The organism is Phytobacter sp. MRY16-398 (assembly GCF_003925915.1).
GTDB classification, from domain to species: domain Bacteria; phylum Pseudomonadota; class Gammaproteobacteria; order Enterobacterales; family Enterobacteriaceae; genus Phytobacter; species Phytobacter diazotrophicus.
Genome location: NZ_AP018756.1, coordinates 5,161,506 through 5,218,707, shown reverse-complemented (window position 1 = coordinate 5,218,707; position 57,202 = coordinate 5,161,506). Strand labels below are relative to the sequence as shown.

Here is a 57,202-nt window from a genome sequence, read left to right as displayed (position 1 = left end):
AAGAGGAGAGGGGACCGTTCGTGCTCGCATTTTTGTGGGGATTCCTCACCCCCGGGGGAGAGAGAGAAAGCCGGTCGTAGCCCGGGTAAGCGCATGCACACCCGGGAAAACATCCAACTACCCCTCCACCCTTATCAGAGCTACACGAACAGCGCACCCAACGAATCTGACTTTCCACTCTCCCTCCCTGCCTGGCTTCTCCTTACCACATCGCATAACGAAAACATGATGGCGATCTCATTAATACGTATTATAACGTATTAATGTTATTCCGAATTCAATATCCCTGCGTCTAACTTATGTGGAGATTTTCAACGTTATGAATATCAAAGAAATTATTGAAAAACTGGCGGGAAATGTTAAAGACAATGGCGGGATTCGCCAGGTGTTTCTGGTGGCATGCGGCGGTTCGCTGGTGGATATGTATCCGGCAAAATACTTCTTCGACAGCGAAGCCACCACGCTGCATGTGGGCATGTACACCGCGAATGAATTTGTTTATGCCACCCCGAAAACCCTCAGTGAAAACTCACTGGTCATTGTCTGTTCGCACGGCGGCAATACGCCGGAATCGGTCGCGGCGGCAAAACTGGCGCGTGCGCATCAGGCGCAAACCGTGACCCTGACCCACAACGAACAGGCGAAGCTTATTCAGCACGCCAGCCATAACATTCTGTATGCCTGGGGCAACGATACCAATGTCGTTGATAACCCGATGGCGATTATCCTCAGCCTGTGCGTCGAGGTACTCAATCAGGTGGAAGGCTATGCGGCTTATGCGGATTTTCAGCAGGGCATGGAACAAATCAACGGCGTTATTGCAAAAGCGCGTCAACAGGTGGCTGATCGCTGCCAGCGCTTTGCCCGTCGTTATCAGGACGAAAAATTGTTTTATATCCTTTCCAGCGGTGCGTCCTATGGCCATGCTTACGGCTTCGCCATCTGTTCGTTAATGGAGATGCAGTGGCTGCACGCCGCGCCCATTCACTCCGGCGAATATTTCCACGGGCCGTTTGAAGTGACCGATAAAGAGACGCCGTTTATCTTACTGATGAACGAAGGTCGCACCCGCGTGATGGATGAGCGGGCTAACGCTTTCCTTTCCACCTACGCAGAAAAAGTGGAAGTGGTTGATGCAAAAGAGCTGGGTATTGGCGTGCTCCCTCCGCGCGTCGTGGAGTTCTTTAACCCGGTGCTGTTCTACAGCATTATGTGTGAATATCGTTCGGCGCTGGCGGATATTCGTCAACACCCGCTGGAAACACGTCGCTATATGGGACAAGTCGCGTATTAAGGAGAGCATGATGAAAGTCATAGGCGTTGGCGATAATGTCGTCGATCAGTATGCCCATATTCGTACGATGTACCCAGGCGGCAATGCGCTTAATTTTGCAGCTTATGCCTCTATGCTGGGCCATGAAGCGGCGTATCTGGGTATTTTTGGCAATGACAGCGCGGCAAAACATGTTATTTCCGTACTGGACGAACTGGGTGTCAGACATCCGCACTGTTTATATGTCTCCGGGGAGAATGGTTGTGCGCAGCTTAAAATAGAAGATGGCGAGCGAATATTTCTCGGATCAAATGCCGGAGGTATTCGTAAAACAACCTCAATGGATTTTATTTTCCATCATACGGACTATCTGCGGGAATATTCTCTCATTCACAGCGGTTGTTATAGCTATATGGAAGAACAGCTTCCGGCATTACAGCAACTGGGTGTGCCCGTCTCGTATGACTTCTCGGATGATTTTGTACTCGAAGAGGCGTTGCCGCTTTGCCAGTATGTCGATTTTGCCTTTTTCTCCTGCGCTGATTACAGCCTTGAGCAGACGCGAGACATTATTCAGCAGGCGCACGATAGTGGCAGTCGGATTGTCTGTGCCACGCGTGGCAGCGAAGGGGCAATTCTGTTTGATGGCAAACAGTGGTATCAACAGGCCCCGGAATATGTCACCCCTGTGGATACGATGGGGGCAGGCGACGCGTTTATTACCGCCTTCCTGTGCCATTATCTTGCACAGACAAATATCCCGGATGAAGAAGCGATTCCTGCAAGCCTTAAGCAAGCCGCATTATTTTCGGCGAAAATCTGCCTCAAAGAGGGGGCTTTCGGCTACGGTGTTCGCTATTAAATAACGCTATCTAAATAGGTTTTTATTTCGCTCATTTTATGAGGGGAAGGGGCGCGGTTTTGCGCTTTCTCCCCAATAAGGAAAGAGTTATGCCTGAATATCATACTGCTGATCTTATTCTGCGGTCGGATAATATATTTACTGCCGACAGCGATGAATTATTTTCTGGATATATTGTTATAAACCACGGCGTTATTTCAGCGATACTTGCAAACGATGAAGATATTAGCCCGTGGCGCGGCCCCACTACCCATTTTCGCGATCTCGGCGAGCGGCTAATTTGTCCTGGTTTTTGTGATAATCACACCTTTTTCACGGGGTATATGAGCATGCATCGCGGCGTAGATCTTAGCGCCACGAACACTAGCGCGGCGGCACTATTGCTGCTCAAAAAAGCGGAGCAGGATCTGCCTGCCGGAAAAAGCCTGTACGCGTGGGGCTGGTCTGCGGCGCAGTGGGGAGCGTTACCTGCCAGTGCAGAACTTGACGACGCTTTTCCCTGTCGCCCGGTGGTCGCGATTAATAGTGACAAGAGCTATTGCTGGATGAATCAGGCAGCGATCGCTCGCTACGGGTTCACGCCTGACGACTGTAGCGCGGAGTCACGTGTGCACCTGCTTACAGAAATGCTTAACGACGCGGGGCAGGTAAAAGAAGAGTTGCGCGCCTTTATGGCGATGCTGGCGACGCGCGGTATAACGGCAATTAAAGATGTCTGTTTTGATGATGCTCCCGCGCTGCTGGACGCCTGGGCCGGGCTTGAGGCGAATGATGAATTGTCACTGCGCGTCAGCCTGGTCAGTGAGCCAGTGGCCAGCGCCGCTAATTTTACTTTTGCCCGCCAGGCGCGTGACCGTTTTCACTCTGACCGGCTGCGTTTTCATGGCTTTAAATTTATGGTGGATGGCGTGATTGCCGATTACACCGGCGACATGTTGCAGCCTTATACCGACCGGCCGCACACGCATAACGAAAAACCGGTGGATTACGCGCTATTGCGCCAACAGGTGCTGGAGGCCGACCGGCTTGGGTTTAATTGCTGCCTGAACGCCGAAGGGGATGCCGCCATACGTCATTGCATCGATATTTTCGCGGAATGTCACCGCGCCAATCCTCCCCGAGTGCGCCATCACGCCTTAAGCGATCTCGAGTGCCCGCATCCGGACGATATCCCACGTCTTGCCGCACTGGGCCTTTCTGCTGAGGTCTACGCGCAGATACTGCTGCTTAATCAGAGCGCGTCTGACGCCTATATGCGTGAGCGCGGAGGCGAAGCCAGAGAGAGGCAGTTCTTTAACTATGCCGCGCTGTTTAATGCCGGGGTTCTGGTGACCATCGGCACCGATTTGCCGCTGTTTATCCCCAGTATTCCCGATGCGATCTATGCGGCCTGCTGTCGCCATTTTGCCGATGGTTCGCCACCGGAAGGGTGGTATCGCGAACACGGAATGACGCGAACACAGCTTCTGAAAGCCTGGACCATCAACGCCGCCGTTCAGCATGGCATGGGGGCACAGACCGGAAGTCTGGCCGTGGGCAAGTGCGCGGATATTGCCGTGTTCGACCGCAACCTGCTCACCTGTGCCGATGATGAAGTGCGTAACGCGCGCGTGGTGCTGACCCTGATGGATGGCCGTACAACACACGATGTTTTATAGACGCCCGCCTTCACGCGCACAGACGACGTGATGACAGGCGATAAAGCGAATTCTTACCGAGGCAGATTATGCGTATTCCAACAATAAAATGGGCCGTACCCCACTGCTACGCTCTGATCTTTTTTATCATTGTTGTGGTTGCCGTTTTAACGTGGTGCATCCCCAGCGGCAGCTTTGACTATCACGCGGTCACTTTACCGGGTGGCGAGACCAAAAACCTGGTGGTGCCCGGCTCTTATCATGTACTTGAAAAAGTCACCGCTGATGGTGACTTACGACAGGGGCTTTCGGCCATTCTTGCCGCTCCCTTAGAAGGCATCATTAAAGCAGCCGATGTGATCGCCTTTGTGCTGATAGTCGGTGGCGCGTTTGGCATTATTATGCGGACCGGCGCCATTGAGCGCGGCCTGCTTGCGCTGGCGCAGCGGCTGGCAGGCAAAGGGATTCTGGTGATTCCGCTGTCGATGACGCTGTTCAGCCTGGGCGGTGCGACTTTCGGCATGAGCGAAGAGGTCATTCCGCTCTATGCCATCTTCATTTCACTGATGTTCGCACTGGGTTATGACTCCCTCACCGCCATTTTGATCTTATTTCTGGGGACGCAGATTGGCTACGTCGGCGCGATGACCAACCCCTTTTCCGTGCTTATCGCCCAGGGCGTTGCCGGTATTCAGGGCAACCCACAGCTCTGGCTGCGCGCCATTGCCTGGGTGGTTTTTACCGCGATGTCGATTATCTTCACCATGTGGTACGCCCATCGTGTGAAGCGTGACCCGAGCAAATCACCGTCGTATGAAAGCGACTCCCAGAACCGCTCGCTGTTTATGGGAGAGCAGACAGGAACGGTACACTTTTCGCTGAGTGACCGGTTGATCATCATCGCCTTTGTACTCGCGCTGGCGGTCATCTCCTGGGGGCTCATCACCCGTGGCTGGTATATGGTGGAGATTGGTACCGTCTTTTTAGCTCTGGGGCTGTTTGCCGGTATCGTCAGCAGAATGTCTGTGAGCGATGTGGCGGAAAGCTTTGTCGATGGCTGCAAAGAGTTTGTCTATGCTGCGGTCGTTATCGGCCTGGCGCGCGGCATTCTGGTTGTGGCGGATAACGGCAAAATCATCGACACCCTGCTCTATGGCCTGTCGGAAATGCTGGATGGTTTACCGCAGTATGCTTTTACGACGCTAATGCTGGTGAGCCATAACATCATCACCTTCTTCGTGCCGTCCTCTTCGGGGGAAGCGGCGTTAACCATGCCGGTGCTCGCACCGCTGGGCGATCTGGTTAACATCAATAAAGAGGCGATGGTGATGGCCTATCAATTTGGTAACGGGCTGACCAATCTTATTTCGCCCACCGGCGGTGTGCTGCTGGCCGGGTTGTCGATTGCGCGCGTAGGGTTTGGTCAGTGGCTGCGGGTGATTATGCGCCTGTTTCCGCTGCTGTGGATCACCAGCGCCATTTTTGCGGCCATCTCCGCCTGGGTTTAAGCGCGCTATGCGCGCCGGCATAGTTTGCCGTGCGCGCATCGACTATAATCCGGGTTCAAATCATTGGCCCTGTTGGTGAAAACGCGATGTTGAGTAATGGACTGCAACAGCATACCGCTGTCCCGCTATACAGACAGTTGAAGGACAAAATCCTCAGCGATATCTCCTCCGGTAAACTTGCGGAAGGGGCGAAAATACCCACCGAAGTTGAGCTGAGTGAGCTGTATGACATTAGCCGTGTGACGGTGCGTAACGCTATTAAAGAGCTGGTGGACGAAGGCTATCTGGTTAAGAAACAGGGAAAGGGCACCTTTGTTTGTCTGCCGAAGATTGAACGTAAAGTGGTGCATCTGCTGAGCTTTACCGATGCCTGTGACAGCAGCCATCTGACTACCGCCAGCAAGGTGCTGCGTACCGCTATCCTCGACGATTATCACCATGTTCGCGAAGCGCTGCGCTTAGCTGACGACGACTCGTTGCTCTATATTCAACGCCTGCGTCGCGCGGGGGACCAGCCTTTGATGCTGGAGAATAACTACTACTCGCTCAAGCGATTTGGTTTTTTACAGCAGGAAGATCTGAGCGGTTCGTTGTATCAGCTTTTACGCGAAAAGTACGCGATCCGCCCAACCCATGCCGGGGAGACCACCGTGGAGATGGTGCGCGCCCACGGCGAGACGGCAACGCTGCTGGAACAGCCGCTCGGAGAGCCGCTGTTTTTAATGAAGACACTGATTCTGGATGCTGACTACCAGCCTATTCACTATGGCGAGCAGCTTATCGTTGCCGAGCGGTATAAATTCAATTTTTGAGATGCGGGTGATTTTCCCGGTTGCGCTGCGCTCATCCGGGCTACGCCTGAGTGTAGCCACGGTAGGCGTAGCGCGCTGTGGAAATGATTACTGAGCCAGGGTCGCGACCATCACCGCTTTGATGGTGTGCATGCGGTTTTCCGCCTGATCAAACACAATACTGGCCGACGATTCAAACACCTCGTCGGTCACTTCCATTCCGCCGTGCAGACCGAACTCTTCAGCCATCTTCTTGCCAAGCGTCGTCTGGTCGTCGTGGAATGCAGGCAGGCAGTGCAGGAACTTCACATCCGGGTTACCGGTCAGCGTCAGCATCTGGCTATTCACCTGATACGGACGCAGCAGGTTAATGCGCTCGGCCCACTTCTCTTTCGCCTCGCCCATCGATACCCACACGTCGGTGTAGATAAAGTCTGCCCCTTTCACCCCTGCGGCGATATCTTCGGTCAGTGTAATATTGCCACCGTTTTTCTCTGCCAGCGCTTTACACTTCGCTACCAGACTGGCTTCCGGCCAGCAGGCTGTCGGGGCGACGAGGCGTAAATCCAGCCCGGTCATCGCCGCTGCTTCCAGCATGGAGTTGCCCATATTGTTACGCGCGTCGCCTGCATAAACCAGCGTCATTTCATTAAACGCTTTGCCCGGCAGGTGCTCTTGCATGGTCAACAGGTCAGCCAGCAGTTGCGTCGGGTGAAACTCATTGGTCAGGCCGTTCCACACCGGAACACCGGCAAACTGCGCCAGGGTTTCGACGATCTCCTGGCCATAACCGCGATACTGAATACCATCGTACATTCTGCCGAGTACGCGTGCGGTATCCTTAATTGATTCTTTATGCCCAATCTGACTGCCGCTTGGGCCGATCCAGGTGACGCGAGCGCCCTGGTCAAATGCGGCAACTTCGAAAGAGCACCGGGTGCGAGTTGAGTCTTTTTCGAAGATGAGCGCGATGTTTTTTCCGGTAAGCTTTTGTTCTTCTTTGCCGTTTTTCTTATCGGCTTTCAGTTTGGCGGCGAGTTGCAGCAGAGCGTTGATTTCAGCAGGGGTAAAATCGAGCAATTTCAAAAAATGTTTCTGGTAAAACGACGACATGGTTCCCTCACCTGGCTAAAGCCACTTATTGAATTAAAATTCAATTTATATGTATGAATATTCATTTGCAAGCCAAATGAATAAATCTTTTCCGCCAGGAGTGGAGGCATTGCCAACGGTATGTGACAATATCTCTATCTGCCACATTATGAGGAATGAGCCATGGCGAACCCGGAACACCTGGAAGGACAGCGCGAAGAGACGCGTCTGATTATTGAAGAATTGCTGGAAGATGGCAGCGATCCTGATGCGCTCTACACCATTGAGCATCACCTGTCGGCAGATGACTTCGAGACGCTGGAAAAAGTGGCCGTCGAAGCGTTTAAACTGGGTTACGAAGTGACCGAGCCGGAAGAGCTGGAGCTGGAAGAGGGCGAAGTCGTGATTTGCTGCGACATTCTGAGCGAATCCGCCCTGAAAGCCGAGCTGATTGACGCGCAGGTGGAACAACTGATTAACCTGGCCGAGAAATTTGATGTCGAATATGACGGTTGGGGCACCTACTACGAAGACCCGAACGGTGAAGACGAAGACGGCGACGAAGATGAATACGAGGATGAAGACGACGACGGCGTACGTCACTAAGTCTTCCCTGTGCGGCAGCTACGGCTGCCGCAGTGCAAGGAACAGCCATGGATTACCCGCAAATACTCTCCCCGGTTTTACACTTTCTGCATTGCCCAACACCTCAGGCCTGGATAGATAAAGCCCGCGACCCGCAAAACCTTCCGCTGTTGCTCACCGATCATATGGTCTGCGAATTAAAAGCCGCGCAAACCGCCATGCTGCTGGTGCGTAAATATGTGGCGGATAAAAGTGGGGCCGATGCGCTACTTGAATGGCTGAAACCCTATGAAGCTTTTACCTTTCGTGAAGGGCCGGAACCGGACTTTGTAGCGTTGCACAAGCAGATCGCCAAAGGCGCGATGCCGAAAGCGGATGATCCGTGGGGCAGGGCGCTGATCGACAGCATGGTGCTGCTTATCAAAGAAGAGTTGCACCATTTCTGGCAGGTACGCGAAGCTATGCTTGCCCGCAATATTCCTTATGTGAAAATCACTGCCAGCCGCTATGCGAAAGGGATGCTTAAAGGTGTGCGTACCCATGAGCCGCTTACGCTTATCGACAAGCTGATTTGCGGTGCCTATATCGAGGCGCGCTCCTGCGAACGTTTTGCCGCGCTGGCCCCGTATCTGGAAGAGGAATTACAGAAATTCTATCTGTCATTGCTGCGTTCCGAAGCCCGCCACTATCAGGATTATCTTGCGCTGGCACAACAGGTCTCGGAAACGGATATCGCGCCACGGGTTCGCTATTTCGGTGAGATCGAAGCCGAACTGATCACCTCGCCGGATCCCGAGTTTCGTTTTCACAGCGGCGTGCCGGGCTGACCTGCCAGAATCCGTAGTTATTTCGCTCGCCAGGTGACAATCCTCGCCGGGCTGGTACAACAATCAGCAAAATGGTTACAAGGAACCTGAAATGAACTGGACGTCTATTCTACTCTCCGCCTTCGTCGCTGGCCTGGCGACAGCACTGACGCAGTATCTGCGCCGGAAAGGGAAAATCGGCGGCATCACCTCGGCGGTGATTGTTGCGGTTGCTATTGTGGTCTGGAACGTGGGCTATCGGCAGTATATTGCACCCTTACTGCAAAATAGCGGTGAGTCGCAAATGGACGTGGCGTTCCGTGCGATAAGCAGCATGCCGACATACCAGGTGTTGCGTGAACAAGAACCGCAGTTGCTGGAAACTATTCGCAGCACGGCGAAAAAAATGGAAAAAGAGGGGAAAACTCCTCAGCAGATTATTGATTATATTCAACCGCAGATCGTCGGCGTACAGATGGTGCGTTTACAAAACGCCCCGGATGAGAACGTGATTGCTTATATGCAGATCAATATGGAGCAAACCGTGGCCATTCAGAAAGTCAGCGATGATAATTGCTTTCGTTTCCTGTTCCCGGCGGTGAAAGGGGGGATCAATCCCGCGAAAATGTTGTCGAGCGATTTCCTGATGAAACGCATGAATATTGATGCCGCGATGATGCGCGCTGCCTACGGCGTCAACCGACACACGGTGACAGATAAAGAGCGCCAGGACGCTCAGCAGCATCTGCAGCCAATTATTGCGGCTCTGGTCAAGAAATACGGTCAGGATATTGAGATCATGCCGGACCCGCGCAAAGGCGTCGGCAAAGAGAAAGTCGCCTGCGACATTGTGCAGGATTTGTGGCGTAACGTGCTGACGTTGCCCCAGGATCAGGCTGCGGGAATGATTCGTCTGATTATGGCGCCGGAGAATCAGTAAAGAAGAGGTTCCGGTCCTTTCCGGTAGAAAAGGAAAGGGCCGGGAACAATTACAGTGTTTTCAGCATTCGCACTTCGCAATCCACATGCCCGGTACAGCCCAGCGGCCCGCTGATATGGCTAAACCCGAGATGCTCATACAGGCCAATCGCCTCTTTTAAGAACGCGGTAGTTTCCAGATAACAACGGGTGAAGCCCTGCGTACGGGCGTGTTCAATCGCCAGCAGCGCCAGTTTCTTCGCCAGCCCCTGACCGCGTGCGGCAGGCAGGAAATACATTTTTTGCAGTTCGCAAATATCCGGCTCGCTACATTTCAGCGGGGCGACACCGCCGCCGCCCACCACCTGGCCATCCTGTTCCACCACCCAATAGGCGTGCCCCGGCTGGCTGTAGAGTTGGTACAGCTCGTCCAGATTGGGGTCCGCCACGGTATAGCCTTTATCAGCGGTAAGACCGTATTCGGCAGAAACCCGACGAATAACGGAGGCAATCGCGGCATTATCGTCGGCAGTCATCCGGCGTAATGTAACGCTCTGCTTGGCCACAACATTCATACATTCACTCAATAAAATACATTCATTTATACGCGTATTTAATAGCACTCTCTGAAAGTGGCTGCAAGTCGTTTAATTGTGATGTGATTTACGGGGGGATACGTTATCGTAGCGCGCTTCACGGAAGTGATAATCATTATTTATCAAATCAATGTTTATATTTAAGGATGATGTAGTTATGAACGGTGATATCCGTTATACGAATAATTCCCGACAAACATTTATATTTCATGGCAAGGGTCTGGATTATTTTTTAATTTCTCTGGTTAATGTTCTGCTGAGTATCATTACGTTAGGGGGTTATATCCCCTGGGCAGTGGTGCGCTCCCGGCGCTACGTGTACGAAAACATGGAGTTAAACGGTGCACGCTTTGGCTATCATGCAAAGGGTGGCGCACTGTTTATAAGTTTCTGGTTAATGTCAATAATCCTTTTTGTCGTTATCTATACCGCAGAGATGCTTCATTCATTATTAGGTTATATTGCGATATTTCTTCTAATGTTGATCATGCCTTTTTTTATGGTGAAAAGCCTGCAATATAATGCGCTGATGACCACATTAAATAATGTCCGCTTCGCCTTTCATTGTTCAATGAAAAAAGCCTGGTGGGTAATGATGGGCCTGCCGACATTACTGGCTATTTTATTATGCGTGGTTCTCTATGGTATTGGGAGTATGATGTTCAGCGGTTACAATTTTGACAGCTTACTGGCGAAGATTATTACTCTGGCACTGCTCGGAATCGTGGGCATGGGCGTGAGCAATGGCTATGTGTATGCCAAATGGCTATCTCTGATCGGGAAAGGTGGTCAGTTCGGCGTCCATAAATTCGATATTCGTGTCAGCACGAAGTACTGTATTAAAGCCTGCCTGTTCTCATTAGGTATTCTGGTTCCGTTTATGGGGCTAATGTTTTACTTACTTTCGATCTCCAATAGCAGTATGGCGATGCTGCATACGATTAACGGCTCGGAGGATTTCGAGCCCTCAGGGTTTCCAGGGCAAATTCTGCTGTGCTATCTGCTCTATATTGGCGGCATTCTGATCTCATCGGCTTATCTCTGGCAGGCCTTCCGCAACCATTTAATGAATGGTTTGACGCTGGCGGAAGGACGTATTCGTTTTACTTCCACCCTGACGTTCTATGGCGTTGTGATACAACTGGTTTTGCTGGTCTTCGTCTCCGGGATCACGCTCGGCCTTGCCTATCCGTGGATGAAAATACGTTTTATCCGTTACCAGGCCCTTCATACCCATGTTGGAGGAGATTTGGACGACGTAGTGTTGACGGATCATGACGAGCAGGTTGAAAAGGGTTTTATCGCCCTGCTTTCCCGCGGCGTGATGCCGATAGCTCCTTTCATATAAAACCAAAAGGCCGGACTCTGCTTCGGCCTTTATTTGCTTTTATCGTCGTTTTCCTGCCATACCATCACTTTTCTGTGCTGACAAGACCAGTAATATTGGGCGCTACATTTTTAGTACAAAGTTTACTAAACTTAATAACGGAAATAAAAATACCGCAATATTTCTATGGCTTAATTAGCGTTGTTTCTGATTTACGATAAGGATTGTTATGACTTTTGAAAATGGTGGTGCTGCGGCGACGCCTTCCCGGAATTTTGTGTTCCAGGGCAGTGGCGCGGGATATTTCTGGATCTGGCTGGTAAACGTTTTACTCACCATCGTTACCCTCGGGTTGTTTCTGCCCTGGGCGCTGGTGCGTGCCCGCCGTTATTTTTATGAGAATACCGATCTGGAAGGGGCGCGTTTTTCTTACCACGCCACCGGACGTTCAGTATTTGTAGGCTGGCTGTGCCTCATGGCGCTGTATATCATATTTCTGATTAACATGGCGCATAATAACGTGGTGTTATCCCTATGTATGATAGGGTTGTTTTTACTTTTCTTCCCATGGCTGGTGACGCAGGGCCTGCGTTATCAATTCCTGATGACGGAAATTAATAATGTGCGCTTTAGCTTTTACGCCAGCCCGCTGCGCGCCTGGTGGGTTATGCTGGGCTGCCCGTTGTTAATTATGACGGTCTCTGTGGTGGTGTTTTCGCTGTTTATGTCGAGCACTCTCAGCATGGGTTCCTATACCGCGATTATTGTGGGTATTGGCGTTGGTACGCTGGCGTTGCTGCTGGGTTCCGCCATTATGCAGGGGGTTTATACCGCCCAGTGGTATGGCATGCTGGTGAATAATCTGCAGTACGGTACGCAGAAATTTGCCGCAACCTACTCCATCAAGAAGTGCATCTGGATAGCGCTGTTCTCCATGCTGCTGCTCTTCCCGTTCCTGGCACTGGCGTTGTTTATCATCGTGCCGGCCTTCTTTACGCTGATGCAATATTCCCAGGCGGTGGGCGATAGCCCGGAACAATTGGCGATGTTAGCCGGGCCATTCTACGGCAAAATCGCGCTGGCCTATCTGGTTTACCTGTTCGGTATTATTGTCTGCTTTATCTATGCCTTCGTGAAAATGCGTAATTATATTTACGGGCAGGTCACGCTGGCCGGGCATATTCGCTTCTCATCAACCGTGACTATTGGGCGCGTGCTGTGGTTGTCTATCAGCAATACGCTGGTGTGCATGATTACGCTTTTCCTGGCATATCCATGGGCGAAAGTCCGCTTTACCCGCTATGTGCTGGAAAATACGCATGTTCACGGTGAGTTGCAGAATCTGACGCTGGAAAACCACGGTCAGCAACCGGCAAAAGATCCGGCGAACCTGCTGGCGCGCGGGTTGTCATTCTTCCCGGCGGTGTTTTAAGTCAGACGTTCCCGGATGCGTGATGCTGTTTGTAGCCCCGGTAAGCGCAGCGCCACCGGGGATTACCTGAGAGTTTCCCCCCTGAATTGTGGGACAAAAAAAGCCGGGCTATCGAAGCCCGGCTTTTTCATGTGCAGCCTGATTACAGCGCGCTAATAACGGCCTGCTGTTCAATCAGCTTGGTTTTGGCCTCTGCATAGCCGTCCAGCTTCTCACGCTCTTTGGCAATCACCGCTTCCGGTGCGCGCGCCACAAAACCTTCGTTGGACAGTTTGCTTTCGATACGGCCAATTTCCGCGTCGATCTTCGCCACTTCTTTCGCCAGACGCGCCAGCTCGTCTTCTTTGTTAATCAGACCTGCCATGGGGATCAGCAGCTCCGCGCCATCGATAATCTTGGTCACGGAAACCGGACCTTTATCATCGGCTGGCAGAACCGTGATGCTTTCCAGACGCGCCAGATTCAACAGGAAGCTGCGGTTGTCATTTACGCGACGCTCCGCATCTTTACTGCAACCACGCAGCAACAGTTCCAGCGGTTTGCCCGGGGAGATGTTCATTTCGGCACGGATATTACGTACCGCCACGATCGCCTGTTTCAGCCATTCGGTATCAGCCAGCGCCGCTTCATCAACCTGAGACGCATCGTACTGCGGGATAGGCTGCAGCATGATAGTGTCGGCGGTAATGCCTTTCAGCACTTTCACGCGCTGCCAGATGGTTTCCGTGATAAACGGAATGATCGGGTGCGCCAGACGCAGCAGCGCTTCCAGCACGTTCACCAGCGTGTTACGCGTGCCGCGCAACTCTGCCTCAGAACCGCCGCTCATCACCGGCTTGGTCAGCTCCAGATACCAGTCACAGAACTGGTTCCAGGTGAATTCATACAGGATGCCCGCGGCAATATCGAAGCGGAAGTTATCCAGCGCTTCACGGTATGCTTTCACGGTCTGGTTGAATTCCGCCAGGATCCAACGGTCCGCCAGCGACAGTACCATCTCGCCGCCGTTGAAGCCGCAATCCTGGTCTTCGGTATTCATCAGCACGAAACGGCTGGCGTTCCACAGCTTGTTACAGAAGTTGCGGTAACCTTCCAGACGCTTCATATCCCAGTTGATGTCGCGACCGGTCGAGGCCAGCGCGGCCAGGGTGAAGCGCAAGGCGTCGGTGCCGTGCGGCTCAATGCCGTTCGGGAACTGCTTCTCGGTGCGCTTGCGGATTTTTTCCGCCAGTTGCGGCTGCATCATATTGCCGGTACGTTTCTCCAGCAGATCCGCCAGAGAGATACCGTCCACCATATCCAGCGGGTCAATAACGTTACCCTTGGATTTGGACATCTTCTGGCCTTCGTCATCACGAATCAGACCGGTCATGTAGACGGTATGGAACGGCACCTGCGGCTTGCCGTTTTCATCTTTGATGAAGTGCATGGTCATCATGATCATGCGGGCAATCCAGAAGAAGATGATGTCGAAGCCAGAGACCATCACGGTGCTCGGGTGGAACTGACGCAGGGCATCGGTGTTTTCCGGCCAGCCGAGGGTAGAGAAGGTCCACAGGGCAGAGGAGAACCAGGTGTCCAGTACGTCTTCGTCCTGGCGCAGGGCAACATCGGCGCCCAGGTTATTTTCCTGGCGCACTTCGGCTTCGTTACGACCCACATAGACATTGCCGTTGTTGTCGTACCACGCCGGGATGCGGTGGCCCCACCATAACTGACGGGAGATACACCAGTCCTGAATATCGCGCATCCAGGAGAAGTACATGTTTTCGTACTGCTTCGGCACAAACTGGATCTCGCCATTCTCAACCGCCTCTACCGCCGGTTTCGCCAGCACGTCGGCACGTACATACCACTGGTCGGTCAGCATCGGTTCGATAACCACGCCGCCACGGTCGCCGTAAGGTACGGTCAGGTCATGCGGTTTGATCTCTTCCAGCAGGCCCAGCGTGTCAACGGCAGCAACGATGGCTTTACGCGCCGCAAAACGTTCCAGTTTCTGGAACTCCGCCGGGATTTCATTTGAGTAGACGTCGGATTCGTTGCCTTTGGTGTCGTACACTTCCGCCGTTTCGCGGATATCGCCATCAAAGGTCAGAATGTTGATCATCGGAAGCTGATGACGACGGCCCACTTCGTAGTCATTAAAGTCGTGCGCCGGGGTGATTTTCACGCAGCCGGTGCCTTTTTCCATGTCGGCGTGTTCGTCGCCCACGATAGGAATACGGCGATTCACCAGCGGCAGAACCACATATTTACCGATCAGGTCTTTGTAACGCGGGTCTTCCGGGTTCACCGCCACGCCGGTATCGCCCAGCAGGGTTTCCGGACGGGTGGTGGCGACGACCAGATAATCTTTGCCGTCGGCGGTTTTCGCGCCGTCAGCCAGCGGGTAGCGAATGTGCCACATGGACCCTTTGGACTCGCGGTTTTCCACTTCGAGGTCGGAAATCGCGGTGCGCAGTTTCGGGTCCCAGTTCACCAGGCGCTTACCACGGTAAATCAGGTCTTCTTTGTAGAGGCGGACAAAGACTTCTTTCACGGCGTTGGAGAGCCCTTCGTCCATGGTGAAGCGCTCGCGCTCCCAATCCACGGAGTTACCCAGACGGCGCATCTGGCGGGTAATGGTGCCGCCGGATTCTGCCTTCCACTGCCAGATTTTTTCGATAAAGGCGTCGCGGCCATAATCGTGGCGGGTTTTACCTTCTTCGGCGGCAATCTTACGCTCAACCACCATCTGGGTTGCGATACCCGCGTGGTCGGTACCGGCCTGCCACAGGGTGTTTTTGCCCTGCATGCGCTGGTAGCGAATCATGGTATCCATGATGGTCTGCTGGAAGGCGTGACCCATGTGCAAACTGCCGGTGACGTTCGGCGGAGGGATCATGATGCAGAAGCTTTCCTGGCTTTCATCGCCATTCGGTTTGAAGTAGCCCTGCTTTTCCCAATGCTCGTAAAGCGGCTGTTCGATCTCTTGGGGGTTGTATGTCTTTTCCATTATTTCCAGGTTGCCGTGTTCAGGTTGAAACCAGCCATGCGATAGGCTTTATAGCGTTCGCGAGCCAGTTGTTTCAAAGAATCTTCGTAAGGAACGAAGTCTATCACTTCTGTGAAAGCGGTGGCAAAATCTGCAAAGTTTGTCCGCAAACTGATGAGAATATCGCGCGGGCTGCCGTTGCGCTTTTGCGGCCAGGCTATCTCAACAGGCGCACCGCCTCTGGGGCCTTCTCCGGCGAGGTTATGCGGTACAAAACTCTCCGGCGGCCTTGCCCACAGCGCTTCATCCAGTCGCAGCGCCTGCTGCTCGTCTTCACAGGCAATCAGCACGCGTTTGCCATTGCGCCAACGTTCTGCGGCAACCTCACACACCAGTTGTTCCACGGCGCTCAGGCCGTCGACGGTGGTCTCATTGTCCAGAAGATAAAACGTGGCGTTCTTCATGATATGGGGCTTCTTGTGGTGAATTTAAATCGTACACCCTCACCCTGTCATTCGCCCTCAAGAGAGAGGGCGAATGCCATCCCCACGCCCCTTAGGGGAGAGGGGAAGGGTGAGGGGATTTCGCTTACTCTTCGCCAGTAAACCCGGCGCGGTTCAGCAGGAACTGCGATAGCATGGCCACCGGACGACCGGTTGCGCCTTTGGCTTTACCGGAACGCCACGCGGTACCGGCGATGTCCAGATGCGCCCAGTTGTACTTACGGGCAAAGCGGGAAAGGAAGCACCCAGCGGTAATCGCGCCGCCCGGACGACCGCCAATGTTCGCCATATCGGCAAAATTGGAATCCAGTTGCTCGTAGTACTCATCACCCAACGGCAGACGCCATGCGCGGTCGCCCGCCTGCTCGGACGCACCAATCAGCTCATGCGCCAGCGGGTTATGGTTCGACATCAGCCCGGTGATGTGATGGCCCAGGGCAATCACGCATGCGCCGGTCAGGGTCGCCACATCGATAACCGCTTCCGGCTCGAAGCGCTCAACATAGGTGAGCACGTCGCACAGTACCAGACGGCCTTCGGCATCGGTGTTCAGCACTTCAACGGTCTGGCCGGACATGGTGGTCAGCACGTCGCCCGGACGATAAGCGCGCCCGCCCGGCATGTTTTCACAGCCCGCCAGCACGCCGATGACGTTAATCGGCAGTTGCAGTTCGGCCACCATGCGCATCACGCCGTACACTGCCGCCGCGCCGCACATGTCGTACTTCATCTCGTCCATCCCTTCGGACGGCTTAATAGAGATACCGCCGGAGTCGAAGGTCAGGCCTTTGCCGACCAGGACAATCGGACGCACATCTTCCGACGGGTTACCTTTATATTCGATAACCGACATCAGCGATTCGTTTTGTGAGCCTGCGCCGACCGCGAGGTAAGAGTGCATCCCCAGTTCGCGCATCTGCTGCTCACCGATTACGCGGGTGATGACATTTTTGCTGTATGAGTCCGCCAGTTGACGCGCCTGAGAAGCCAGATAGGCCGCATTACAGATGTTTGGCGGCATGTTGCCGAGATCTTTCGCCGCTTTGATGCCCGCAGCAATCGCCAGACCATGCTGGATTGCGCGCTCGCCGCTGGTCAGTTCCCGACGGGTCGGCACGTTGAAGACCATTTTACGCAGCGGACGACGCGGCTCGCTCTTGTTGGTTTTCAACTGGTCAAAGCTATACAGAGATTCTTTTGCTGTTTCGACCGCCTGGCGAACTTTCCAGTAGGTATTGCGGCCTTTAACGTGTAGCTCGGTCAGGAAGCAAACGGCTTCCATTGAACCAGTATCATTCAGGGTATTAATGGTTTTCTGAATGACCTGCTTGTACTGGCGTTCATCCAGTTCGCGTTCTTTGCCGCAACCAATCAACAGAATACGTTCGGAGAGGACATTTGGAACGTGGTGCAGCAGCAGGGTCTGGCCCGGTTTGCCTTCCAGTTCGCCACGGCGCAGCAGTGCGCTGATATAGCCGTCACTGATCTTGTCGAGTTGCTCGGCAATCGGAGAGAGACGGCGCGGCTCAAAAACACCCACAACGATGCAGGCACTCCGCTGTTTCTCCGGGCTACCGCTTTTTACACTGAACTCCATGCACTATACTCCTGAATCTTAAAGACAACAGCAGGGGCTACAGATATACTCGACCTCTTTCAAACCGCAGATGCGTTGGCTTGCGCCTGCTTACCCCAGCCACTTACTGAACGTAAGTTCCGGGGCTTCACAGTCTCGCCGCCTTTCTGCAACTCGAAATCCATTGAGTATATAATTGCAAGCTTTCGTAACTCATGTCCGCTGTTGCGGTGACTTCGTGTTAATCTTAACGATACTTAGGTTTCGGCACGTCAGATACGGGTCGGATACGTTTTACCGCTGAGTATATTAATCTTAGCGATGATTTCGACGACTCAAGAGAATAAATGACGTTTAAGCCACGAAACAAGCGATTTTCCAGTAAAAAGACTGGTTTTTACGGGCGTAATATAAAGTGATAATCATAAGATATCTTGCGCGGGAGACGCTAAAAAGCCAGTTTGCGATCCTCTTCATCCTGCTTCTGATCTTTTTCTGTCAGAAACTGGTAAGGATCCTCGGCGCAGCGGTCGACGGCGAAATCCCCACGAACCTGGTACTGTCGCTACTGGGCCTCGGTGTGCCAGAGATGGCGCAACTTATCCTGCCGCTCAGTCTGTTCCTCGGTCTGCTCATGACGCTGGGCAAACTTTATACCGAGAGTGAAATTACGGTCATGCACGCCTGCGGCCTGAGCCGGGCGGTGCTGGTCAAAGCGGCGATGATTCTGGCGCTGTTCACCGGTGCGCTGGCGGCGGCAAACGTCATGTGGCTTAGCCCCTGGTCATCGCGCCATCAGGAATCGGTGCTGGCTGACGCCAAAGCCAACCCTGGAATGGCCGCACTGGCGCAAGGGCAGTTCCAGCCAGCCTCTGACGGTAACTCGGTGCTGTTTATCGAAAGCGTGGAAGGCAGCAAATTCCACGATGTCTTCCTGGCGCAGATTCGCACGAAAGGCAATTCCCGCCCCTCTGTGGTGGTAGCGGATTCCGGCCAACTTGCACAACTGAAAGATGGTTCTCAGGTCGTGACCCTGAACACCGGCACCCGCTTTGAAGGGACGGCGCTGTTGCGTGATTTCCGCGTTACCGATTTCAAAGATTATCAGGCGATTATCGGCCACCAGGCGGTAACGCTGGACCCGGACGATACCGAGCAGATGGGGCTTGATACGCTGTGGCGCACGGATACCCCACGCGCTAAGGCCGAGTTACACTGGCGTCTGACTCTGATATTCACCGTATTTATGATGGCGCTGATAGTCGTGCCGCTGAGCGTGGTGAACCCGCGCCAGGGACGCGTGCTGTCGATGCTGCCCGCCATGCTGTTGTATCTGGTGTTCTTCCTGCTACAGACTTCCCTGCGATCCAATGCCGCAAAAGGCAAAATCGATCCGATGATTTGGATGTGGGCGGTTAACCTGGCGTATCTGGCGTTGGCGATGGGTCTGAACTTGTGGGACACGGTACCGATGCGTCGGATTCGCGCCCGTGTGATGGGCAGAGGAGCGGTATAATGCAGGCGTTTGGCGTACTTGACCGCTATATCGGCAAAACCATTTTTTCCACCATCATGATGACGCTGTTCATGCTGGTGTCGCTCTCCGGCATCATCAAATTTGTCGACCAGTTGAAAAAGGCCGGGCAGGGCAGCTATGACGCGATGGGGGCGGGGCTTTATACCATCCTCAGCGTGCCGAAAGATATTCAGATTTTCTTCCCGATGGCGGCGCTGCTTGGCGCGCTCCTGGGGCTGGGGATGTTGGCCCAGCGCAGTGAACTGGTGGTGATGCAGGCTTCGGGTTACACCCGTATGCAGGTGGCGCTGTCAGTGATGAAAACGGCCATCCCGCTGGTGCTGTTAACCATGGCGATTGGCGAATGGGTAGCGCCGCAGGGCGAACAAATGGCGCGTAACCAGCGCGCGCAGTCAATGTATGGCGGTTCGCTGCTCTCCACCCAGCAAGGGTTGTGGGCGAAAGATGGCGAGACCTTTGTCTATATTGAGCGGGTGAAGAGCGATGATGAGTTGGGTGGGGTGAGTATTTACTCCTTCAACGATCAGCGTCGTTTGCAGTCCGTTCGCTATGCCGCTTTAGCGAAGTTCGATAAAGACACTAAGCTGTGGCGGCTGTCGCAGGTGGATGAATCCAACCTGACCGACCCGAAACAAGTGACCGGTACACAGACGCTGACCGGTACCTGGAAGACCAACCTCACGCCGGACAAACTGGGCGTGGTGGCGCTGGACCCTGATGCACTGTCGATTAGCGGTCTGCACAACTATGTGAAGTACCTGAAATCAAGCGGCCAGGATGCCGGGCGTTATCAGCTTCAGATGTGGAGTAAAATTTTCCAGCCGCTTTCCGTGGCGGTGATGATGCTGATGGCGCTGTCGTTTATCTTTGGCCCGCTGCGTAGCGTGCCGATGGGCGTGCGCGTGGTGACGGGTATCAGCTTCGGCTTTGTATTCTACCTGCTGGACCAGATTTTTGGCCCGCTGACGCTGGTATACGGCATTCCGCCGATTATTGGCGCGTTGCTGCCAAGTACTTCGTTCTTCCTGATTAGCCTCTGGCTGCTGATGCGTAAGAATTAGGTTTCTGTTCTGCTCCCGGATGCGGCTTCGCCTTATCCGGGCTGCTTTCTCCCTCTCCCTGTGGGAGAGAGCGCCTGGCCGCACTAAACTCATCCTATTTCATCGACACACTTTCCCTTATCCTGGCTACGCTTTCCTTACGGTTCTCAAAAAATTCAGGAAGCTATGTCCAGATTCTTCTTTAATGACCGAAAACAATTGGTCAATGACGCCATTGAAGGAATGGTGATTTCCGCTCCCCACGGCAATTTAGTTCGCCTCGACATCGACCCCGCTATTCGTATTGTTGCCCGCGCCGACTGGGATAAATCCCGCGTTGCAGTGATCTCCGGCGGCGGTTCCGGCCATGAGCCCGCACACGCTGGCTTTGTAGGTAAGGGAATGCTCACTGCCGCCGTCTGTGGCGACGTGTTTGCCTCGCCGAGCGTTGATGCTGTGCTCAACGCGATCGTTGCCGTCACCGGTGACCGGGGCTGCCTGCTGATCGTTAAAAACTACACCGGCGACCGCCTTAACTTCGGCCTCGCGGCAGAAAAAGCCAAACGCTACGGGCTGAAAGTAGAGATGGTGATCGTCGCCGATGACATCGCCCTGCCGGACAATAAACAGCCGCGCGGTATCGCCGGAACGGCGCTGGTGCATAAAATCGCAGGCTACGCCGCCGAGCAGGGTAAATCCTTAAGCGAAGTGCGCGACATCGCCCGACAGGCCAGTGAGAGTGTCTGGAGCCTGGGGCTGGCGATGGAGACCTGCAACCTGCCGGGAAGCAGCGATGAATACGACCGTATCCAGCATGGGCAGGTCGAACTGGGGCTCGGCATTCACGGCGAGCCGGGCGCGAGCACGGTGGATTCGCATAACAGCCAGAAGTTGATTGAGACGCTGGTTGCACAGCTGAAAGCACAGGCCGGGGATGACCGCGTTGCGGTGTTAATCAACAACCTGGGCGGTGTGTCAGCGCTCGAAATGGCCCTGCTCACCAAAGAGCTGGCACACTCGGCGCTGAAAGATCAGATTGCGTATCTGATTGGCCCCGCGCCGCTGGTCAGTTCCCTGGATATGAAAGGCTTTTCCCTTTCGCTGTTACGCCTGAACGAGACATTTGAGAAAGCCATTAATGCCGATGTACAGACCGTCGGCTGGCAAAAACCGGTGCCTTTTGCGCCGATGAAAACCCAGCGCCACAACCCGGTTTACAACCAACTGGAAATCGAACCGTCGGAAAACCCACAGGTAAAAACGCTGGTCTCGACGGCGGCGCGGACACTTGTCGATCTCGAAAATCGCCTGAATGCGCTGGATGCCAAAGTGGGCGATGGCGATACCGGCTCGACGTTTGCCGAAGGGGCGCGGGAAATTATCCATTTGCTGGAGCAGGGCGAATTGCCGCTGAATAACACCGCGCAGTTGCTGCAACTGGTGGGCGAGCGGCTGGCAACAGTAATGGGTGGCTCCAGCGGCGTGCTGATGTCCATCTTCTTTACCGCCGCAGGTCAGGCTGTGCATGATGGTAAATCTTTGCCAGAAGCGTTGCTCCGTGGGCTACATCAGATGAAACATTATGGCGGTGCGGACTTAGGCGACCGGACGCTTATCGACGCGTTGCAACCGGCGCTGGAAGCCTTGCGCGATAGCGGGCTGGATGCCGCAGCGTCTGCCGCAAAAGCGGGTGCCGCCAAAACCGCGACCATGCAGACCGCTGGCGCGGGCCGTTCGTCCTATGTGAACAGTGAGAATCTGGAAGGCGTCACCGACCCTGGCGCAGTGGCGATTGCAGAGGTGTTCGCGGCGCTGGCTAAGGGGTAAGCCATTTCCCGGATGCGCTGCGTTTATCCGGGCTACGCCTGGCTTCTGATGCAAATATGAGTGCGGGCTTTCTCCCTCTCTCTGTGAGAGAGGGCAGGAGTGAGGGCAGCAGGCCGCACAGCGCCATTAGCCGGATGTGCTGCCGCCTGGCTCCCGATGTAAATATGAGTGCGGGTTTACTCCCTCTCCCTGTGGGAGAGGGCAGGGGTGAGGGGGATATCAGAAATCTGCTTTCAACACCACGCGGTAACGCGCCTTCCCGTCACGCACATGCTGCAACGCCTCGTTAATCTGCGACATCGGGAACATCTCGGTAGTCGGTGCCACCTTCGCCCGCCCGGCAAACTTCATCAGCTTACGCAGCTCGAACGGCGTACCGGTCGCGGAACCGGACACACTTCTGTCGCCGCCAATCAGCGTAAAGGCCGGGACTTCCAGCGGTTTCAGCACTGCGCCGACGGTATGGAACGCGCCGCCGTGGGCCAGCGCTTCAAAATACGGCTGCCACTGCAAATCAACGTTCACGGTGTTGATAATCAAATCAAACTGGCCCGCCAGCGCTTTTAAGGCCTCCGGATCGCGGCTGTTCACCACATAATCCGCGCCCATCAGGCGGACTTCGGCCTCTTTCGCCGGGTTCGAACTGAACGCCGTCACCTCACAGCCCATCGCCCGCAGCAGTTTGATGGCGATATGGCCCAGCCCACCAATCCCGATTACCCCGACACGGCTGGTAGCGGTGATATGGTGCATCAGCAGCGGTTTAAACACAGTAATGCCGCCGCAGAGCAGCGGCCCGGCGGTCTCGACATCGATGGTATCCGGCAGTGGGATCACCCATTGCCAGCCCGCGCGGATTTTGTCGGCAAAGCCGCCGCGGTTAAGGATGGTTGGCACGGCGCCTTCCTGGCAGTTGATATTGTCGCCGTTGATACAGGCGTCGCAGTGACCGCAGCTTTTCGCCGTCCAGCCAATGCCCACGCGCTGACCGACTTTCAGCCCTTTGTTTTGCGCGGCACTACCCAGCGCCACCACGCGGCCAATCACTTCATGCCCGGCGACCAGCGGATATTGAGAGAAGCCCCACTCGTTGTCGATCATCGACAAATCCGAGTGGCAGATCCCGCAATAATCCACTTGTACTTCCACATCTTCCTGACCCAATTCCCCCGCGTCGTACTCAAACAGCTCCAGGTCTGCCCCGGCTTCTTTAGCGGCATAGCTTTTGATAATCGACATCGCCTTTCCTCATGATGGTGTGAGATTTGAGTGTAGAGGATAGTCAGAGTAGTGGAGTTAATCTTTGCGTAACAAGGCGTTAAGCCAGGTTTCCGCACGATCCGGGCGTTTATCCTGCGTCGTCCACATCGACACCACCTGAACATCCGGTAATGGGCTGACCAGCGCGGTCAGGCCTGATTCGGTTAAGTCAATGAAATGACGACCTTCTTTCTCTCTTTCCTGTTCGCCATATTTGAACGAGACGTACCAAATTCCACCGGGTTTCAGCGCCTGCGCCAGCGTAGACATCACCTGCGGTAAAGCGTGTGCTTCGACGTGTAGCAGGGACGCGCAGCACCATATGCCGTCGTAACGGTCAGTGGCATCAACATCGCTGAATGTCATTTGCTTAACCGCCAGCCCGCTATGCTGCGATGCCATGCGAACCATCTCGGATGACGCATCAAAGGCCTCGACCTGATAACCCATCTCCAGAAATGCACGGCTGTCGCGCCCGGAACCGCATCCGGCGTCCAGAACGCGCGCGCCAGGGGCAAGGTGCGCGGTAAAAGGGGCGTAGAGCGACGACATATCGACGCCGATGGTATCGGCAAAGAATGCCTGTGCATGATTTTGATAGTAGTTAATGGTCATCAGAAAGTATCCGGCCCGGCGGCCTTTGGCTCCCATTCGTGGAATAAGTTTACGCGAGCAGTGTTCCAGACATTTGACAGGAAATCATGCCGTTTTACGGTGCTCGCCCCGGTCTGGCGCATCAGGGTTTCGCGCAGCGGGAGGTGGCTGGTAATGAAGTACTCGTTGCGATCGTGCAGGCGCTGCAGCAATTTCAATGAGGGGACGTGGGCAAATTTCCCCTGTTTACCCCGGTTACAACATTTACAGGCCAGCACCAGGTTCCAGACGCCATTCACATTCCTCACCTGGTCTTTGAGCATCCACGGAATAAAGTGATCGACATCGGCCAGGTTTGCGTCGCCGGTTTCTACGCTTATAGGTGCGAAGCAGTAAAAGCAGCGGCCTTTCTGGTAGCCGTTGAGGCTGTCGCGACAACTGGTGATATCGACACGGCGGTTATTCTGGATGCTGAACAGCATGTTGTCCTGTTCGTCATGCTCCACGGCAATAAGGTTGCGCGACACGCCCATCGCCCAACCCTGCTCGACCAGGTTCCAGCGTGCGTCCGTCTCCAGCTTAAGGTTCTGATACTGCATACCTTCCGTGAGCTGATGAAAATTTGTCGTCAGGCGTATGCCTTTGTGGGTTTTACGCTCGTCGATAAAAAAGCGTTTTTCGATTTCGCCCTGATTGACGTTGTGAAACGCATTGAGCACAACATTAAAGCCGTTTCGCAGCGTCGCTTCTGTCAGCGCATTCTGGTCGATTTGCCCGGCATTAAACTGACGACAGGCATCCAGATACTGACTTCTGGAGGAGGTGATTTGCTTTGGTGCCTGTGCCAGATGGCGACACAGATGCTGGCTGAACGGGACTGCGAGATCTTCGAGCAAGATAAGGTCGCTGCCGTCGCGTTTCACGTCGTACAGCGCATGGGCCAGCGCGAATTTGTAGGAAGCGACATTTTTGCCAAAGAGGATTATGCCGCGCCAGTAGTTCTCCAGCGTGGGTTCAACCTGATAGAAACGCATGCCTTGTCCTGATCTATGGATGTGGGGAATGGGTAAAACCCGTAACAGGATCAGATAACAAGACGCGATAAATGTAAACCGCCGCCGTCACGTTGCAGTGTTTTGCGAGAAGCGTTCCAGATAGTGGGGGAGTGCGGTGGAGATGTGTCGATTTTTTCGGCATTTAGACGCGACAAGGCGGGGGAATGCTTGCGCCGGGATCTGCAACAGGTATAATGCAACCCGCTATCAGCATCCCCTTCAGTGCCGAAGTGGCGAAATCGGTAGACGCAGTTGATTCAAAATCAACCGTAGAAATACGTGCCGGTTCGAGTCCGGCCTTCGGCACCAAGACCTCTTCCAAGACCATCCGAGAAAGTCCATCAAACCCTTTAAAATCAAGGCTTGCAGCGATTTTTACATCCGGCATTGTCCGAGTCCGTCCGTTGAAATCCGGGGGGCACTGGGGGCATAATTGGGGGCATCTTAACTTCGATTAGAAATGTGCCCCCAAAATGAAGCTCAACGCCAGACAGGTCGAGACCGCAAAGCCTAAAGACAAAACCTACAAAATGGCCGATGGCGGAGGTTTGTATCTTGAGATTTCGGCAAAGGGTTCTAAATATTGGCGCATGAAATACAGGCGCCCCTCTGACAAAAAAGAGGATCGCCTTGCTTTTGGTGTTTGGCCAACTGTTACGCTTGCTCAGGCTAGAACAAAGCGCGATGAAGCTAAAAAGCTGTTAGTGCAGGGCATAGACCCAAAAGCTGAACAGAAGGAAGCTCAGGCCGAAAACGCTGGGGCATATACTTTTCAAACCATCGCCCTTGAATGGCATGCCAGCAATAAGCGCTGGAGCGAAGACCATCGATCGCGCGTTCTTCGTTACCTTGAGCTGTATATCTTTCCTTATATCGGCTCGTCTGATATCCGGCAGCTTAAAACCAGCCATCTGCTAGCCCCGATCAAGAAAGTTGATGCCAGCGGTAAGCATGATGTCGCCCAGCGCCTGCAACAACGTGTCACGGCCATTATGCGCTATGCCGTACAGAACGATTACATCGACTCAAACCCGGCCAGTGACATGGCCGGTGCGTTATCGACAACCAAAGCGCGACACTACCCGGCATTACCTTCCAGCCGCTTCCCTGAATTTCTTGCTCGTCTTGCGGCATACCGTGGCCGAATGATGACCCGTATTGCCGTAGAACTTTCTTTACTCACTTTTGTTCGTTCCAGTGAGTTACGCTTTGCCCGGTGGGATGAGTTCGACTTTGATAAAGCTATCTGGCGCATACCGGCAAAGCGGGAAGAAATTAAAGGCGTGCGTTACTCTCATCGTGGCATGAAGATGAAAGAGGAACATATCGTTCCGCTTAGTCATCAGGCGTTGGCTTTGCTTGAACAGCTTAAGCAGATCAGTGGCAGTAAAGAGCTACTTTTCCCCGGTGATCACGATGCTGTGAAAGTCATGAGCGAGAACACGGTTAATAGTGCCTTACGTACAATGGGGTATGACACGAAAACCGAGGTTTGCGGGCATGGATTTAGAACTATGGCGCGCGGAGCATTAGGTGAGTCAGGGCTTTGGAGCGATGACGCTATAGAACGCCAGTTGAGTCATTCAGAGCGCAATAATGTACGTGCTGCTTACATTCATACTTCTGAGCATTTGGAGGAGCGGAGATTGATGGTGCAGTGGTGGGCAGATTATTTAGATATTAGTAAAATAAAAAATATGACTCCTTATGAGTTTGCACAAAAATAAATAATGAATAAATATTTTATCATAAGTTACGAGGCTTTTAGCCTCGTAACACAGTCTTATTTTTCTTGATATTGACGACCTAAAAATCTATGAGATTTAGTAAGAGTCACTCTCCTGTATTCCTCGATGTCCAGTTTTAATTCATCCTTTCCTATCTCATTCAATTTATCTATATTTAGCGTCAATATGTATTGAGCGTCTTCTAAACAGCTAGATTTTGATGAAATATAGTTAAGGCTTTTAATTAGTGTATCTCTGTCAACATCAAAAATGTTATCATGAATTAGTAGTTTAGGATGTCTAATGAAAATACCATGCGTTAGCAGTAATGACATGTCATAAATAAATACTTTTTCTCGCTCATTACTATGGCTACCGTCATCAAATATCCTTAAGTCAAAATCGACAACGCTACTCTTCTCGTTTGCAGAAATGCTAAATGAACATTTTCTGTTTTCCATGACATAATCATGTATAGCGGATACTGTGTCTGTGAACTCTGAAATAGTTGATTCTTGATGCGATATATCTATGTCTAGCTCTACAACTCTAGCAGCCCTTTCTGCTTTTTTCGCTTTCGCCTTAGACTCATAGTCATCATATTTTTTTATAAATGAGGAAAGTTGAGAAAGTTCCTCTAACTTTTTCTCATACGCAAGAAACAAGGTTTTAATGTTACGAAGATGGCCGTTCTGTTTTATTATTGCAGTTTTAGAACTCAGCTTAACTGATACTTCATATATAGAAGCTTCAACTTTCTCAAGGTCAGATAAAATGGAGTCTTTACGTGCGTCGATAAGAACTCTTTGAAAATTATCAATTTTCCTCTTGAACCCTAAAACGTCGCTTAGTTCCTTTCCAATATTATCACCAAGGCCAGATTTCAATTTATTATATAATTCTATAACTTCATTTTCATCTATGTAATTATCCCCAACCAATGCTTGTATTTTATTCAGCTCTGATTTTAAAATGGCTTTTTTATTTCTTAGGCTATCTAAATTATCTTCGTGAATGATTACTTCATCACGAATAAAGTCAAATGTTTTATCTCCCTCTAGTAATTCCATCTCTTGCTTTATAATTTTAACTTGGTAATCAAGATCATTAACCTCAGCCCTGGCATTTGAGATTTTTTTTCCCGAAATAGACTCTATGTCATCTTTTATTTTTCGTTTTGCTATACTCAATTCTGAAATTGATTTATTGATTTCCTTTATTTTTTTATATAGATCTATACTGATTCCGAAAAAGAAAAGGTGTGGTGCAAAATCAGGAGGAATTCTTGCTTTTGTGTCGAAACAATCAATAATAGACTTGAATTCCGAACGTTCATCTCTAATTAAAGGGCCTAGCATACTTCTAAACGTTGGATGTGGCAGTGTCTTATTATCCTCGAACATTAATATCGTCAGGAAGTTATTTGCGTCGTCAATGGATGTGAAGCTTTTTTTAATCCCATTAATGAATAAGGTAGGGGTGCTTTCTTCCGAAATACTTCTCTTTGAGATAATATGGTTTTTATTAATAAAAAAATCGAGGCAAATATATGTCTTTTCGGGAAAAACTGTATCGGGTATTTTCGAAAGCCTGCTGCGACTGTAATCCTTCATCAGACCGAAGTTAATGAATTCTATAAGAAGCGATTTTCCTACACCATTGGTTTTATTAGAGGACTTGTCTTTTTCACCTAATATAAGATTAATTCCTTTTTTGAACTCGATGGGTTCAAAAGAAAATGGTTCACTGTATAGTTTATTTATTCTTATCATTTTTTAAAACCACATAAGGTTCGTTAAAATCAATCAGATCAAGTGCATATAGAAAAATCATTCCATAGTATATAGAACGCACACCGATTAGTCTATTCTTGCGCAAATTTTTTGCAAGCTCGAAGATGCTAATGCGATCTCTATCCTCAAGTAATTTTAATATATATGATCCCACAACCGGTGCTGATTTCTCGATGCGTTCATCTTTAGAAAAAAGTTTCAACATGGCACTGCGACCTTATTAGGAAAAACGTTACATCTAATCATATTATCTATGAGATAGTATTGGATTGCCGAGTCATCATAGTCTATTCCATTTGAACGAAGGCGAGATGCATAATAATCAGTCATTTTGTTTAATGCATTTACAGGATCACCATTGCATTCATCTAAAGCTGTATTGCTGGCGCGTTTTAAATATGCTGAAAGTTTATTGATGTTAATTATTCCTGAATCATTTGATTTACTGATTTCATTCAAAATTCCTGCATAAGTTGTCATTAATGGAATATAAATACCCATTAAATATGCTGCATATGCAGAAAATCTTTTGTTTATTTTACCATTAGGGTCAGGCTCCTCTTGGAACCCATTTCCACTCTGCGGGTGTTCATCGGTACTCAGGATTTTGATCATTTCTAAAATAGTGGTGACTTCTTTCGGTGCTTTTTGTGTTGGTGTGTCAAAAATCTGAGATGATAAATAATCGCTAATCTGCTGTATTTTTACAGGTGGTAAACCCATTATTAGTTTTATTAAATCGGTATAATCTAGAACATCATCAGAAATGGATATTTTGAAGGCGTCGCCATAAGTTGTAGCATGATATTTTTTCTTTTTTGTTAATATTAAAACAATTAACCTGTCTATTTTTTTTATATTGTCAGTTTCTATGAATCCATTGACTGTTTTCTTTATTTTCCCAAAGTCGGGCGTTGATGTGACTTGAATGGCAAGCCTATTTGTTTCATCAATAAGATCTATTGATTTTGCATTTGCACTGATGCTGTTTAAATTTATAAGGGATACATTGAATATCATATTTAATAATTCGCAGAAAAAATATTCAGCATGTATATTTAAATCCATCAAATTCAAACTGGTATTTAATTCAACTTTGTGAGCCAAAATTGCTAGTTTAGTGCTGATTTTATCAATGTTCTCTTTTCGCTGTAACATGGGCTTGATCCTAGTTGCGCCTGCTCAATACGAATGATGTTATATTATCCATAATAAATATGAGGTTTGAGACTTACCAGTTATATCTGACATTATTAAAATAATACACCGCAATTGCGCGCAGTGCTTTCCCCGCCTCGCCTGCCCGCTTAACGGTGCGGTTTTAATGCAGGTGCATGAACCGGCTCAGGCCGCGCCGGGACTGGTGCGGGAAGGAGTAATAAAGGTGCATAAACACATGCAAAACCATGCACCCTGTGGATGCATGGCTTGATTCAGGAAAAATAGCGGGATTTACGGGGATTTTCTGACAGGCTACTGCGCGGCCAGTTCTGCGCGTTTATTCACGTAATTCTGGTTTTGTGCGGGCGTATATTTTTCACGATTATCATCCCGCGAAGCCGCGTCAGGCCTGAATCCGATGGCCGTTAAAATGTCATTATCCTGTGCGGAATAATTAATTTTTTCACCGGCGGCCAGCCACACCGACAGCGCCTCACGCAGGTAACCGACCGAATGCTGCATCGCGCAGCGCGTGACGGCGGGATGCCGGCTGTTATAACCCATTAATTCCGGCGCAAGTGCGGCGGCCAGCTCTGCGCCGTGCGCCTGCATAAAATCATTCAGGCGGTTGCGGATACTGATGTGCTGCACGTTCTCATGTGCGCGAATATAGCGACCGGCAGCCTGATTAATTTCCCACTTTTTCACGTCGATAATGTCGCGCAGCGTTTGCAGGCTACGGGGGGCACGGTCATCACTGGTGACAATAAGTTCGCGGTATTCCTGTTCAGCGTCGGCAAGCTCCTGTTTGCGCGCCAGCCAGGCGGTTTTACTCTTCTCACAGGCTTCAAAAGCCTGCTGTAGCGTCAGAGTGGTCACGGTGTCTCTCCTGATTAATGACGAAACGGCGAGCTGTAACAGCCCTTCACTTTACGCGGTGGCCGGGGGGCCGTTTCCGGCACGGGCTTCGCTGCCTCAGGCGGTGGGCATATCACCTCATCAATCGACTCGATGGTGCGGAACGTCGACGAGCATTCGATATTGGTGCACTGGTGATAGCGTTGCTTGACGTTTTCCGACAGATACCGGCTGGTGCGCGTATGCGCCGCCGTTTTGCAGAACGGACAGTGCATCATGGCAGCAGCCCCCGCGTTTTCAGGTCAGCTTCACGTTCCTGTAACTTTGCATGCCATACCTGATTGCGGGCAAAACTGCCTGCCACGCCATAATCCATGTGCGGGAGGGTGTCGGCAGACAGTCCGGTCTGATAAAGCACGGGTTCGTCAGCCAGACGGATATGGCAGGCTTTCATCTGTGCTTCCAGCCAGGATTTCACCTGCTGCATAACGGCTTTTTCCGGCTCCACATATCCTTCAATACCGGCCGTGTTCGCAAGCGGATTATCCCGTACCAGTGCTTTCAGCTTCATCGCCCGGACAAGTGCCGTGCAGCTTTCACGCAGTGCCTTATCAAGCTCTTTGTCTGCGTACTGGCTCAGGAGGGCATAATGGGCCTTCCGGTATTCATTTGCCGTGCAGTCACAGTTTCCTTTCAGCCGGTCACTTTCCAGGTTCAGGATTTCCGCGAGGTTTTCACATTCCTTCGCCAGCTCGCGGCGCGCTACGCGTTCAATATGGCTTTTTTTCAGTTCGTCAGTAATGACCGCACCACCGGTACGAAATGCCCTGCGCCATGCGCTGGCATCGCTGCCGTTTTCCTGCTCCAGTTCTGCTTTCTGCTCTGCGGCCCGGCTGATGGCAATCGTGGTCTCATCAATCCGTCGTGCATTGTCCAGATGGGCTGCTCTGGCATGTTCCAGCCTTTCCAGTGCGGGTTTCAGGTAATCGGGGAAAACAGTCTCGTTCATGTCATTGTCCTCATCAGTCTGGTGTGAGGTCATTCTGCCGCCCGCCACACAACAACGCGACGCATTGCAGTTGTGGCAGAAATGGCACAAACAGGACATTTACAACCCGGCTTGCCAGAGAAAGGATGCAGGAAAACCTTACTCACCGTTTATTTTTTTACTGATAACTGTTCACTACTGTTCACCGGAAATAAAAAGATAAGTAATACAGTAAGTTAAAGGGTGAACAGTTGAGGGGTTAACTGTTCACCGACTGTTCACCACTGTTCACCGAAGCAATATTTAAATATTTGCCCGTTAATAAAAAATTGAATGTTTATTCCTTTTAATAAAAAGAAATTAAATGCCATAACTGATTGTTTTTTCCTGTTTTCCTGACTCCATGTCACTATTTGACATTATTTGGCAATATATGACATCTGGCTGTTTTTTGAGCTTGCGTTGTGTCAGTGGCAGACGCATTTTGCCTTGTTGCCATGACTGAAAATATGTACAAAATAGGGAGCTACCCGAAGCCGGACAGACATGCCCGGCGCTGTATAAACCCAATGAGGTAGCCCGATGCACACTGCTTTTCCTTCCCTGCGATTTCTGCTCCGGCGATATCCTTTTTCGTTTCTGGTCAACGCGGGGATACGCCTGCCCGCTGTTCACTGACACACCCGATTTAGATTAATTAGTATTAAAAGTTCCTTTATTTATTTGCATTTCCGATAACGGGTTATATGCGGTATTACGTGGTATTACCGGGTTTTACCTTATGAAAAGTCAATGTATGTGGCCGAAAATACAAACATTGTCCTCTGTCTGAATATGCACAAAATAGGGAGCTACCCGAAGCCGGAAGGACATACCCGGCGCTGTATAAACCCAATGAGGTAGCCCGATGCACACTGCTTTTTCTTCTCCATCTTCCGCGCCGCTCACCCCGGTGATGCCCCTCCCTGACAGGACTCAGGAGCGCTTTTTACGCCTGCCCGAAGTGATGCATCTTTGTGGCCTGTCCCGTTCGACCATTTATGACCTCATCAGCCGCAGCGAATTTCCGCAACAGGTCTCTCTCGGTGGAAAAAATGTCGCCTGGGTACATTCCGAGGTCAGCGCCTGGATGGCGGACTGTATCGCCCGTCGTAACGGAGGGATGTGCGCATGATTATCCTGACCATTGGCGGACAGAAACACACTCTTGCCCCCGAAGATGCACATCTGCTGAGTCTTGCACTGACCTCTGTCACGGAGGGGAAAAGCGCCAGCCGGGGCTACAGAGTGCGTTCACCGGCGTTCAGTGTGGAGCGTGCCGCCCCACAGAGTGAGCAGAAGCATCACCGTTCCCGCACCGCCGGGAAAGACACGCTCACTGACTGCTGAGGTGCCGTTGTGTTAATTATTCTTTTCCCTGGCTTGCCTGCCGGGGTTTTTTACGGGTATAGTTTCCGCGCTGTCGCAAAATCGGCAGCCGGGCGTAGGAACCCGAGTTACTCAATGGCGACACCAGACGCGCCATGCGTCTTTTTTTACGTCGTTGCTCAGGCACACCCATTTTTCGGGCTGTGGCTCTTATGCCATAGCTCCTTTCAGATAATGGTGGTCCGGGCGGGGCAGCCTTCGGGCTGGCCGGTACCCATTGAGGCCGGTATTCCTACCCCCGTCCGGGTCACCACCCATGAGTGTAGGAACTCCGGTGGTGGCAATAACCGCTACTCAATGGAGGCTGCCATCATGGCTACTATCCTCACCCCGTCACACCCGCAGTTTGTCTTTGTGTTTGCCGCCGTTCGTCGTGCAGACCGTAAACCCCGTATCCTTATGCTCCGCACCGTGGCCGGTGATGAACATACCGCCCGCCTTGCCCTTGTCCGTGATTACGTCCTCTCGTTCGCTGGCCGTCTGCCGGTTGCGGAGGTGCGCGCATGAAAGACCTGACCCTGACCATCACCCGTGCTGACCTCCAGCACCTCGAACACCTGCGTAATGTCGGCCAGCTTGTCGGCGAACTTATGCTGGTACAGGACTGCACCACCTCCCGTCGCGACCCGGAGCAACAGTTACAGCTTGCCTCCGTCATTCACCTGATGACTGCCCGGCTTGATGATGTGGTCGAACGCTGCAATGCACGCTGGCTCACTGAGGAGGTACGCGCATGAAACAGCCCTTACCGCCTGTATTACGTGCCGCCCTGTACCGCCGCGCGGTCGCCTGTGCCTGGCTGACCCTGTGCGAACGTCAGCACCGCTATCCGCATCTCACCCTCGATGCACTGGAAAGCGCTATCGCTGCCGAGCTGGAGGGCTTCTATCTGCGCCAGCACGGCGAAGAGAAAGGCCGCCTGATTGCCTGTGCGCTGCTGGAAGACCTGATGGAAGCCGGGCCGCTTAAGGCCGCCCCGTCACTGTCCTTTCTGGGACTCGCCGTCATGGATGAGCTTTGCGCCCGTCATATCACAACGCCTGTGCTGCACTGAGGGAAAAAACAATGAAAATGAACGTAACGGAAACCGTCAACCAGGCATGCGGCCACTGGGCGCGCATTCTCCCGGCGCTGGGGGTGAAGGTGATTAAAAACCGGCATCAGGCCTGCCCGGTCTGTGGCGGGAGTGACCGCTTTCGCTTTGATGACAAAGAGGGGCGCGGCACCTGGTTCTGTAACCAGTGCGGCGCGGGTGACGGCCTGAAACTGGTCGAAAAGGTGTTCGGTGTGAAGCCGTCCGAGGCTGCCCGGAAGGTGAACGCCGTCACCGGCAGTCTGCCGCCGGTTTCCCCGGCGGTGATGGCGGTCGCAGAAGATGAAACCGGTGCTGACCGTAAAGCGGCGGCTGCGCTGGCCGTAAAACTGATGGAGAAGACCTGCACGGCCACCGGTAACGCCTACCTGACCCGCAAGGGCTTTCCCGCGCATGAATGCCTGACCCTGACAGCCACGCACAAAGCCGGCGGCGTGATGTTCAGCGCCGGTGATGTGGTGGTGCCACTGCATGACGGGACCGGCGCACTGGTTAATCTCCAGCTTATCAGTGCTGACGGCCTCAAACGCACCCTGAAAGGCGGGGCGGTGAAAGGGTGTTGCCATACCCTTGAAGGGAAAAAACAGGCCGGGAAACGCCTGTGGATAGCGGAGGGGTATGCGACCGCGATTACCGTGCATCACCTGACCGGCGAAACCGTCATGGTGGCGCTGTCGTCCGTCAACCTCCTTTCTCTGGCGAGCCTGGCCCGTCAGAAGCACCCGGCCTGCCAGATTGTTCTCGCCGCCGACCGTGACCTGAACGGAGAAGGACAGACAAAAGCCGCCGCGGCCGCAGACGCCTGTGGGGGCACGGTTGCCCTGCCGCCGGTGTTCGGTGACTGGAATGATGCGTTTGTCCGGCAGGGCGAAGAAGACACGCGTAAAGCCATTTATGACGCCATCCGGCCACCGGCTGACAGTCCTTTCGCTACCATGAGCGAAGCGGAATTTACCGCCATGAGCACCAGCGAAAAGGCCATGCAGGTGTATGAACATTATGGCGAAGCGCTGGCCGTGGACGCGAACGGCCAGCTTCTGTCCCGCTATGAAAACGGCATCTGGAAAATCATTCAACCGTCCGATTTTGCCCGCGATGTGGCCGGGCTGTTCAGGCGTCTGCGCGCGCCGTTCTCGTCGGGGAAAATCGCCTCCGTCGTGGAGACGCTGAAACTGATTATTCCGCAGCAGGAAACCCCGTCACGCCGTCTGATTGGTTTTCGTAATGGCGTGCTCGATACCAGTACCGGCATATTCAGCCCGCACCAAAAAGCGTACTGGCTGCGCACCCTGTGCGATGTCGATTTTACCCCGCCGGTAGCGGGGGAAACGCTGGAGACACACGCCCCGCATTTCTGGCGCTGGCTCGACCGTGCCGCCGGTGGCAGACCGGAGAAACGCGATGTGATTCTGGCGGCACTGTTTATGGTGCTGGCGAACCGCTATGACTGGCAGCTTTTCCTTGAGGTCACCGGGCCGGGTGGCAGCGGGAAAAGTATTCTGGAAGAAATAGCGACGCTGCTCGCCGGAAAGGATAACGCGACATCGGGCGACATTAATATGCTGGAGGATCCCCGCAAACGTGCCGCCCTGATTGGCTTCTCGCTCATCCGTTTGCCTGACCAGGAAAAATGGAGCGGTGACGGAGCCGGGCTCAAGGCCATCACCGGCGGCGATGCGGTCTCCGTTGACCCGAAATACCAGAACCCTTACTCGACGCATATTCCGGCGGTGATTCTGGCCGTGAACAATAACCCGATGCGCTTCACCGACCGCAGCGGCGGCGTGTCCCGTCGCCGGGTGATTATCCATTTCCCGGAACAGATTGCCCCGGAAGAACGTGACCCGCAGCTTAAGGACAAAATCGCCCGTGAGCTGGCCGTGATTGTGCGCCAGTTGATGCAACAGTTCAGCGATCCAATGGACGCCCGCACACTGTTGCAGTCTCAGCAGAACTCGGACGAGGCACTCAGTATTAAGCGCGACGCTGATCCGACGTTTGATTTTTGCGGCTATCTGGAAATGCTCCCGCAGACCAGCGGGATGTTTATGGGTAATGCCAGTATCATCCCGCGTAATTACCGTAAATATCTCTATCACGCGTATCTGGCCTATATGGAGGCCAACGGGTACAGGAACGTGCTCAGCCTGAAAATGTTCGGGCTTGGACTGCCTATGATGCTGAAAGAGTACGGCCTGAATTATGAGAAGCGGCACACAAAGCAGGGGATACAAACCAACCTGTCGCTGAAAGAGGAAAGCTACGGCGACTGGCTGCCGAAGTGCGACGAACCCGCAGCGACATAACCCATCTCAGACCGGCAACAGCCGGTCTTATTCATTCTGACCTTTACCACAAGGTGAACAATCCACTGTTCACTCTTCACCGTTTCATCACCTCTTAACCTTATGAAATTTTTAATAAAAAACCAAAGGTGAACAGTGTGAACTGTAAAAACTAAAAAAACTTTTTATCTCCTAACCTAGCGCATTCATAGTGAGCATAAATTACAAAGGTGAAGAGTCGACTGTTCACTCTTCACCAACCATTCACCACCTATCGATATGATATTAAAAAGAAAAATAAAGAGGTGAACAGTGTGAACAGTTTTACGGAAAAAAAGAATTTTACTGATGTTCAATATTACCCCGGTTTGGATCCGTATACCGGAACCTAACCGATGGAGGAAAACTATCGATTTACTTATGAATACCAAGCAGTTGTGAATTTATGGGGCTTAAAAAACCATGGGGGCACAAAAGGGGGCACATGTTCGTTTTTGTTTATTTATTTTCTTTATTTTCAACTGCTTAAAATGTTTTTTTGAGTCCGGCCTTCGCACCAAAAGATGCAACAATCAAGTCGCCTAAGGGCGGCTTTTTTTGTGTCTAAACTCCAGTATCCGTAAGGTGTTGTCCCGCTTTTTCACTCAACCTAAATCAATCTGATTCCATCGACATCAACTTACTGATGCGGGTACAACTGCGGGTATATCCCGGTTCGATAATGTTTGTACCCACACAGAACCCTTGAAAGGATACTCATCATGGCTCTGAGTGATGTGAAGGTTCGTTCGGCAAAGCCTGAAGCAAAAGCCTACAAACTGACTGACGGCGATGGCATGGTTTTGCTGGTTCACCCTAACGGTTCCAAATATTGGCGGCTACGTTATCGCTTTGGCGGCAAAGAGAAGATGCTGGCGCTGGGGAAATACCCTGAAGTGTCGTTGGCGGATGCCAGGGCTCGCCGGGATGAGGCCCGTAAGCTGTTAGCTAATGGTGTCGATCCCAGTGAGAACAAGAAAGCCGTTAAGTAGAACAGGAACAAGAGGCGATAACGTTTGAGGTGGTTGCCAGAGACTGGCACGCCAGCAATCAGAAGTGGTCTGCATCGCACAGTGCTCGTGTATTGAAAAGCCTCGAAGATAAACTCTTTGCTACTATCGGTAAGCGGAATATTGCTGACTTGAAGACGCGGGATCTGCTTGTTCCTATCAAAACGGTGGAGTCATCAGGTCGTCTTGAAGTTGCCGCTCGTTTACAACAGCGCACTACCGCGATTATGCGCTTTGCTGCGCAGAGCGGCTTAATCGACTACAACCCTGCGCAAGAAATTGCTGGTGCGGTTGCTATGGCGAAAAGAAAGCACCGTGCGGCTCTGGATCTTGAACGTATTCCCGAATTACTTCACCGCATTGATCACTACTCTGGCAGACCGTTCACCCGACTTGCTGTCGAACTTACCTTGTTAGTCTTTATCCGCTCGAGCGAGCTGCGATTTGCCCGTTGGTCAGAAGTAGATTTTGAAACGGCCATGTGGACGATTCCGGGAGAACGTGAGCCGCTGGAAGGTGTTAAATATTCTCAGCGTGGTTCGAATATGCGAACTCCCCATCTTGTTCCCTTGTCGCGGCAGGCTCTGACCATTTTGGAACAGATCAAAAGCATGAGTGGGAATCGAGAACTGATTTTCGTCGGCGATCACGATCCCCGTAAGCCGATGAGTGAGAATACGATAAATAAAGCGCTGCGAGTGATGGGGTACGATACGAAAGTTGAAGTTTGCGGGCATGGATTCAGGACGATGGCGTGTAGCTCACTTATTGAATCAGGATTGTGGTCGAGGGATGCAGTGGAGCGGCAGATGAGCCATCAGGAACGTAGCTCTGTTCGGGCAGCTTACATCCATAAGGCGGAGCATCTGGGGGAGCGCAGGTTGATGCTGCAGTGGTGGGCGGATTATCTTGATGCGAACCGGGAGAAGGGGGTGAGTCCTTTTGAATTTGGGAAAGGGGAGTTCTCCAGAGATTAACTGGCTGAGTTAGTATGACTTTGTGATGCAGGCTTAAGTATTCCGTTAGGGCCTGTCAGTTTGTTGTGGCAAACTGACAGACCGAATTTAGTGACCTACGATAGTAAGGCTTACAACATGCGAATGGTGAGACATGGTTTTCCCACGCGATGAGTGCCATCCTGCATCCGTAGCCTATGTTAGACCAAGATTAAGATACAATTCTGAAAATCACCTGGTCGCTTAAAGCTAAGAAGGAACTGAAACGTATTATTTCGATAATGATAACTTTAGGTGTCTTTTGTTAAAAAATAATTATGTAAATCATTTTCGATTTTTTCTACAGCCAAATCAATCAAATTGGTAATATTAGGGTTTGATTTCTTTTTTGAATGTTTACGGGATAAAAGTACAGATTGTGAAATACTATCAACAAATTCCCAGTATTGAAATGCAGTCATCTCATCTTCTCTACAGGAACTCAACGCCTTCATCGTTGAACCCTCATAGTAAATATGATGAATATCTTGTGAGATATAATATAATTTTTTGTCGTTTGTTCCAACCCAATGTTCAGTCTCAAACTTTACACCATTTATAGTGATGAAGGAACCTATATCTTCTGAAAAATTAGCTCCCGTAAGCCAGTGTAAATCCATCGCTGCATCAAATGCATACCATCGACATTTATCAAGATTGCTTCCGTTCTTATAAAAATTCTCTTTTATATATTTTCGACGCGTATGTATACTCTCTGGCAGCTGATTAATGGTGTTTGAGTCAAGATCCCAAAAAGCATATTTTGCTATTTCTAAATCATACGCACTAATCATGTCAATGAAGCTTATCATGCTATAAAGATATACTTCGAATCTTTTTTCAGGTGCGAGATGAGAATAGTTTAATTTTATATTTTGAATTTGAAGCATAGATATATAATGGAGACCATATACTGTCCTTGCTTCAACGGAAAGTTCCTGGAAATTAATTTTCTTTTTTTCAGAGTCTGGGGCGTAATCCCTGAAAGTCGCCTCGGGATCGTCAATATGACCAGGCCAGAATCGGTGGCAAAAATTCTGATAGGCCATCATTGATTTCTCAACCCATATATCAGGCATTTCATTAACACCAATTGCGGTCAAACATACATTTCCTGATTGTAATAAATTTACTAACGGCAATAGGCCAACTCGTTTTACATCCTCCAGAGTTGATGTCGATGATAATTCCTCCATTCTTTGTAAAGAGCAATTATCTAAGTTTATCTGAACCACTTTTTTCTGCGTCAAACACTGCAAAGCATAAGCTGGGGTCAATACCTTATTATTTTCATATATAGAGAGGCAAGGTCTTATGAATTTAATTTCAGAGCGTTTTACCATATGTAGCCTCTTCAATTTTTAGAAAAATGGTTATAATTCTAATTGACACCCAACGCCTTATACACCGCATCTACAGGTTCAGAGTAAAAACTGACTTGGAATTTGGTAAACAACTCGGCTGGCACCGTCGGGATATCTACCGCGGAAGACATCGGCAGAAGGACCTTTTTCGCGCCGCTATCGAAAGCAAGTTGTAAGCTAGCCGCCAGATCCTGAACAGGGTTGATTACTCCACCGAGCGTCATGCTACCTAAGACGACCATTTGTTCCTGAACGGGTTTCGCCAGTAAAACGGAACACAGCGCAATAAGTGCCGCAAGGCTGGTCGCGGTACTTGGTCCAGTATTGTGCAATTCGACTACATGCAGGTGGTACTCATGTTCAGAAAATTTCGCTGTTGCGCTAACGCGGCTGAGGTTGCCTTTGAAATAGTCAAATCCAACCCGGATAGCTTCCTTAGCTGAGGTACTTGATCCCAGACCGGAAACGCTATGCTTACCATTGCCTGCGGTCATCTGAGTTTCAAAGCGATACAGACCCATCATGCCACTTTCCGCTTGCGTCACTAAATGCACTACGCCTGGCTTTGGCATGCCAGCAGGAATTAATTCGCTGCCGCCCTGTTCTGGCACGCTGACGAAGAATTCTTCCAGCGTCTCATTATTGATGTAGCTGAAATTCACATCGAAGAACTCCAGACCGCCCAGCTTTTTAAGCTGTTCTTTGACTCGACGACGGGCTTCCATGGCGTAGGTCAGGCAAACACGGACATCTTCTTTACTGTAAGAACCATTGGGATGAAGAAGTTTCAATAGACCAGAAACCGTGCGCCTTATCGCGATAACATCTCGCTGGTTGAGGTTATTACCCAGCTTATAGAACTTATCAATCGCATCGGAGAAGCTGCGTTTGCGCATTTCCCGCATGTATTCGGCGAGATAATCTGTGATAAGGCCGTAGCGGTTGGTAAAGAATTCAGGGCGCATTTTCGGGATTTCCCAGCCGGGTATATAGGCATGGAAGCGGTCGAAAAACGCCGTGTCGATCATCGCGGCAGGGAAGGGGGCTAACAGATGGCTGGTTTTGACTAACGTCTCAACGCTCTGATTGATGTTGCCGACGAACACCATCGATGCTTTGCCTTCAATCGAATCTCTTCCACGTGAAAACGAGCCGGACGCCATGTAATCTTTCATGATTTGCACGCCGTCTTTGTCTTTAAAAGTGATCCCCGCCACCTCATCAAACGCGACTACATCCCACATGCCAACCAGGCCAATCTGGCGGCTGGCCATGTTGTAAAACAGGTTTGCTACCGTGGTTTGCCCGCCGGAAACTAGCAGTGAGTTTGGCGAACACTCTTTATAGACGTGGCTTTTACCGGTACCGCGTGGGCCCAGTTCGCAGACGTTATAGTTATTTTCCACGAAAGGGATCATGCGGGTGATCAGGTGCCATTTAGTTCGCTGCTCAATGTTGGCTGGTTCCATACCCACGGAACGTAGCAGAACATCAATCCACTGGTCGCGGTTGAAGTGCGTACGTGCGGTAAATACCTCTTCCATGTCCATATTGGGCATCTGGATAGGTTTAAGCGTCATCAGAGAGAAAGGGGACGTCTTCTGTCCTTCCTCAAAGAAGTAGTTCACGGTGATCATGCACCAGATGCCACCGGTCAACAGCTTCTCGTTGTCCTTGACCATCTGCGGTGGAACCAATGCATCTTTAATGCCGAGGTTGGAGAGCTGGGCTTCGTAAACGTCTTTCTTCTGATTGAGCTTTACCGATACTTTATCAATGATCTTGTAGGATCCTCGCTCACGAATGAGCGATTTCACCTTCTCCGCTTCATCAGGGCGGACGTAGTTATCAGCCAGAATGCGCTTAACGTTCTGCAACCCTTGCTCGACGATCTGGTCATCGTCGGAAGCGCAGTACATACCGAGCAGATACTCCAGCACATAGACCGGGACGTTAGCCCCTTCCTTGAGCTGCTTGGTCAGATCTTTACGCACTACCCGACCGCGAAAATGCTGATTCAGTAAGGCGTCCAGATCGTAACCTTCTGCGACGAGTTCCCCTTCGGAGACGGCTGGAACGGGTAAGTCATGATGGGTTTGCATATCGCCTCACTTAAAAGAAATCATCCTGAAATGCCAGATCGATAATCACAGGGTACTTCTGGTAACCCGTTTCCGTTTGTGCATCTTCCAGTATCAGCCAGTACTCATTACGGCGATTGAAATTCGCGCCAATCAGCTTCAGCGTAACGTCACGCACGCGTTTTTCCATTGTGTTGTTATCGCTGTCAAAGCAGATTCGCTCTTTACCGGATACCACATTATTGGCGTTGTCGACGATGAAGATATTCAGGGTACGCGGTTCGTATAACTCACCTACCGGATGGGTTTGCAGCAGGCTGACTTTATCAATGTTATTGACGAGTTTGATCAGCGGATGGTAGTTCACGATGTCTACCGGACGACGCTGAGGTTGCTTTTCTGCAGCGGTTTTCTGCAGCGCTTTCACCTGCAATACGGGAACACAGACTTCCTGAAGCATGGCACCACCGTGGACAAACCGCGCTCCACCTGAGAAATGGAAACGCTGGATCCCTTTCGGGATCAGGAACTCGCTGCTATCGCTGACGCCTGCGGTATCCGCCACTTTTCCTTTCCAGCAAAAATCATCGGCAGGAAGTTGATGGCCGATAATAAAGCGTTTGTGGTTTTTAATCGTATTGTCTGGCTTGATCTGCAGCGTGGTTTTATCCTGCCCGGAAAGGGGCTGCTGCTGGAACAGGAAACCGTGGTCCGCCGTGACGATAATGCGTGTACCATGAAGACGGTTTATTACACGGGTCACTAAATCCTTCAGTTCAACCACCGCGTTGCGACACGCTTCAAAGGTCTTCTCCTCCGTAGATGCACTGTCACCCATGGCATCAATGGTGTTATGCCAGATATAGACGACTTCGTAATCGCGAATAAGATCCCGTCCTTCCTGATTTTTCCATTTCAGCAGATCGTCCGATTTTACTGCCATCCCTTTATATTTCTTCAGAATGGTATCGCGATTAGGTGTACCTGAGGTGGACAACCCGTCTGCATAGACGATGTCGCCATTACCTGGACTGACCCCACAACAGTAGACATTTCCTGTCCTCACGACGAGGCCTGTTCAAAGGCCTCCGGACTGACGCCGCCGAGGTGGCTGTGACGCCGGGCCCGGTTGTAGAAGACTTCAATGTAATCGAAGATATCGGCCCGGGCCAGATCCCGGGTTTTATAGATACGTTTTCTGATCCGTTCTTTTTTCAGCGAACTGAAGAACGATTCGGCCACCGCATTATCCCAGCAGTTGCCACGCCGGCTCATGCTCGGTGCCAGGTTATTGGCCCGGCAGAAGCGCTGCCAGTCGTCACTGCCGTACTGGCTGCCCTGATCGCTATGTACGATAACCTCGCCGTCCGGTTTTCGACGCCACACGGCCATCATCAGAGCGTCCAGCGCGAGTTCGCGAGAGAGAGTGGGCTTCATCGACCAGCCAACCACGTTACGGGCGAAGAGATCGATAACCACCGCCAGATACAGCCAGCCCTGCCAGGTGCGGATATAAGTAATATCGGTGACCCAGACCTGATTGGCCCGGACAGCGGTAAACTGCCGCTGCACACGATTAGGCGCAACCACTGAAGGTCGGCCAGCGATACGACGCGGCGCTTTATAGCCGCGCACGGCTTTAATCCGGTTCAGTTGCATAATACGGCCCACCCGGTTTTTGCCGCAGGTTTCACCGATCTCATTCAGATCGCCATGAACCCGACGATAGCCATAGACGCCACCGCTCAGGGAATATGAATCACGGATGAGCGTCAGCAGACGCTGGTTATCTTTATCCCGCGCAGAGACCGGATTATGCAGCCACGCATAAAACCCGGCCCGGGCAACGCACAACACCCGACACATCGTCATGACACCCCATACAGTGCGGTGCTCATTGATAAAGCGGTACTTCAGTCGGGCTCCCTTGCAAAGTACCGCGCGGCCTTTTTCAGAATATCCCGTTCTTCCTCAGTGCGCTTCAGCTGTGCCCTGAGCTTCAGGATCTCGCTTTTAGCTTCCAGTAAATCCCGGGCATGCTGTTCGCTGTTATCAGGCTTGATAGCCCGTAGCCACTTGTAGAGGCTGTGCGCAGAAACGCCCAGACGGTCGGATACTTCAGCAACAGAATAACCGCGCTCCGTTATCTGACGGACGGCTTCTTCCTTAAATTCAGGTGTAAATCGTGGTGTGCCCATACGCTCCTCCTATACTCAAACTATAGGGCAGGATCGTCTACCGGGGTGGGGTCAGTCCAATTTCCTCAGGTCGCTGTCCATTCACCTCGAACCACCCTTTTGCTGCATACAAGCCACAGGTAAAATACCCTGTAAGCTTCGGATTTTCCCTGCTGGTGAACAGGAAAAGGTAATAACCCGTCGTTAGTGGTCCACCGTGATAAGCCGTTTTCACCTGTCCCGGTAGCAGAACCGACTGGGTGATAGCTTCAACATAGTAGAGTTTAAACGCCGCATCTCTTACCGCTTGAGTGGTCTTGCTGTACTCCTTAGGCCAATCCATATAGCTCTCCAACTTGATGTTTTTCAACAGTAACAGCGTAACATGCAGTCATATCAACAACTCGGTATTACCGCCCATTTTGAGCAATCGTAAAAAGTAACAAAAGGGCAATATGTTGTAGTTCGCGGCCCCCTTAACGCTCTACAGCCCATAGCCAGTCCTTCTCAGCGAATGGTAGTGCCGATTTCAGTCGGATGCTGCTGCGGAGACGCGGATAATGAGGCAAAGTGGTGGATCACTGAATTCAGTCACCCGAAAAAAAATTTAAATGCCGGCTCCTTGCTCAAAGTAAACACAAGTGATCCTTTTCTGCCCAGCTTGTACCAGTAGGTGCCGATGTTAGTATTAATATGTATCGATCAACGAGTGAAGGTTAGGATAAATGATAGTAACCAGGGAAAGCATGAAACAATGGATCATCGAGTGTCTTCGTGAGCGGGGTGGTAGTGCTTGGCCGCGTGAAGTTTCAAAATACGTATGGGAAAGCTACGAGGCTGAGCTTAGAGATTCGGGCGATATGTTGTATACGTGGCAATATGACATTCGTTGGGCCGCTCAACAATTGAGAAACGAGGGTACTCTGAAACCAGTAAATAGACGCAGAGATTTGCCATGGGAACTGGTATAGCAAAGTAAGGGTTAACGTTCATTTTGCGACCATATCTGACTTTGTTCTGAGTGGATGGGAATTGATGTTTCTGAAGAAAACTTTCCTGCCTGCCTGAATATTGCTTTGATAGCCATATCGGTGTTCTACTGGTATGGTTTTATACCCACTCGTGATGTCTATTTTTTATACGGATTTTAACTTGTGGGTACAAGTGCGGGTATGGCTATTTATTCATTCTTATAAACTACATTGATATCAGTCCATTAGGTGTGAAATTCGGGTCCGGCCTTCTTCCAAAACCATCCGAGAAAGTCCACCAAACCCTTTAAAATTAATACTTACAGTGATTTTTGTGTCCAGCATCGCCCGTGACAGTCCGTTGAAATCCGGGGGGCATTGGGGGCATAATTGGGGGCAGGTCAAAGCCATTGAGTACCTCCGTAGCATTGGGACCGCAAAGTGGCGTAGACCCAATTCCAGGGGCAATTGGGGCATTGTATCAGCGGTGCGTTGGGACAAACTCGAGAAGCAGCGCAGGCATAAGTTTATAAATTCTGGCTGCTGTATTCATGAACAGTACATATAGACGATTGACTATCCCCTGTTGAACATTCTTCTTACTTCTAAGAAGAGGAAAAACATCGAAATACAGGTGCATTACATAGTCGTTACGATGGCGTTTTACCATAGTCATGGAGCCGCGTGTCGCAAAAAAAATCATGAGATATCGTTATGCCTTGTAACCTCATTGATTTGCCCCAATAACTGATGACCTTGCTCTGATACTCGATAACGTGGTCTCGATGAGTTTTCGTTATAAACAGCATCGACCATCCCTTCATTCACCAAGTTGGTTACTATGTTCGCAACATTGCTAAACCCGGGAATACCCCTTGTAGCAAGAGTGCGATCCAGTATCATCCATGTCCAGTCGATGTCTTTTTCTGCCATGACTTTCAATACATTAAATTCGGTATTCGTTATCTTCATTTCAGTGCATCCGGGTGGAATAAATCACCGTCTTTGAGTTTAAAATCTTCCAGCGTTGCCGTATGGGCATTGTTCCACATATAATAACCTGCGACACCGTCTGGTTCACCTGCTTCCCATCCCAGGTTACAGTAACGCTGATATTCCCGACATTCATGAGTGTAGTAGTTTAAATCTACTTGCTCAGGGGGCATTTCCCCTTTTGCGATGTTTTTCAGCCTGCCTATCATTACGTCATTTGCCGGGTCGTGGTCGAAACGAGATATATGTTTCTCAACGATTGCGATCCCTTCATGAGTTATATTAACGCCATCCGTTGTCAGGTTTTCAATCGGCCCTCCAGCTTTTTCCGGATCAAACTGTCTTCCTGAGGCAGCCCCCCTGGCCCCAAAATGCTCAAGTTCCTCTATTTCAGGAACACGCATTCTTCCCATTGTTAGCCCGGCAGCAAGAGATGCACCTGCAATCAGCAGACCTTTGTTATCCATTAGCTGGTTGTAACCTGCTGGCGCATCCCCGCCGAGTTGCTCTGCTGTCTTCTTGAATCCATCTATGTTGCCGTTATAAACGCCTCCCGCAGCCAGAAGCCTGCCCGCTGATTTGCTGTTGATGGTTTTTGCTGCTTGAGCATGTTGCGCGGGCGCTGAGGGGCGAACGTAGTATACCGGGCGTTTTAGTTGCTTTGATATGAGATAACTCAGGCGGGAGTGAAGGAACAAGGGCAGATCATTTCGGAGGTTGCCGGAGGACGTCAGCACGCCCGTTAAAGCATGGCCGGTCATGTTTTTTTTTCAGCAGAACGACCTTTCCGGATCTGATGTCGTCCAGTGTGTCACGGTATGCCATCCAGGGGCGTTGCCAGTGAAACGGGTGATACTGGCTGACAAAATGGCTGTAGTCCTGAGGCAAATTCCACTCCTGGATGTTCCGGTTTGGCAGCGTGGTATCCGCTAGATCTCGCGCCGCATAGTCCGGGTGGATTATGTGAGGAATGTCCTCAAGGTAGATATTGTCCAGTGAATTTGCATGATAGTGATGAAGCATAATGTTCCTTTAGCGCCACCGTCGCACATCGATTTTAAACTGACCGATATTGAACAAAATTTAAGACTACCCTTTAGCTTAAGAAGAGGGGAGTGATCTGCCCCCATTTTGAAATCTTGGCATACTCATTCTAAAAATGAAGGGGAGCCCTCTGTGGAAAGCCTGTTAGCATTCCAGAGTTTTACCTATTCGTGATGCTGTTGCGCACTTTTAAAATTTATGTGCGGTTATGCTCTAAGGGATGACGTATGTCTGCAATACCTATTGCCGGCCCGGGGATCGGGATCGTGCGCAACAATATGAAAGATGCCCATAATCACGGTGAACCGCGAGATATGGCGCTTCCTTTAAGGAAGGTGCGAACAAGTTCCTGATATGAGATCATCATATTCATCCGGAGCGCATCCCAGAGGGACATCATGAGCCATCAACTCACCTTCGCCGATAGTGAATTCAGCACTAAGCGCCGTCAGACCCGAAAAGAGATTTTCCTCTCCCGCATGGAGCAGATTCTGCCATGGCAGAATATGACCGCTGTCATCGAGCCGTTTTATCCCAAGGCGGGCAATGGCCGACGGCCCTATCCGCTGGAGACCATGCTGCGTATTCACTGCATGCAGCATTGGTACAACCTGAGCGACGGTGCCATGGAAGATGCCCTGTACGAAATCGCCTCCATGCGCCTGTTTGCCCGATTATCCCTGGATAGCGCCCTGCCGGATCGCACCACCATCATGAATTTCCGCCACCTGCTCGAGCAGCATCAACTGGCCCGTCAATTGTTCAAGACCATCAATCGCTGGCTGGCCGAAGCAGGCGTCATGATGACCCAAGGCACTTTGGTGGATGCCACCATCATTGAGGCACCCAGCTCTACCAAGAACAAAGAGCAGCAACGCGATCCGGAGATGCATCAGACCAAGAAAGGCAATCAGTGGCACTTTGGCATGAAGGCCCACATTGGTGTCGATGCCAAGAGTGGCCTGACCCACAGCCTAGTCACCACCGCGGCCAACGAGCATGACCTCAATCAGCTGGGTAATCTGCTTCATGGAGAGGAGCAATTTGTCTCAGCCGATGCCGGCTACCAAGGAGCGCCACAGCGCGAGGAGCTGGCCGAGGTGGATGTGGACTGGCTGATCGCCGAGCGTCCCGGCAAGGTAAAAACCTTGAAGCAGCATCCGCGCAAGAACAAAACGGCCATCAACATCGAATACATGAAAGCCAGCATCCGTGCCAAGGTGGAGCACCCGTTTCGCATCATCAAGCGGCAGTTCGGCTTCGTGAAAGCCAGATACAAGGGGCTGCTGAAAAACGATAACCAACTGGCGATGTTATTCACCCTGGCCAACCTGTTTCGGGTGGACCAAATGATACGTCAGTGGGAGAGATCTCAGTAAAAACCGGAAATAACGCCAGAAATGGTGGAAAAAATAGCCTAAATAGGCTGATTCGATGTGTTTGCGGGAAAAAAATCGGCCCAGATCCGCGAAATTTTAATCAGCGAGTCAGCTTGGGAAGAAATGACCTGCTTATTCGCACCTTCCTTAACTTATTACTGGTTTTATCAGAAAGTCCGCAACAAGGGACCCTGGGACTATAAGCAATTTGATCCCTATTGGGCAGCATTTGGGAATTTTAATTTTGGCGCTGCGGGATATGCGGCTGGTATTCCCGCAGAGATTCTTTTAATGGGGGCTGGTTGGGCACAGAGCCGAGCGAGAACTTCAAGGCCAGAATGGGGTACATGGTATAAAGACGCACCTTATCGCGATGATCCACAGGATCAGTACTGGATAAAGGAAGGGATCAAATATGCCATTGAAAACGGTTATTAAGTGGTTTCATTATGCGCTAACTCTCATCTTGCTGATCATTGTCATTGGTTTTGTCATGCTCAATGCCGGTGGCGATAACAGGGCAGATGACAAACTGGTTAGCTCGCAGAAAATTAACGATAGCACCTGGCTTTATGTCACGGAATATTCAGGTGGTGGTGCGACGGTGGCTGACTCTTATCGGTATTATTTATCCGGGAAGCTGGAAGGCAATATAACAGCAAGCCTCGCAAAGCAGGTGCCATTCCTGGTTGCTGCCGGTAGCGCAGCGAACGTGAGTGCTGAGGGTAACACCATTAATATCAGGTACAGTGGCCGGGTATTTTCATTCAGCAATTCCATTGTCTATGAAGCGAATGGTGACGCGACGTTGCCGCACATTAATTTTCAGGCAACTAACTAACTCCAGACAATAGCGGTCGTATCATGGCGAGGTGCGCCCCTGTAAAACACTGTCATCCCCTAACCGTGCCAGCCTTAACGCTGGTACGTCGTTAAACAAGGCCACAAATTTAGCCCGCTGAACCCGGTTATATCGTCCTTCTGACCCGATTGCCTCTCCCACAGCCCCCCATTACATCCCGTTGCCGCCCATTTTGTGATCAAGCCTCAAAAAAGCGCAGTCTCCCCGTCTCTCTGATTTACCTCTGTGCAACACCTGGATTACAGTGAATCAAATTATAAGAACGTTGTTCTATAATGTAGAACAACTTCCAAAAAGATGTCGCCAGCCGTTCTTTGAACGCGGTTGACCGGGAGAATACGACAATGTCCATCGACACCATTTTTACGCCGCAGGATGAACAATTCTATGCGGTGAAAACTCACGCTGCCGGGCCGCAGGGCGCGCTGCCGCTCACCCCGCAAATGCTGCTCGAATCCCCCAGCGGCAACCTGTTCGGTATGACGCAAAATGCCGGTATGGGCTGGGATGCCAACAAACTCACCGGCAGAGAAGTCCTGCTGATTGGCACCCAGGGCGGCATCCGTCACTCGGACGGTCGCCCCATTGCGCTGGGTTATCACACCGGGCACTGGGAGATTGGCCTGCAAATGTCGGCGGCGGCAAAAGAGATCACCCGCCTGAGCGGCATCCCGTTCGCCGCCTTTGTCAGCGACCCGTGCGATGGCCGCTCCCAGGGCACCCACGGCATGTTCGACTCCCTGCCGTACCGTAACGATGCGGCCATTGTTTTTCGCCGCCTGATCCGCTCGCTGCCAACGCGCCGGGCGGTGATCGGCGTCGCCACCTGCGATAAAGGCCTGCCCGCCACAATGATCGCGCTGGCCTCCATGCACGATCTGCCGGTGATCCTCGTGCCGGGCGGGGCGACCCTGCCGCCCACCTTTGGCGAAGACGCCGGAAAGGTACAGACCATCGGCGCGCGTTACGCCAACAACGAACTGAGCCTCAAAGAGGCCTCCGAGCTGGGCTGTCGCGCCTGTGCTTCCCCCGGCGGCGGCTGCCAGTTCCTCGGCACTGCGGGCACCTCGCAGGTGGTGGCCGAAGCGTTAGGGCTGGCGCTGCCGCACTCGGCGCTCGCGCCATCGGGCCAGGACGTCTGGCTGGAAATTGCCCGCCAGTCGGCGCGCGCGGTCATGGCGCTGGATGAGAAGGGCATTACCGCCCGCGACATCCTCACCGACAAAGCCATCGAAAATGCGATGGTGGTGCACGCGGCCTTTGGCGGCTCCACCAACCTGTTGCTGCATATCCCCGCCATCGCCCATGCGGCCAAATGCCGTATGCCGGACGTGGCGCAGTGGAGCGCCATCAACCGCAAAGTGCCGCGCCTGGTGAGTGTGCTGCCCAACGGGCCGGACTATCACCCGACGGTGCGCGCGTTCCTTGCGGGCGGCGTACCGGAAGTGATGCTCCACCTGCGTCGGCTGGGGCTGCTGCATGAAGATGTGATGACGGTAACCGGGCAGACGCTGGGCGAAAACCTCGACTGGTGGGAGCACTCCGAGCGCCGCGCGAAGTTCCGCCAGTGCCTGCGCGAGCAGGACGGCGTGGAGCCGGATGAGGTGATCCTCTCGCCGGAAGGGGCGAAAGCCAAAGGGATGACCTCCACGGTGGCCTTCCCGGTGGGCAACATAGCGCCGGATGGCTCGGTCATTAAAGCCACGGCCATCGATCCGTCAGTGGTGGACGACGACGGCGTCTATCGCCATACCGGCGAGGCGCGGGTCTTTGTCTCGGAAGAGGCGGCCATCAAAGCCATCAAGCAGGGGCAGATCAAGCAGGGCGATATCATGGTCATTATCGGTGGCGGGCCCTCCGGCACCGGCATGGAAGAGACCTACCAGCTTACCTCGGCGCTGAAACATATCTCGTGGGGGAAAACCGTGTCGCTGATTACCGATGCGCGTTTCTCCGGTGTCTCGACCGGGGCCTGCCTGGGGCACGTTGCGCCGGAAGCGCTGGCGGGCGGGCCGATTGGCAAGCTTCGCAGCGGCGATGTGATCGAGATTATTGTTGATCGCCTGTCACTGGCAGGAAGCGTGAACTTTATCGGCACAGCGGAGGCGCGCCTGACGCCGGAAGAGGGCGCAGTGGTACTGGCACAGCGCGAGCTGCACCCGGAACTGAAAGCGCATGACTTCCTGCCTGACGACACCCGCCTGTGGGCGGCGCTCCAGGCGGTGAGCGGTGGCACCTGGAAAGGGTGCGTGTACGACACGGATAAAATTATTGAGGTGATCAATGCCGGTAAAAAAGCGCTGGGTCTTTAAATAATTAAACGAATTTTCCGGGCCGCCGAATAAATGTTTCGGCGGCTAAAAAATATTACGAAATAAAGTATCCCTCACGGGAGAAATAACTGTTTCTGTCACCATATAAAATGTATCGCTATCACAGAAGCTAAAATACATAATTGCGAAAGCAAAATTGATAATTGTTGCTGCATATATTCCTTCCTAGAATCAAATCCGCACTGAACATCTAATAAGCGTACGAATAAAGGGTGTATTCCTCGCAAAATGCACTGCACGCATTTTATTTTGTAGGTCCCGGCCGTTCGCAATCCATCCCTCTCATATGACTGGAGGTAGACATGCAATTAACGATGAAAGATAAAATCGGCTACGGGCTGGGGGATACCGCTTGCGGTTTTGTCTGGCAGGCCACCATGTTTTTGCTGGCGTACTTTTATACCGACGTCTTTGGCCTGTCTGCGGGCGTCATGGGCACGCTGTTTTTAATTTCGCGCGTGCTGGATGCGGTAACCGACCCGCTGATGGGGCTGGTGGTTGACCGTACACGTACCCGCTACGGCCAGTTCCGCCCGTATCTGCTGTGGGGCGCGATCCCGTTTGGTATCGTCTGCGTATTAACGTTCTATACGCCGGATTTCTCCGCACAGGGGAAAATTATCTACGCCTCGATTACCTATATTTTACTGACGCTGGTATATACCTTCGTTAACGTTCCCTATTGCGCCATGCCTGGCGTTATTACCTCTGATCCAAAAGAGCGCCACGCGTTACAATCCTGGCGCTTTTTCCTCGCCGCCGCTGGTTCATTAGCCATCAGCGGTATTGCCCTGCCGCTGGTAAATATTATCGGCAAAGGCAATGAGCAGGTGGGATATTTTGGCGCGATGTGTGTGCTGGGTATTTGCGGTGTTATCTTGTTGTTTGTCTGCTTCTTTACCACCAAAGAACGTTATACCTTCGACGTTCAGCCGGGCGCTTCCGTTAAGAAATACCTGAAACTCTTAATGGGTAATAGTCAGTGGCGAATTATGTGCGCCTTTAAAATGATGGCGACCGGCTCCAACGTGGTGCGCGGTGGCGCGACGCTCTATTTTGTGAAGTACGTAATGGACCACCCGGAGCTGGCAACGCAGTTCCTGCTTTACGGTAGCCTGGCGACCATGTTCGGCTCCCTGTGCTCATCTCGCCTGCTCGGGCGCTTCGACCGCGTGACCTCGTTCAAGTGGATCATTGGCATTTATTCCCTGATCAGTCTGAGCATTTTCTTTATTCCCTCAGACAATATCGCGCTGATTTTCGCGCTCAATATTCTGTTCCTGTTTGTCTTTAACACCACCACGCCGCTGCAATGGCTGATGGCCTCCGATGTGGTCGATTATGAAGAGAGCCGCAGCGGGCGCCGTCTCGACGGTCTGGTCTTCTCCACCTACCTGTTCAGCCTGAAAATCGGCCTGGCGATTGGCGGCGCGCTGGTGGGCTGGATCCTCGCGTTCTCCAGCTACTCGGCAAGCAACGCCGTACAGCCGGATAACGTCCTGACCACCATTAAAATCCTCTTCTGCATTGTTCCGGTGGTGCTCTACGTCGGCATGTTTACGCTGCTGTCGTTCTACAAACTGAGCAGCAAACGGGTGGAAGAGATCAGCCAGCAACTGCAACGTCAACGTGCTGCGCACCCTGCAACGCAGCCTGCCGATGCCGCGGCGGCGGTGAACTGAGGAGAGAACCATGTACCAGATTGAAAACCCGATCCTGACCGGCTTCAACCCGGACCCGTCACTGTGCCGCGTGGGGGAGGATTACTACATCGCCACCTCCACGTTTGAGTGGTTCCCCGGCGTACGTATTTACCACTCTCGCGACCTGAAAAACTGGGCGCTGGTGAGTACACCGCTCGACAGCGTGGCGCTGCTGGATATGAAAGGTAACCCGGACTCCGGCGGCATCTGGGCACCCTGCCTGAGCTACGCCGACGGCAAGTTCTGGCTGCTCTACACCGACGTGAAAATTGTCGATTCGCCGTGGAAAAATGGCCGCAACTTCCTGGTCACCGCCCCCTCGGTGGAGGGGCCGTGGAGCGACCCTATTCCCATGGGCAACGGTGGGTTCGACCCGTCGCTGTTCCACGATACGGACGGGCGCAAATATTACATCTATCGCCCGTGGGGGCCGCGCCATCACAGCAACCCCCATAACACCATTGTGATGCAGGAATTTTTTGTCGACACACACACCCTCTCACCGCAGCGTTCCACGCTCTTCACCGGTACGCCGCTGGGTTATACCGAAGGGGCGCATATTTATCGCCGCGACGGCTACTACTATCTGCTGGTGGCGGAAGGGGGCACCAGCTACGAACATGCGGTGGTGGTGCTGCGGGCGAAGGACATTAACGGTCCTTATGAGCTGCACCCGGATGTGACGATGATGACGAGCTGGCACCTGCCGGAAAATCCGCTGCAAAAAAGCGGCCACGGCTCACTGCTGGAGACCCATACCGGCGAATGGTATATGGCGTATCTGACCAGCCGGCCGCTGCATCTGCCGGGCATTCCACGGCTGGCGGCTGGCGGGCGCGGATACTGCCCGCTCGGGCGCGAGACGGGGATAACCCGCATCGAATGGCGTGATGGCTGGCCTTACGTTGAGGGGGGCAAACATGCGGCGCTGACGGTGCCGGGGCCACGGATGACGGAGCAGCCTGGCGCAGGCGCAGGCACAGGCGCATGGCGCACAGACTTCGACAGCGAACGGCTCGACCCGGAATTGCAAACGTTGCGTATTCCGTTTGATGAGCAGTTAGGTTCGCTCACTGCCCGTCCCGGCTTTTTGCGCCTCTACGGCAATGACTCGCTCAACTCCACCTTTACCCAGTCAACGGTGGCCCGCCGCTGGCAGCATTTCCGTTTTCGCGCCGAAACGCAGATGGCCTTTTCGCCGCGCCACTTCCAGCAGAGTGCCGGGCTGACCTGCTATTACAACAGCAAAAACTGGTCGTACTGCTTTATGGACTATGAAGAGGGGCGCGGGCGGACGCTGAAAATTATCCGGCTCGACCATAACGTGGCCCACTGGCACCTGTACGATAACCCGATTGAAGTGCCCCAGAGCGCGGAGTACGTCTGGCTGCGGGTGGATGTCGATCAGCTTGAGTACCGTTACAGCTATTCATTTGATGGGGAAAACTGGCAGGCCATTCCGCTGACCTTTGAGGCGTGGAAGCTGTCGGATGACTATATTGGCGGTAGGGGCTTCTTTACCGGGGCGTTTGTTGGCCTGCACTGCGAGGATATCAGCGGCGACGGTTGCCATGCTGATTTCGCCTCGTTTACCTATCAGCCCGAGGCGTAGCAGGACGGCGGGCTAGCGTTCGCGGTAGCCCAGCGTTTTTGACAGCCCCAGCCCGGCCTCCATCAGCTTCTGGCGGCAGGCGGCCAGTTGATCGTCGTTAACCCGCGAGGTGAGGGTGGAGAGGCTGAGCGCGGCGATAACCCGCGATTCGTGGTTCCATACCGGCACCGCGATGCAGCGCACGCCCGGCTCGTTCTCTTCGTTATCGAGTGCGTAATGGTTGTGGCGGGTTTGTGCCAGCGCGGCCAGCAGCGCGTCGCGATCGGTCAGGGTGGCTGGCGTAAAGCGCGTGAACGCATACCCGTCCAGTATGGCGTTAAGTTCCTCGTCCCCAAGCCAGGCCAGCAGCACCTTGCCAATGGCCGTGGCGTGTACCGGCAGGCGGCGGCCAATGCGTGAATAGGCGATGGCCGCCTGCTTACCTTCGATTTTTTCTATGTAAACGCCTTCGTTGCCGTCCAGAATCCCCAGGTGGGTCGTCTGCCCCGTCTCATGGGAAAGGGCGGACAGCCAGCTTTTCGCTTTCTGGCGAATGTCCATGGTGCCCACGACAAAGTGGCCGCGCTCCACCAGTTTCATCCCCAGACAATATTTGTCGTTATCCGGGTTTTGATCGATATAGCCATGAAGTTGAAGCGTTTTGAGCAGCGAGTGAAGGGTGCTTTTGCTTAATCCCATCTGTTTGCTTATCTCGGTGATTTTGAGTTCCGTCGCCTGATCGTTAAACAGGTCGAGGATCTGCAAAGCACGTTCAACAGACTGAATTATCGGCATAATTTTTACCATTCACGAGGAATTCTCTGCGTGTGACCGTACTATTTTCACCGGGGAAAAGCAATGGCGGGGGCTAGTGTTATCAAAACGGCTACAGCGTGCTGTTCCTCCCTTGCTGCCAGTGGGCGGGCGGGTACTATCAGCGCACGGCGATAGCCCAGGGTTTTAACCTGGTCGCCGACTTGCCAGGTAATCCCCACCTGCGCGGGTGGGGATTGCTTAACACCAATTATTGGTTGTCCAACTGTGCACGGACATTGCTCAGACCGGTACGGTTAATGCGATAGGGCTGACCATTTACCGAGCGGATGAGTTTTTTGCTTCTCAGTTTCCTGAAGACGGCGAGCGTGCAGTCGCTGAGCAATAGCCCTTCACGGGTATAACACTCAACGGCGGTGACGCGCCCGGAGGTGTCGCGGGTATGAACGATACGTCCGCCTTTGGCAAGGACGTGCAGGGTACGTTGTTCCTGACGGGAAATATTCATGCTGAAAATGCCTGTAATCATCTTGTGCAAAACCTGCCAACACCCTGGGGTGTTAGCGCGAGTGTTTAGCGCAGTGATAACCAGCCCGGCCGCACGGGTCGGAAAGCTGATTATCAGATGGTTGCATTCTCCAGCATCGAAGCCTCGGTATTCGCTAAGAAATATTTATCCAGTCAATGTTAACACGCAACATCTATAAGGGAATTATTTTGCTTAAGGAGTGTGATCTATGTGGGTACTCAGTGGCACGCTTTTTTTCACTCTGTGCGCAAGGCGACGTTATGGACAATCGGGTCGTTGTGAAGGCACGCAATGCTTATGAAATGTTCATTTATAAGATAATACTTAAGACAGAGATGCATATGGCCTTACACAGCACGTCGGCGGACTGAAGGAGTATGCGAATGAAAAGACAAGACCTGAACGCAGTGAAGAATTTTGATTTTTTGGCCCGCAGTTTTGCCCGTATGTATGCGATGGGCCAGCCAGTTGATATTGATGCCGTTACCGGCAATATGACCGAAGAGCAGAAACAGTGGTTCCAGGAACATTACGACCATTATTGCAAACAGGCGCAGCGCGCCAGAGTGAAGGAACTGCAATAGCGATATCCACAACGGGCCTGGCGGCCCGTTGCGTTTTCTGGCTTAGGGGGGTTCTTGCGGTCTGTTGCCACTTCTCCTCTCTGCCTGTCACATTTCTTTGAAAACCAGATGCCGTGATTATCAACTGAGATCGTGCAAGGACTTATTGAGCGGCGGTGTTAACGTCATGTCGCTGAATTTCACCGCTAATCCTTGCCGCTCCGGCGTGCAGCACATTACCCCGACCTTCACCTTTCCGGCGGGA

The 57,202-nt window shown here is 52.0% G+C and carries 53 protein-coding genes, 1 tRNA gene and 4 pseudogenes (1 of these 58 running past the window's edge); 32 read left to right on the top strand and 26 right to left on the bottom strand.

Features of this window, described 5'->3' with window-relative positions:
- Nucleotides 1-319 precede the first annotated feature (319 nt).
- The 5 genes from MRY16398_RS25465 (at nt 320) to MRY16398_RS25445 (ending at nt 6,092) form a co-directional block, all read left to right on the top strand.
- A complete protein-coding gene (locus MRY16398_RS25465; protein WP_039077727.1) occupies nt 320-1,294 on the top strand; it encodes an SIS domain-containing protein in 975 nt (324 codons plus the stop codon).
- Nucleotides 1,295-1,304: 10 nt separating this feature from the next.
- Nucleotides 1,305-2,135, top strand: coding sequence for a PfkB family carbohydrate kinase (locus MRY16398_RS25460; protein WP_125125728.1), 831 nt, complete (start codon nt 1,305-1,307; stop codon nt 2,133-2,135).
- An 89-nt stretch (nt 2,136-2,224) separates the two neighbouring features.
- Complete coding sequence (locus MRY16398_RS25455) at nt 2,225-3,793, top strand: amidohydrolase (protein WP_125125443.1); 1,569 nt, start codon at nt 2,225-2,227, stop codon at nt 3,791-3,793.
- 68 nt (nt 3,794-3,861) lie between these two features.
- Nucleotides 3,862-5,280: a YfcC family protein gene (locus MRY16398_RS25450; RefSeq protein WP_125125442.1), complete on the top strand. Its 1,419-nt coding sequence runs from the start codon at nt 3,862-3,864 to the stop codon at nt 5,278-5,280.
- An 86-nt stretch (nt 5,281-5,366) separates the two neighbouring features.
- The gene (locus MRY16398_RS25445) at nt 5,367-6,092 is read left to right on the top strand and encodes a GntR family transcriptional regulator (protein WP_125125441.1); all 726 of its coding nucleotides are present in this window, start codon (nt 5,367-5,369) and stop codon (nt 6,090-6,092) included.
- Nucleotides 6,093-6,179: 87 nt separating this feature from the next.
- Here MRY16398_RS25445 and argF read toward each other — a convergent pair whose 3' ends face one another.
- Both argF and argL read right to left on the bottom strand, forming a co-directional pair.
- Entirely contained in the window at nt 6,180-7,184 is a 1,005-nt protein-coding gene (argF, locus tag MRY16398_RS25440) for an ornithine carbamoyltransferase (protein WP_071193518.1), read from the bottom strand.
- Nucleotides 7,154-7,249, bottom strand: coding sequence for a putative translational regulatory protein ArgL (gene argL / locus MRY16398_RS31480; RefSeq protein WP_380081253.1), 96 nt, complete (start codon nt 7,247-7,249; stop codon nt 7,154-7,156). Before argL ends, argF begins: the two co-directional genes overlap by 31 nt.
- Before the next feature lie 97 nt (nt 7,250-7,346).
- Between argL and rraB the strand changes: the two genes are divergently transcribed.
- The 3 genes from rraB (at nt 7,347) to MRY16398_RS25425 (ending at nt 9,494) form a co-directional block, all read left to right on the top strand.
- Complete coding sequence (rraB, locus tag MRY16398_RS25435) at nt 7,347-7,769, top strand: ribonuclease E inhibitor RraB (RefSeq protein WP_125125440.1); 423 nt, start codon at nt 7,347-7,349, stop codon at nt 7,767-7,769.
- Nucleotides 7,770-7,816: 47 nt separating this feature from the next.
- The gene (gene miaE, locus MRY16398_RS25430) at nt 7,817-8,575 is read left to right on the top strand and encodes a tRNA isopentenyl-2-thiomethyl-A-37 hydroxylase MiaE (protein WP_039077720.1); all 759 of its coding nucleotides are present in this window, start codon (nt 7,817-7,819) and stop codon (nt 8,573-8,575) included.
- A gap of 91 nt (nt 8,576-8,666) precedes the next feature.
- Complete coding sequence (locus tag MRY16398_RS25425) at nt 8,667-9,494, top strand: topoisomerase II (RefSeq protein ID WP_125125439.1); 828 nt, start codon at nt 8,667-8,669, stop codon at nt 9,492-9,494.
- Between the two features lie 49 nt (nt 9,495-9,543).
- Here the strand turns inward: MRY16398_RS25425 and MRY16398_RS25420 are convergent, their stop codons facing one another.
- Nucleotides 9,544-10,047 carry a GNAT family N-acetyltransferase gene (locus MRY16398_RS25420; RefSeq protein ID WP_125125438.1) on the bottom strand — a complete coding sequence of 168 codons (504 nt, stop codon included), beginning with the start codon at nt 10,045-10,047 and terminating at the stop codon, nt 9,544-9,546.
- Between the two features lie 178 nt (nt 10,048-10,225).
- Here MRY16398_RS25420 and MRY16398_RS25415 point away from each other — a divergent pair, with 178 nt between their 5' ends.
- Nucleotides 10,226-11,416, top strand: a complete 1,191-nt coding sequence (locus tag MRY16398_RS25415) for a YjgN family protein (protein WP_172600687.1) — start codon at nt 10,226-10,228, stop codon at nt 11,414-11,416.
- A gap of 208 nt (nt 11,417-11,624) precedes the next feature.
- Nucleotides 11,625-12,827, top strand: a complete 1,203-nt coding sequence (locus MRY16398_RS25410) for a YjgN family protein (RefSeq protein WP_125125436.1) — start codon at nt 11,625-11,627, stop codon at nt 12,825-12,827.
- A 142-nt stretch (nt 12,828-12,969) separates the two neighbouring features.
- Here the strand turns inward: MRY16398_RS25410 and MRY16398_RS25405 are convergent, their stop codons facing one another.
- The 3 genes from MRY16398_RS25405 to pepA form a co-directional block, all read right to left on the bottom strand.
- Nucleotides 12,970-15,825: a valine--tRNA ligase gene (locus MRY16398_RS25405; protein WP_079497727.1), complete on the bottom strand. Its 2,856-nt coding sequence runs from the start codon at nt 15,823-15,825 to the stop codon at nt 12,970-12,972.
- Complete coding sequence (holC, locus tag MRY16398_RS25400) at nt 15,825-16,268, bottom strand: DNA polymerase III subunit chi (protein ID WP_039076903.1); 444 nt, start codon at nt 16,266-16,268, stop codon at nt 15,825-15,827. Before holC ends, MRY16398_RS25405 begins: the two co-directional genes overlap by 1 nt.
- 124 nt (nt 16,269-16,392) lie before the next feature.
- On the bottom strand, nt 16,393-17,904 hold the full coding sequence (gene pepA / locus MRY16398_RS25395) for a leucyl aminopeptidase (protein WP_039076902.1): 1,512 nt from the start codon (nt 17,902-17,904) through the stop codon (nt 16,393-16,395).
- A gap of 279 nt (nt 17,905-18,183) precedes the next feature.
- Between pepA and MRY16398_RS31070 the strand changes: the two genes are divergently transcribed.
- The 4 genes from MRY16398_RS31070 to MRY16398_RS25380 all read left to right on the top strand — a co-directional run bounded on the left by MRY16398_RS31070 (nt 18,184) and on the right by MRY16398_RS25380 (nt 22,287).
- Nucleotides 18,184-18,234, top strand: a complete 51-nt coding sequence (locus MRY16398_RS31070) for a hypothetical protein (protein ID WP_216637209.1) — start codon at nt 18,184-18,186, stop codon at nt 18,232-18,234.
- A 64-nt stretch (nt 18,235-18,298) separates the two neighbouring features.
- Nucleotides 18,299-19,399, top strand: a complete 1,101-nt coding sequence (lptF, locus tag MRY16398_RS25390; RefSeq protein WP_125125435.1) for an LPS export ABC transporter permease LptF — start codon at nt 18,299-18,301, stop codon at nt 19,397-19,399.
- Nucleotides 19,399-20,481, top strand: coding sequence for an LPS export ABC transporter permease LptG (gene lptG / locus MRY16398_RS25385; RefSeq protein WP_071193522.1), 1,083 nt, complete (start codon nt 19,399-19,401; stop codon nt 20,479-20,481). The genes lptF and lptG overlap by 1 nt, the downstream gene beginning before the upstream one ends.
- 165 nt (nt 20,482-20,646) lie before the next feature.
- Nucleotides 20,647-22,287, top strand: coding sequence for a dihydroxyacetone kinase subunit DhaK (locus MRY16398_RS25380; protein WP_125125434.1), 1,641 nt, complete (start codon nt 20,647-20,649; stop codon nt 22,285-22,287).
- Nucleotides 22,288-22,506: 219 nt separating this feature from the next.
- Here the strand turns inward: MRY16398_RS25380 and ahr are convergent, their stop codons facing one another.
- The 3 genes from ahr to MRY16398_RS25365 are packed head-to-tail and all read right to left on the bottom strand — an operon-like array spanning nt 22,507 to nt 25,175.
- Nucleotides 22,507-23,526, bottom strand: coding sequence for an NADPH-dependent aldehyde reductase Ahr (ahr, locus tag MRY16398_RS25375; RefSeq protein ID WP_039076898.1), 1,020 nt, complete (start codon nt 23,524-23,526; stop codon nt 22,507-22,509).
- 57 nt (nt 23,527-23,583) lie between these two features.
- Nucleotides 23,584-24,162 (bottom strand): class I SAM-dependent methyltransferase, encoded by a 579-nt coding sequence (locus MRY16398_RS25370; protein WP_125125433.1) that lies wholly within the window; start codon nt 24,160-24,162, stop codon nt 23,584-23,586.
- On the bottom strand, nt 24,162-25,175 hold the full coding sequence (locus tag MRY16398_RS25365) for an HNH endonuclease family protein (protein ID WP_125125432.1): 1,014 nt from the start codon (nt 25,173-25,175) through the stop codon (nt 24,162-24,164). Before MRY16398_RS25365 ends, MRY16398_RS25370 begins: the two co-directional genes overlap by 1 nt.
- Nucleotides 25,176-25,420: 245 nt before the next feature.
- Between MRY16398_RS25365 and MRY16398_RS25360 the strand changes: the two genes are divergently transcribed.
- A tRNA-Leu gene (locus tag MRY16398_RS25360) sits at nt 25,421-25,505 on the top strand.
- A gap of 164 nt (nt 25,506-25,669) precedes the next feature.
- Nucleotides 25,670-26,923 carry a tyrosine-type recombinase/integrase gene (locus MRY16398_RS25355; RefSeq protein ID WP_125125431.1) on the top strand — a complete coding sequence of 418 codons (1,254 nt, stop codon included), beginning with the start codon at nt 25,670-25,672 and terminating at the stop codon, nt 26,921-26,923.
- A 56-nt stretch (nt 26,924-26,979) separates the two neighbouring features.
- Here the strand turns inward: MRY16398_RS25355 and MRY16398_RS25350 are convergent, their stop codons facing one another.
- The 6 genes from MRY16398_RS25350 to MRY16398_RS25325 form a co-directional block, all read right to left on the bottom strand.
- The gene (locus MRY16398_RS25350) at nt 26,980-28,695 is read right to left on the bottom strand and encodes a DUF2326 domain-containing protein (RefSeq protein WP_125125430.1); all 1,716 of its coding nucleotides are present in this window, start codon (nt 28,693-28,695) and stop codon (nt 26,980-26,982) included.
- Nucleotides 28,679-28,921, bottom strand: a complete 243-nt coding sequence (locus MRY16398_RS25345; protein WP_125125429.1) for an ABC-three component system middle component 6 — start codon at nt 28,919-28,921, stop codon at nt 28,679-28,681. The genes MRY16398_RS25350 and MRY16398_RS25345 overlap by 17 nt, the downstream gene beginning before the upstream one ends.
- Nucleotides 28,915-29,874, bottom strand: coding sequence for an SMEK domain-containing protein (locus tag MRY16398_RS25340; protein WP_125125428.1), 960 nt, complete (start codon nt 29,872-29,874; stop codon nt 28,915-28,917). The genes MRY16398_RS25345 and MRY16398_RS25340 overlap by 7 nt, the downstream gene beginning before the upstream one ends.
- Nucleotides 29,875-30,189: 315 nt before the next feature.
- Nucleotides 30,190-30,756, bottom strand: a complete 567-nt coding sequence (locus tag MRY16398_RS25335; RefSeq protein WP_125125427.1) for a phage polarity suppression protein — start codon at nt 30,754-30,756, stop codon at nt 30,190-30,192.
- A 14-nt stretch (nt 30,757-30,770) separates the two neighbouring features.
- The gene (locus MRY16398_RS25330) at nt 30,771-31,013 is read right to left on the bottom strand and encodes an ogr/Delta-like zinc finger family protein (protein ID WP_125125426.1); all 243 of its coding nucleotides are present in this window, start codon (nt 31,011-31,013) and stop codon (nt 30,771-30,773) included.
- On the bottom strand, nt 31,010-31,744 hold the full coding sequence (locus MRY16398_RS25325; protein ID WP_125125425.1) for a glycoprotein 3: 735 nt from the start codon (nt 31,742-31,744) through the stop codon (nt 31,010-31,012). The genes MRY16398_RS25330 and MRY16398_RS25325 overlap by 4 nt, the downstream gene beginning before the upstream one ends.
- A gap of 886 nt (nt 31,745-32,630) precedes the next feature.
- Here MRY16398_RS25325 and MRY16398_RS25320 point away from each other — a divergent pair.
- From MRY16398_RS25320 to MRY16398_RS25290, 7 genes and pseudogenes are all read left to right on the top strand, one after another.
- Nucleotides 32,631-32,897, top strand: coding sequence for a helix-turn-helix transcriptional regulator (locus tag MRY16398_RS25320; RefSeq protein WP_125125424.1), 267 nt, complete (start codon nt 32,631-32,633; stop codon nt 32,895-32,897).
- On the top strand, nt 32,894-33,112 hold the full coding sequence (locus MRY16398_RS25315) for a hypothetical protein (protein ID WP_125125423.1): 219 nt from the start codon (nt 32,894-32,896) through the stop codon (nt 33,110-33,112). The genes MRY16398_RS25320 and MRY16398_RS25315 overlap by 4 nt, the downstream gene beginning before the upstream one ends.
- Nucleotides 33,113-33,121: 9 nt before the next feature.
- The gene (locus MRY16398_RS25310; RefSeq protein ID WP_125125422.1) at nt 33,122-33,658 is read left to right on the top strand and encodes a host cell division inhibitor Icd-like protein; all 537 of its coding nucleotides are present in this window, start codon (nt 33,122-33,124) and stop codon (nt 33,656-33,658) included.
- On the top strand, nt 33,655-33,888 hold the full coding sequence (locus tag MRY16398_RS25305) for a hypothetical protein (protein ID WP_125125421.1): 234 nt from the start codon (nt 33,655-33,657) through the stop codon (nt 33,886-33,888). Before MRY16398_RS25310 ends, MRY16398_RS25305 begins: the two co-directional genes overlap by 4 nt.
- On the top strand, nt 33,885-34,205 hold the full coding sequence (locus MRY16398_RS25300) for a DUF5375 domain-containing protein (protein ID WP_125125420.1): 321 nt from the start codon (nt 33,885-33,887) through the stop codon (nt 34,203-34,205). Before MRY16398_RS25305 ends, MRY16398_RS25300 begins: the two co-directional genes overlap by 4 nt.
- Before the next feature lie 11 nt (nt 34,206-34,216).
- Nucleotides 34,217-36,550, top strand: a complete 2,334-nt coding sequence (locus MRY16398_RS25295) for a primase-helicase zinc-binding domain-containing protein (protein WP_125125419.1) — start codon at nt 34,217-34,219, stop codon at nt 36,548-36,550.
- Nucleotides 36,551-37,290: 740 nt separating this feature from the next.
- A pseudogene (locus MRY16398_RS25290) lies at nt 37,291-38,555 on the top strand (tyrosine-type recombinase/integrase).
- Nucleotides 38,556-38,824: 269 nt separating this feature from the next.
- On the opposite strand, the gene MRY16398_RS25285 reads toward MRY16398_RS25290, so the two are convergent.
- The 5 genes and pseudogenes from MRY16398_RS25285 to MRY16398_RS25260 all read right to left on the bottom strand — a co-directional run bounded on the left by MRY16398_RS25285 (nt 38,825) and on the right by MRY16398_RS25260 (nt 44,538).
- Entirely contained in the window at nt 38,825-39,916 is a 1,092-nt protein-coding gene (locus tag MRY16398_RS25285) for a hypothetical protein (protein WP_125125418.1), read from the bottom strand.
- Nucleotides 39,917-39,954: 38 nt separating this feature from the next.
- Entirely contained in the window at nt 39,955-42,039 is a 2,085-nt protein-coding gene (brxL, locus tag MRY16398_RS25280) for a protease Lon-related BREX system protein BrxL (RefSeq protein ID WP_125125417.1), read from the bottom strand.
- 10 nt (nt 42,040-42,049) lie between these two features.
- A pseudogene (gene pglZ, locus MRY16398_RS25275) lies at nt 42,050-43,048 on the bottom strand (BREX-1 system phosphatase PglZ type A); the annotation flags it as partial.
- 32 nt (nt 43,049-43,080) lie between these two features.
- Nucleotides 43,081-44,216, bottom strand: a protein-coding gene (locus tag MRY16398_RS25270; RefSeq protein ID WP_202816177.1) for an IS3 family transposase whose coding sequence is annotated in 2 segments (ribosomal slippage) — nt 43,081-43,970 and nt 43,970-44,216 — 1,137 coding nt in all. Because the reading frame shifts where the segments join, the coding sequence is not laid out codon by codon here.
- Nucleotides 44,217-44,253: 37 nt separating this feature from the next.
- Nucleotides 44,254-44,538 (bottom strand): hypothetical protein, encoded by a 285-nt coding sequence (locus tag MRY16398_RS25260; protein ID WP_125125416.1) that lies wholly within the window; start codon nt 44,536-44,538, stop codon nt 44,254-44,256.
- Nucleotides 44,539-45,569: 1,031 nt separating this feature from the next.
- On the opposite strand from MRY16398_RS25260, the pseudogene MRY16398_RS31065 reads away from it, so the two are divergent.
- Nucleotides 45,570-45,734: pseudogene (locus MRY16398_RS31065) on the top strand (hypothetical protein); the annotation flags it as partial.
- A gap of 131 nt (nt 45,735-45,865) precedes the next feature.
- On the opposite strand, the gene MRY16398_RS25245 reads toward MRY16398_RS31065, so the two are convergent.
- From MRY16398_RS25245 to MRY16398_RS31060, 3 genes and pseudogenes are all read right to left on the bottom strand, one after another.
- Nucleotides 45,866-46,138 (bottom strand): MarR family transcriptional regulator, encoded by a 273-nt coding sequence (locus tag MRY16398_RS25245; protein ID WP_125125413.1) that lies wholly within the window; start codon nt 46,136-46,138, stop codon nt 45,866-45,868.
- Nucleotides 46,135-46,755: pseudogene (locus tag MRY16398_RS25240) on the bottom strand (hypothetical protein); the annotation flags it as partial. The gene MRY16398_RS25245 and the pseudogene MRY16398_RS25240, both read right to left, overlap by 4 nt.
- Nucleotides 46,756-46,864: 109 nt before the next feature.
- Nucleotides 46,865-47,182: a hypothetical protein gene (locus MRY16398_RS31060; protein ID WP_232034365.1), complete on the bottom strand. Its 318-nt coding sequence runs from the start codon at nt 47,180-47,182 to the stop codon at nt 46,865-46,867.
- Between the two features lie 419 nt (nt 47,183-47,601).
- On the opposite strand from MRY16398_RS31060, the gene MRY16398_RS25235 reads away from it, so the two are divergent.
- The 7 genes from MRY16398_RS25235 (at nt 47,602) to MRY16398_RS25205 (ending at nt 55,092) form a co-directional block, all read left to right on the top strand.
- A complete protein-coding gene (locus tag MRY16398_RS25235; protein ID WP_000019441.1) occupies nt 47,602-48,582 on the top strand; it encodes an IS5-like element ISKpn26 family transposase in 981 nt (326 codons plus the stop codon).
- The gene (locus tag MRY16398_RS31330) at nt 48,564-48,785 is read left to right on the top strand and encodes a hypothetical protein (protein WP_125125412.1); all 222 of its coding nucleotides are present in this window, start codon (nt 48,564-48,566) and stop codon (nt 48,783-48,785) included. Before MRY16398_RS25235 ends, MRY16398_RS31330 begins: the two co-directional genes overlap by 19 nt.
- Nucleotides 48,682-49,020 (top strand): polymorphic toxin type 44 domain-containing protein, encoded by a 339-nt coding sequence (locus MRY16398_RS25225; protein ID WP_458575211.1) that lies wholly within the window; start codon nt 48,682-48,684, stop codon nt 49,018-49,020. Before MRY16398_RS31330 ends, MRY16398_RS25225 begins: the two co-directional genes overlap by 104 nt.
- Nucleotides 48,998-49,423: a hypothetical protein gene (locus tag MRY16398_RS25220; protein WP_108702104.1), complete on the top strand. Its 426-nt coding sequence runs from the start codon at nt 48,998-49,000 to the stop codon at nt 49,421-49,423. Before MRY16398_RS25225 ends, MRY16398_RS25220 begins: the two co-directional genes overlap by 23 nt.
- A gap of 365 nt (nt 49,424-49,788) precedes the next feature.
- Complete coding sequence (locus MRY16398_RS25215) at nt 49,789-51,756, top strand: YjhG/YagF family D-xylonate dehydratase (protein WP_039076890.1); 1,968 nt, start codon at nt 49,789-49,791, stop codon at nt 51,754-51,756.
- Nucleotides 51,757-52,079: 323 nt separating this feature from the next.
- Complete coding sequence (locus tag MRY16398_RS25210; protein ID WP_125125410.1) at nt 52,080-53,459, top strand: glycoside-pentoside-hexuronide (GPH):cation symporter; 1,380 nt, start codon at nt 52,080-52,082, stop codon at nt 53,457-53,459.
- 10 nt (nt 53,460-53,469) lie between these two features.
- Nucleotides 53,470-55,092: a glycoside hydrolase family 43 protein gene (locus tag MRY16398_RS25205; protein WP_125125409.1), complete on the top strand. Its 1,623-nt coding sequence runs from the start codon at nt 53,470-53,472 to the stop codon at nt 55,090-55,092.
- Between the two features lie 12 nt (nt 55,093-55,104).
- Here the strand turns inward: MRY16398_RS25205 and MRY16398_RS25200 are convergent, their stop codons facing one another.
- Entirely contained in the window at nt 55,105-55,866 is a 762-nt protein-coding gene (locus MRY16398_RS25200; RefSeq protein ID WP_079497359.1) for an IclR family transcriptional regulator, read from the bottom strand.
- 229 nt (nt 55,867-56,095) lie between these two features.
- Nucleotides 56,096-56,353, bottom strand: a complete 258-nt coding sequence (locus MRY16398_RS25195; RefSeq protein WP_039076906.1) for a YjhX family toxin — start codon at nt 56,351-56,353, stop codon at nt 56,096-56,098.
- A 398-nt stretch (nt 56,354-56,751) separates the two neighbouring features.
- On the opposite strand from MRY16398_RS25195, the gene glgS reads away from it, so the two are divergent.
- A complete protein-coding gene (gene glgS, locus MRY16398_RS25190; protein ID WP_369943835.1) occupies nt 56,752-56,958 on the top strand; it encodes a cell surface composition regulator GlgS in 207 nt (68 codons plus the stop codon).
- 120 nt (nt 56,959-57,078) lie between these two features.
- Here glgS and MRY16398_RS25185 read toward each other — a convergent pair whose 3' ends face one another.
- Nucleotides 57,079-57,202, bottom strand: partial view of a DUF1349 domain-containing protein gene (locus MRY16398_RS25185; RefSeq protein ID WP_039076886.1) — the 3' end only. The gene runs 449 nt beyond the window's last position; the window shows 124 of its 573 coding nt (coding positions 450-573); its start codon lies beyond the right edge, outside the window; the stop codon is at nt 57,079-57,081.

Bases quoted from the DNA above. Each gene is read 5' to 3' on its own strand.
- MRY16398_RS25450 (WP_125125442.1), top strand. From the start codon at position 3,862: ATGCGTATTCCAACAATAAAATGGGCCGTACCCCACTGCTACGCTCTG.
- MRY16398_RS25305 (WP_125125421.1), top strand. From the start codon at position 33,655: ATGAAAGACCTGACCCTGACCATCACCCGTGCTGACCTCCAGCACCTC.
- MRY16398_RS25215 (WP_039076890.1), top strand. From the start codon at position 49,789: ATGTCCATCGACACCATTTTTACGCCGCAGGATGAACAATTCTATGCG.
- MRY16398_RS25460 (WP_125125728.1), top strand. From the start codon at position 1,305: ATGAAAGTCATAGGCGTTGGCGATAATGTCGTCGATCAGTATGCCCAT.
- MRY16398_RS25365 (WP_125125432.1), bottom strand. From the start codon at position 25,175: ATGCGTTTCTATCAGGTTGAACCCACGCTGGAGAACTACTGGCGCGGC.
- MRY16398_RS25285 (WP_125125418.1), bottom strand. From the start codon at position 39,916: ATGGTAAAACGCTCTGAAATTAAATTCATAAGACCTTGCCTCTCTATA.
- MRY16398_RS25380 (WP_125125434.1), top strand. From the start codon at position 20,647: ATGTCCAGATTCTTCTTTAATGACCGAAAACAATTGGTCAATGACGCC.
- brxL (WP_125125417.1), bottom strand. From the start codon at position 42,039: ATGCAAACCCATCATGACTTACCCGTTCCAGCCGTCTCCGAAGGGGAA.
- glgS (WP_369943835.1), top strand. From the start codon at position 56,752: ATGCGAATGAAAAGACAAGACCTGAACGCAGTGAAGAATTTTGATTTT.
- pepA (WP_039076902.1), bottom strand. From the start codon at position 17,904: ATGGAGTTCAGTGTAAAAAGCGGTAGCCCGGAGAAACAGCGGAGTGCC.
- argL (WP_380081253.1), bottom strand. From the start codon at position 7,249: ATGAATATTCATACATATAAATTGAATTTTAATTCAATAAGTGGCTTT.
- lptG (WP_071193522.1), top strand. From the start codon at position 19,399: ATGCAGGCGTTTGGCGTACTTGACCGCTATATCGGCAAAACCATTTTT.
- MRY16398_RS25410 (WP_125125436.1), top strand. From the start codon at position 11,625: ATGACTTTTGAAAATGGTGGTGCTGCGGCGACGCCTTCCCGGAATTTT.
- MRY16398_RS25300 (WP_125125420.1), top strand. From the start codon at position 33,885: ATGAAACAGCCCTTACCGCCTGTATTACGTGCCGCCCTGTACCGCCGC.
- MRY16398_RS25315 (WP_125125423.1), top strand. From the start codon at position 32,894: ATGATTATCCTGACCATTGGCGGACAGAAACACACTCTTGCCCCCGAA.
- MRY16398_RS25195 (WP_039076906.1), bottom strand. From the start codon at position 56,353: ATGAATATTTCCCGTCAGGAACAACGTACCCTGCACGTCCTTGCCAAA.
- MRY16398_RS25445 (WP_125125441.1), top strand. From the start codon at position 5,367: ATGTTGAGTAATGGACTGCAACAGCATACCGCTGTCCCGCTATACAGA.
- MRY16398_RS25345 (WP_125125429.1), bottom strand. From the start codon at position 28,921: ATGTTGAAACTTTTTTCTAAAGATGAACGCATCGAGAAATCAGCACCG.
- MRY16398_RS25210 (WP_125125410.1), top strand. From the start codon at position 52,080: ATGCAATTAACGATGAAAGATAAAATCGGCTACGGGCTGGGGGATACC.
- MRY16398_RS25405 (WP_079497727.1), bottom strand. From the start codon at position 15,825: ATGGAAAAGACATACAACCCCCAAGAGATCGAACAGCCGCTTTACGAG.
- MRY16398_RS25220 (WP_108702104.1), top strand. From the start codon at position 48,998: ATGCCATTGAAAACGGTTATTAAGTGGTTTCATTATGCGCTAACTCTC.
- holC (WP_039076903.1), bottom strand. From the start codon at position 16,268: ATGAAGAACGCCACGTTTTATCTTCTGGACAATGAGACCACCGTCGAC.
- MRY16398_RS25330 (WP_125125426.1), bottom strand. From the start codon at position 31,013: ATGATGCACTGTCCGTTCTGCAAAACGGCGGCGCATACGCGCACCAGC.
- MRY16398_RS25245 (WP_125125413.1), bottom strand. From the start codon at position 46,138: ATGAAGATAACGAATACCGAATTTAATGTATTGAAAGTCATGGCAGAA.
- MRY16398_RS25455 (WP_125125443.1), top strand. From the start codon at position 2,225: ATGCCTGAATATCATACTGCTGATCTTATTCTGCGGTCGGATAATATA.
- miaE (WP_039077720.1), top strand. From the start codon at position 7,817: ATGGATTACCCGCAAATACTCTCCCCGGTTTTACACTTTCTGCATTGC.
- MRY16398_RS25325 (WP_125125425.1), bottom strand. From the start codon at position 31,744: ATGAACGAGACTGTTTTCCCCGATTACCTGAAACCCGCACTGGAAAGG.
- rraB (WP_125125440.1), top strand. From the start codon at position 7,347: ATGGCGAACCCGGAACACCTGGAAGGACAGCGCGAAGAGACGCGTCTG.
- MRY16398_RS25420 (WP_125125438.1), bottom strand. From the start codon at position 10,047: ATGAATGTTGTGGCCAAGCAGAGCGTTACATTACGCCGGATGACTGCC.
- MRY16398_RS25340 (WP_125125428.1), bottom strand. From the start codon at position 29,874: ATGTTACAGCGAAAAGAGAACATTGATAAAATCAGCACTAAACTAGCA.
- MRY16398_RS25295 (WP_125125419.1), top strand. From the start codon at position 34,217: ATGAAAATGAACGTAACGGAAACCGTCAACCAGGCATGCGGCCACTGG.
- MRY16398_RS25465 (WP_039077727.1), top strand. From the start codon at position 320: ATGAATATCAAAGAAATTATTGAAAAACTGGCGGGAAATGTTAAAGAC.
- MRY16398_RS25370 (WP_125125433.1), bottom strand. From the start codon at position 24,162: ATGACCATTAACTACTATCAAAATCATGCACAGGCATTCTTTGCCGAT.
- argF (WP_071193518.1), bottom strand. From the start codon at position 7,184: ATGTCGTCGTTTTACCAGAAACATTTTTTGAAATTGCTCGATTTTACC.
- MRY16398_RS25320 (WP_125125424.1), top strand. From the start codon at position 32,631: ATGCACACTGCTTTTTCTTCTCCATCTTCCGCGCCGCTCACCCCGGTG.
- MRY16398_RS25350 (WP_125125430.1), bottom strand. From the start codon at position 28,695: ATGATAAGAATAAATAAACTATACAGTGAACCATTTTCTTTTGAACCC.
- MRY16398_RS25205 (WP_125125409.1), top strand. From the start codon at position 53,470: ATGTACCAGATTGAAAACCCGATCCTGACCGGCTTCAACCCGGACCCG.
- MRY16398_RS25415 (WP_172600687.1), top strand. From the start codon at position 10,226: ATGAACGGTGATATCCGTTATACGAATAATTCCCGACAAACATTTATA.
- ahr (WP_039076898.1), bottom strand. From the start codon at position 23,526: ATGTCGATTATCAAAAGCTATGCCGCTAAAGAAGCCGGGGCAGACCTG.
- MRY16398_RS31060 (WP_232034365.1), bottom strand. From the start codon at position 47,182: ATGCTTCATCACTATCATGCAAATTCACTGGACAATATCTACCTTGAG.
- MRY16398_RS25425 (WP_125125439.1), top strand. From the start codon at position 8,667: ATGAACTGGACGTCTATTCTACTCTCCGCCTTCGTCGCTGGCCTGGCG.
- MRY16398_RS25355 (WP_125125431.1), top strand. From the start codon at position 25,670: ATGAAGCTCAACGCCAGACAGGTCGAGACCGCAAAGCCTAAAGACAAA.
- MRY16398_RS25235 (WP_000019441.1), top strand. From the start codon at position 47,602: ATGAGCCATCAACTCACCTTCGCCGATAGTGAATTCAGCACTAAGCGC.
- MRY16398_RS25200 (WP_079497359.1), bottom strand. From the start codon at position 55,866: ATGCCGATAATTCAGTCTGTTGAACGTGCTTTGCAGATCCTCGACCTG.
- MRY16398_RS25260 (WP_125125416.1), bottom strand. From the start codon at position 44,538: ATGGATTGGCCTAAGGAGTACAGCAAGACCACTCAAGCGGTAAGAGAT.